The 57,671-nt window shown below is 75.4% G+C and carries 46 protein-coding genes and 1 pseudogene (1 of these 47 cut by a window edge); 28 read left to right on the forward strand and 19 right to left on the reverse strand.

Annotated elements, in window-relative coordinates:
• The first annotated feature begins 433 nt into the window (after positions 1-433).
• The 9 genes from ABZ920_RS08695 to ABZ920_RS08735 all read left to right on the forward strand — a co-directional run bounded on the left by ABZ920_RS08695 (position 434) and on the right by ABZ920_RS08735 (position 11,291).
• Complete coding sequence (locus ABZ920_RS08695) at positions 434-1,228, forward strand: TIGR03084 family metal-binding protein (protein ID WP_361500310.1); 795 nt, start codon at positions 434-436, stop codon at positions 1,226-1,228.
• Positions 1,225-2,919: an acyclic terpene utilization AtuA family protein gene (locus ABZ920_RS08700; RefSeq protein WP_361500313.1), complete on the forward strand. Its 1,695-nt coding sequence runs from the start codon at positions 1,225-1,227 to the stop codon at positions 2,917-2,919. Before ABZ920_RS08695 ends, ABZ920_RS08700 begins: the two co-directional genes overlap by 4 nt.
• Positions 2,916-4,514: a carboxyl transferase domain-containing protein gene (locus ABZ920_RS08705; protein ID WP_361500316.1), complete on the forward strand. Its 1,599-nt coding sequence runs from the start codon at positions 2,916-2,918 to the stop codon at positions 4,512-4,514. Before ABZ920_RS08700 ends, ABZ920_RS08705 begins: the two co-directional genes overlap by 4 nt.
• Positions 4,515-4,524: 10 nt before the next feature.
• Complete coding sequence (locus ABZ920_RS08710) at positions 4,525-6,381, forward strand: biotin carboxylase N-terminal domain-containing protein (RefSeq protein WP_361500319.1); 1,857 nt, start codon at positions 4,525-4,527, stop codon at positions 6,379-6,381.
• A 179-nt stretch (positions 6,382-6,560) separates the two neighbouring features.
• Positions 6,561-7,721 (forward strand): acyl-CoA dehydrogenase family protein, encoded by a 1,161-nt coding sequence (locus ABZ920_RS08715; RefSeq protein WP_361500322.1) that lies wholly within the window; start codon positions 6,561-6,563, stop codon positions 7,719-7,721.
• A 157-nt stretch (positions 7,722-7,878) separates the two neighbouring features.
• The gene (locus ABZ920_RS08720; RefSeq protein WP_361500463.1) at positions 7,879-8,121 is read left to right on the forward strand and encodes a hypothetical protein; all 243 of its coding nucleotides are present in this window, start codon (positions 7,879-7,881) and stop codon (positions 8,119-8,121) included.
• Positions 8,118-8,870, forward strand: coding sequence for an enoyl-CoA hydratase family protein (locus ABZ920_RS08725; protein ID WP_361500325.1), 753 nt, complete (start codon positions 8,118-8,120; stop codon positions 8,868-8,870). Before ABZ920_RS08720 ends, ABZ920_RS08725 begins: the two co-directional genes overlap by 4 nt.
• Positions 8,858-9,463, forward strand: coding sequence for a TetR/AcrR family transcriptional regulator (locus ABZ920_RS08730; RefSeq protein ID WP_361500328.1), 606 nt, complete (start codon positions 8,858-8,860; stop codon positions 9,461-9,463). Before ABZ920_RS08725 ends, ABZ920_RS08730 begins: the two co-directional genes overlap by 13 nt.
• Before the next feature lie 787 nt (positions 9,464-10,250).
• A complete protein-coding gene (locus ABZ920_RS08735; protein WP_361500331.1) occupies positions 10,251-11,291 on the forward strand; it encodes a 2-oxoglutarate and iron-dependent oxygenase domain-containing protein in 1,041 nt (346 codons plus the stop codon).
• A 25-nt stretch (positions 11,292-11,316) separates the two neighbouring features.
• Here the strand turns inward: ABZ920_RS08735 and ABZ920_RS08740 are convergent, their stop codons facing one another.
• Positions 11,317-12,417: a citrate synthase 2 gene (locus ABZ920_RS08740; RefSeq protein ID WP_361500334.1), complete on the reverse strand. Its 1,101-nt coding sequence runs from the start codon at positions 12,415-12,417 to the stop codon at positions 11,317-11,319.
• 395 nt (positions 12,418-12,812) lie between these two features.
• Here ABZ920_RS08740 and pdxH point away from each other — a divergent pair, with 395 nt between their 5' ends.
• The gene (pdxH, locus tag ABZ920_RS08745; protein ID WP_361500337.1) at positions 12,813-13,490 is read left to right on the forward strand and encodes a pyridoxamine 5'-phosphate oxidase; all 678 of its coding nucleotides are present in this window, start codon (positions 12,813-12,815) and stop codon (positions 13,488-13,490) included.
• A gap of 803 nt (positions 13,491-14,293) precedes the next feature.
• On the opposite strand, the gene ABZ920_RS08750 is transcribed toward pdxH, so the two are convergent.
• The gene (locus ABZ920_RS08750) at positions 14,294-15,763 is read right to left on the reverse strand and encodes a PAS domain-containing protein (RefSeq protein WP_361500340.1); all 1,470 of its coding nucleotides are present in this window, start codon (positions 15,761-15,763) and stop codon (positions 14,294-14,296) included.
• 172 nt (positions 15,764-15,935) lie between these two features.
• Positions 15,936-16,691 (reverse strand): SIS domain-containing protein, encoded by a 756-nt coding sequence (locus ABZ920_RS08755; protein ID WP_361500343.1) that lies wholly within the window; start codon positions 16,689-16,691, stop codon positions 15,936-15,938.
• 205 nt (positions 16,692-16,896) lie between these two features.
• On the opposite strand from ABZ920_RS08755, the gene ABZ920_RS08760 reads away from it, so the two are divergent.
• On the forward strand, positions 16,897-17,589 hold the full coding sequence (locus ABZ920_RS08760; protein ID WP_361500346.1) for a metal-dependent transcriptional regulator: 693 nt from the start codon (positions 16,897-16,899) through the stop codon (positions 17,587-17,589).
• 854 nt (positions 17,590-18,443) lie between these two features.
• Entirely contained in the window at positions 18,444-19,403 is a 960-nt protein-coding gene (locus ABZ920_RS08765) for an alpha/beta hydrolase (RefSeq protein ID WP_361500448.1), read from the forward strand.
• A 15-nt stretch (positions 19,404-19,418) separates the two neighbouring features.
• Here the strand turns inward: ABZ920_RS08765 and ABZ920_RS08770 are convergent, their stop codons facing one another.
• The 3 genes from ABZ920_RS08770 to ABZ920_RS08780 form a co-directional block, all read right to left on the reverse strand.
• On the reverse strand, positions 19,419-21,056 hold the full coding sequence (locus ABZ920_RS08770; protein WP_361500349.1) for a transporter: 1,638 nt from the start codon (positions 21,054-21,056) through the stop codon (positions 19,419-19,421).
• Complete coding sequence (locus tag ABZ920_RS08775) at positions 21,053-21,826, reverse strand: ABC transporter ATP-binding protein (protein WP_361500352.1); 774 nt, start codon at positions 21,824-21,826, stop codon at positions 21,053-21,055. The genes ABZ920_RS08770 and ABZ920_RS08775 overlap by 4 nt, the downstream gene beginning before the upstream one ends.
• Positions 21,827-21,943: 117 nt before the next feature.
• Positions 21,944-22,609, reverse strand: a complete 666-nt coding sequence (locus ABZ920_RS08780; protein WP_361500355.1) for a bifunctional DNA primase/polymerase — start codon at positions 22,607-22,609, stop codon at positions 21,944-21,946.
• Positions 22,610-23,043: 434 nt separating this feature from the next.
• Here ABZ920_RS08780 and ABZ920_RS08785 point away from each other — a divergent pair, with 434 nt between their 5' ends.
• Entirely contained in the window at positions 23,044-24,429 is a 1,386-nt protein-coding gene (locus tag ABZ920_RS08785; protein WP_361500358.1) for a transcriptional regulator, read from the forward strand.
• Between the two features lie 280 nt (positions 24,430-24,709).
• Positions 24,710-26,413, forward strand: a complete 1,704-nt coding sequence (locus ABZ920_RS08790; protein WP_361500361.1) for a hypothetical protein — start codon at positions 24,710-24,712, stop codon at positions 26,411-26,413.
• Between the two features lie 865 nt (positions 26,414-27,278).
• Here ABZ920_RS08790 and ABZ920_RS08795 read toward each other — a convergent pair.
• A complete protein-coding gene (locus ABZ920_RS08795; protein ID WP_361500364.1) occupies positions 27,279-28,589 on the reverse strand; it encodes an ABC transporter substrate-binding protein in 1,311 nt (436 codons plus the stop codon).
• Between the two features lie 117 nt (positions 28,590-28,706).
• On the opposite strand from ABZ920_RS08795, the gene ABZ920_RS08800 reads away from it, so the two are divergent.
• Both ABZ920_RS08800 and purU read left to right on the forward strand, forming a co-directional pair.
• The gene (locus tag ABZ920_RS08800) at positions 28,707-29,207 is read left to right on the forward strand and encodes a hypothetical protein (protein WP_361500367.1); all 501 of its coding nucleotides are present in this window, start codon (positions 28,707-28,709) and stop codon (positions 29,205-29,207) included.
• Positions 29,208-29,253: 46 nt separating this feature from the next.
• On the forward strand, positions 29,254-30,135 hold the full coding sequence (gene purU / locus ABZ920_RS08805) for a formyltetrahydrofolate deformylase (protein WP_361500370.1): 882 nt from the start codon (positions 29,254-29,256) through the stop codon (positions 30,133-30,135).
• Positions 30,136-30,618: 483 nt separating this feature from the next.
• On the opposite strand, the gene ABZ920_RS08810 is transcribed toward purU, so the two are convergent.
• Entirely contained in the window at positions 30,619-31,818 is a 1,200-nt protein-coding gene (locus ABZ920_RS08810; protein ID WP_361500451.1) for a zf-HC2 domain-containing protein, read from the reverse strand.
• A complete protein-coding gene (locus ABZ920_RS08815) occupies positions 31,800-32,381 on the reverse strand; it encodes a sigma factor (protein ID WP_361500373.1) in 582 nt (193 codons plus the stop codon). The genes ABZ920_RS08810 and ABZ920_RS08815 overlap by 19 nt, the downstream gene beginning before the upstream one ends.
• A 425-nt stretch (positions 32,382-32,806) precedes the next feature.
• On the opposite strand from ABZ920_RS08815, the gene ABZ920_RS08820 reads away from it, so the two are divergent.
• From ABZ920_RS08820 to ABZ920_RS08830, 3 genes are all read left to right on the forward strand, one after another.
• Positions 32,807-33,175 carry an STAS domain-containing protein gene (locus ABZ920_RS08820; RefSeq protein WP_361500376.1) on the forward strand — a complete coding sequence of 123 codons (369 nt, stop codon included), beginning with the start codon at positions 32,807-32,809 and terminating at the stop codon, positions 33,173-33,175.
• Positions 33,176-33,383: 208 nt separating this feature from the next.
• Complete coding sequence (locus ABZ920_RS08825; RefSeq protein WP_361500379.1) at positions 33,384-33,896, forward strand: EF-hand domain-containing protein; 513 nt, start codon at positions 33,384-33,386, stop codon at positions 33,894-33,896.
• Between the two features lie 809 nt (positions 33,897-34,705).
• Positions 34,706-35,194, forward strand: coding sequence for an ATP-binding protein (locus tag ABZ920_RS08830; protein WP_361500454.1), 489 nt, complete (start codon positions 34,706-34,708; stop codon positions 35,192-35,194).
• A gap of 527 nt (positions 35,195-35,721) precedes the next feature.
• Here ABZ920_RS08830 and ABZ920_RS08835 read toward each other — a convergent pair.
• Positions 35,722-36,759, reverse strand: coding sequence for a helix-turn-helix domain-containing protein (locus ABZ920_RS08835; RefSeq protein ID WP_361500381.1), 1,038 nt, complete (start codon positions 36,757-36,759; stop codon positions 35,722-35,724).
• Positions 36,760-36,842: 83 nt separating this feature from the next.
• Here ABZ920_RS08835 and ABZ920_RS08840 point away from each other — a divergent pair, with 83 nt between their 5' ends.
• Entirely contained in the window at positions 36,843-38,174 is a 1,332-nt protein-coding gene (locus tag ABZ920_RS08840) for an MFS transporter (protein ID WP_361500384.1), read from the forward strand.
• A 225-nt stretch (positions 38,175-38,399) separates the two neighbouring features.
• Here the strand turns inward: ABZ920_RS08840 and ABZ920_RS08845 are convergent, their stop codons facing one another.
• Positions 38,400-39,557 carry an NAD(P)/FAD-dependent oxidoreductase gene (locus ABZ920_RS08845; protein ID WP_361500457.1) on the reverse strand — a complete coding sequence of 386 codons (1,158 nt, stop codon included), beginning with the start codon at positions 39,555-39,557 and terminating at the stop codon, positions 38,400-38,402.
• Positions 39,558-40,167: 610 nt separating this feature from the next.
• On the opposite strand from ABZ920_RS08845, the gene ABZ920_RS08850 reads away from it, so the two are divergent.
• Positions 40,168-40,779: a GNAT family protein gene (locus ABZ920_RS08850; RefSeq protein WP_361500387.1), complete on the forward strand. Its 612-nt coding sequence runs from the start codon at positions 40,168-40,170 to the stop codon at positions 40,777-40,779.
• Between the two features lie 85 nt (positions 40,780-40,864).
• Positions 40,865-40,978 (forward strand): annotated as a pseudogene (locus tag ABZ920_RS08855) (GNAT family N-acetyltransferase); the annotation flags it as partial.
• A gap of 40 nt (positions 40,979-41,018) precedes the next feature.
• On the opposite strand, the gene ABZ920_RS08860 reads toward ABZ920_RS08855, so the two are convergent.
• The gene (locus ABZ920_RS08860) at positions 41,019-41,684 is read right to left on the reverse strand and encodes a pyridoxal 5'-phosphate synthase (RefSeq protein WP_361500390.1); all 666 of its coding nucleotides are present in this window, start codon (positions 41,682-41,684) and stop codon (positions 41,019-41,021) included.
• A 126-nt stretch (positions 41,685-41,810) separates the two neighbouring features.
• On the reverse strand, positions 41,811-42,437 hold the full coding sequence (locus tag ABZ920_RS08865; protein ID WP_361500460.1) for a TetR family transcriptional regulator: 627 nt from the start codon (positions 42,435-42,437) through the stop codon (positions 41,811-41,813).
• Positions 42,438-42,571: 134 nt separating this feature from the next.
• On the opposite strand from ABZ920_RS08865, the gene ABZ920_RS08870 reads away from it, so the two are divergent.
• From ABZ920_RS08870 to ABZ920_RS08880, 3 genes are all read left to right on the forward strand, one after another.
• Positions 42,572-43,297, forward strand: coding sequence for a VOC family protein (locus ABZ920_RS08870; protein ID WP_361500393.1), 726 nt, complete (start codon positions 42,572-42,574; stop codon positions 43,295-43,297).
• Positions 43,298-43,486: 189 nt separating this feature from the next.
• Entirely contained in the window at positions 43,487-45,829 is a 2,343-nt protein-coding gene (locus tag ABZ920_RS08875; protein WP_361500396.1) for a PQQ-binding-like beta-propeller repeat protein, read from the forward strand.
• Between the two features lie 177 nt (positions 45,830-46,006).
• Positions 46,007-46,639, forward strand: coding sequence for a hypothetical protein (locus ABZ920_RS08880; protein ID WP_361500399.1), 633 nt, complete (start codon positions 46,007-46,009; stop codon positions 46,637-46,639).
• A gap of 77 nt (positions 46,640-46,716) precedes the next feature.
• On the opposite strand, the gene ABZ920_RS08885 is transcribed toward ABZ920_RS08880, so the two are convergent.
• Positions 46,717-46,896, reverse strand: coding sequence for a hypothetical protein (locus ABZ920_RS08885; protein ID WP_361500402.1), 180 nt, complete (start codon positions 46,894-46,896; stop codon positions 46,717-46,719).
• Between the two features lie 221 nt (positions 46,897-47,117).
• Positions 47,118-50,147 carry a BTAD domain-containing putative transcriptional regulator gene (locus ABZ920_RS08890; RefSeq protein ID WP_361500405.1) on the reverse strand — a complete coding sequence of 1,010 codons (3,030 nt, stop codon included), beginning with the start codon at positions 50,145-50,147 and terminating at the stop codon, positions 47,118-47,120.
• Positions 50,148-50,637: 490 nt separating this feature from the next.
• On the opposite strand from ABZ920_RS08890, the gene ABZ920_RS08895 reads away from it, so the two are divergent.
• Both ABZ920_RS08895 and ABZ920_RS08900 read left to right on the forward strand, forming a co-directional pair.
• Positions 50,638-53,223: a bifunctional FO biosynthesis protein CofGH gene (locus ABZ920_RS08895; RefSeq protein ID WP_361500407.1), complete on the forward strand. Its 2,586-nt coding sequence runs from the start codon at positions 50,638-50,640 to the stop codon at positions 53,221-53,223.
• Positions 53,224-53,368: 145 nt separating this feature from the next.
• Entirely contained in the window at positions 53,369-53,926 is a 558-nt protein-coding gene (locus tag ABZ920_RS08900; RefSeq protein WP_361500410.1) for a L,D-transpeptidase, read from the forward strand.
• 49 nt (positions 53,927-53,975) lie between these two features.
• Here the strand turns inward: ABZ920_RS08900 and ABZ920_RS08905 are convergent, their stop codons facing one another.
• Positions 53,976-54,179, reverse strand: coding sequence for a DUF397 domain-containing protein (locus ABZ920_RS08905; protein ID WP_361500413.1), 204 nt, complete (start codon positions 54,177-54,179; stop codon positions 53,976-53,978).
• A complete protein-coding gene (locus ABZ920_RS08910; protein ID WP_361500415.1) occupies positions 54,176-54,988 on the reverse strand; it encodes a helix-turn-helix transcriptional regulator in 813 nt (270 codons plus the stop codon). The genes ABZ920_RS08905 and ABZ920_RS08910 overlap by 4 nt, the downstream gene beginning before the upstream one ends.
• A 266-nt stretch (positions 54,989-55,254) precedes the next feature.
• Between ABZ920_RS08910 and ABZ920_RS08915 the strand changes: the two genes are divergently transcribed.
• On the forward strand, positions 55,255-56,373 hold the full coding sequence (locus ABZ920_RS08915) for an ADP-ribosylglycohydrolase family protein (protein ID WP_361500418.1): 1,119 nt from the start codon (positions 55,255-55,257) through the stop codon (positions 56,371-56,373).
• 389 nt (positions 56,374-56,762) lie between these two features.
• On the opposite strand, the gene ABZ920_RS08920 is transcribed toward ABZ920_RS08915, so the two are convergent.
• Complete coding sequence (locus ABZ920_RS08920; protein ID WP_361500421.1) at positions 56,763-56,954, reverse strand: DUF397 domain-containing protein; 192 nt, start codon at positions 56,952-56,954, stop codon at positions 56,763-56,765.
• A 266-nt stretch (positions 56,955-57,220) separates the two neighbouring features.
• Positions 57,221-57,671, reverse strand: partial view of a helix-turn-helix transcriptional regulator gene (locus ABZ920_RS08925; RefSeq protein WP_361500423.1) — the 3' portion only. The gene runs 410 nt beyond the window's last position; only the last 451 of its 861 coding nucleotides appear in the window; its start codon lies beyond the right edge, outside the window — the gene reads right to left on this strand; its stop codon occupies positions 57,221-57,223.

Genomic DNA, 57,671 nt, shown 5'->3' on the forward strand with positions numbered 1-57,671 from the left:
CTGCGTCCCGCGGGTTCTGCGTCCCGCGGGTTCTGCGTCCCGCGCGTTCTGCGTCCCGCGCGTTCTGCGTTCCCCGCGTTCTGCGTTCCCCGCGCGCAGCGGCGCCTGGCGGCCGCGCGCCGCGCCCGCGCCCCGCGTCCGCGCCTGCGTCCAGCGTCCAGCGTCCGCGTTCTCATGTCGCGCCCCGGTCGCCGGCTCCCGTCGTCGTCCGGTCTCCCGCAGACGCGAGGCCGCGGCCCGGGCCGGTGGCGTCCCGGCGTCCGGGCCCGCTCGGCGCTCACCTGTCGGCCCGCTCGCCCGGTGCCGCTGTCCACGCCGTCCCCTTCGTGCCGCGGACCAATTCATGCAAGCACGCTTGATTGTTTCCCCGGGCGCTGCCATGCTCCGCACCGCACCGCGCCGCACACCGCCGTGCCCCGAGGGGAGCGTCTTCGTGTCCGACCCGACGACCGTGATCGACGATCTGCGCGAGGAGAGCGAGGAGCTCGACCGGGTCGTGGCCGGGCTCAGTCCGGGGCAGTGGGCGCTCGCCACCCCCGCGGCCGGCTGGACCGTCGCCCACCAGATCGCCCACCTCGCCTGGACCGACCACTCCGCCCTGCTGGCCGTCACGGACGAGGACGCCTTCCGCGTGCTGGCCGGGAAGGCGCTCGCCGCTCCCGGCTCGTTCGTCGACGAGGGGGCCGAGGAGGGCGCCCGGAGGCCGCCCGGGGAACTGCTCGCCCGCTGGCGGGAGGGGCGCGCCGCCCTCGACAGGGCGCTGCGCGAGGCCCGGCCCGGCGCCCGTTTCCCCTGGTACGGCCCGCCGATGTCCGCCGCCTCCATGGCCACCGCCCGTCTGATGGAGACCTGGGCCCACGGCCAGGACGTGGCGGACGCGCTCGGGGTGACGCGGACCCCCACCGACCGCCTGCGGCACGTGGCGTGGCTCGGGGTGCGCACCCGTGACTTCGCCCACGGCGTGCACGGACTGCCCGTCCCCGCCGACCCGTTCCGCGTCGAGCTCACCGCGCCCTCCGGCGAGGTGTGGGCGTACGGCCCCGAGGACGCGCCCCAGCGCGTCACCGGCCCCGCCCTCGACTTCTGCCTCCTGGTCACCCAGCGCGCCCACCGGCGCGACCTCACCCTGCGCGCCGACGGCCCCGAGGCCGACCGCTGGCTCGGCATCGCCCAGGCCTTCGCCGGCCCGCCGGGCCCGGGCCGCCCGCCGGCGGGGGACGAGCGGTGACGGCGGCGCCCCTGCGTGTCGGCAACGCCTCCGGCTTCTACGGCGACCGCTTCGACGCCCTGCGCGAGATGCTCACCGACGGCCCGCTGGACGTCCTCACCGGCGACTACCTCGCCGAACTGACCATGCTCATCCTCGGCCGGGACCGGCTGGGGGACCCCGCCGCCGGGTACGCCCGCACCTTCCTGCGGCAACTGGAGGAGTGCCTCGGCCTCGCCCACGAGCGGTCGGTGAAGATCGTCACGAACGCCGGCGGCCTCAACCCGGCGGGACTGGCCGAGCGGGTGCGGGAGCTGGCCGGCCGGCTCGGCGTCCCGGTGCGGGTCGCCCACGTCGAGGGCGACGACCTCAAGGAGCGGTACCCGGACAGCCTCGCCGCCCACGCCTACCTCGGCGGCTTCGGCATCGCCGCCTGCCTGCGCGCGGGCGCGGACGTCGTCGTCACCGGGCGGGTGACGGACGCGGCCCTCGTCACCGGGCCGGCCGCCGCCCGCTTCGGCTGGGAGCCGGGGGAGTACGACCGCCTCGCGGGCGCCGTCGTCGCCGGGCACGTCCTGGAGTGCGGCACCCAGGCCACCGGCGGCAACTACGCCCTGTTCACCGACCACGCCCCCGACCGGCTGCGCCGCCCCGGCTTCCCGCTCGCCGAGATCCACGAGGACGGCACCTGCGTCATCACCAAGCATCCCGGCACCGGCGGCGTCGTCGACGTCGGCACGGTCACCGCCCAGCTGCTGTACGAGACGGGCGGCGCCCGCTACGCCGGGCCCGACGTGACCGCCCGGCTGGACACCGTGCGGCTCGCCCAGGACGGCCCGGACCGGGTCCGTGTCGAGGGCGTGCGCGGGGAGGCCCCGCCCCCCGCCCTCAAGGTCGGCCTCAACCGCCTCGGCGGCTTCCGCAACGAGGTCACGTTCGTCCTCACCGGGCTCGACGTCGACCGCAAGGCCGACCTGGTGCGCCGGCAGATGGAGGACGCCCTGGCCGCCGGGAACCGGCCCGAGGAGGTGCGGTGGGACCTGATCCGCACCGACCGGCCCGACGCCGCCACCGAGGAGACCGCGAGCGCCCTGCTCCGCCTCGTCGTGCGGGACCGCGACCAGGACGCCGTGGGACGCTCCCTCGGCCGGGCCGCCGTCGAGCTGGCGCTGGCCAGCTACCCCGGCTTCCACGTGCTCGCCCCGCCCGGGCCGGGCTCGCCCTACGGCGTGTTCGAGGCCGTCCACGTCCCGCGGGACACCGTCAACCACGTGGCGGTCCTCCCCGACGGGCGCCGTCTCCCCGTGCCCCCGGTCCCCGGCACCCGCGCCCTCGGCGACGTGCCCGGGCCGCCGCTGCCCGAGCCCCTGCCGTCCGGGCCCGCCCGGCGCGCCCCCCTCGGGCTCGTCGCCGGCGCCCGCAGCGGCGACAAGGGCGGCGACGCCAACGTCGGGGTGTGGGCGCGCACCGACGACGCCTGGCGGTGGCTGGCCCACGAGCTGACCTGCGACCGGTTCCGGGAGCTGCTGCCCGAGACCGCCCCGCTGACCGTCACCCGGCACGTCCTGCCCGCCCTGCGCGCCCTGAACTTCGTCGTCGAGGGCATCCTCGGCGCCGGCGTCGCCGCCCGGCACCGCTTCGACCCGCAGGCCAAGGCCCTCGGCGAATGGCTGCGCTCCCGTCACCTGGACATCCCGGAGGTCCTCCTGTGACCGTCCTCGCGTCCGCCCTGGACGTCCACGGCGCCGACCACCGCGCCCGCCGCGAGGCGATGCTCGCCAAACTGGCCGACCTCGACGCCGAGCACGCCAGGGCGCTGGCCGGCGGCGGCGAGAAGTACGTCGAACGGCACCGCCGGCGCGGCAAGCTCCTCGCCCGTGAGCGCGTCGAACTGCTCCTCGACCCGGACACCCCGTTCCTGGAGCTGTCGCCGCTGGCCGCCTGGGGCAGCGAGTACGCCGTCGGCGCCTCCCTCGTCACCGGCATCGGCGTCGTCGAGGGCGTGGAGTGCCTGATCACCGCCAACGACCCCACCGTGCGCGGGGGCGCCAGCAACCCGTGGAGCCTGCGCAAGGCGCTGCGCGCCAACGACATCGCGCTCGCCAACCGGCTGCCGTGCGTCAGCCTCGTCGAGTCCGGCGGCGCCGACCTGCCCTCCCAGAAGGAGATCTTCATCCCCGGCGGCGCCGTTTTCCGGGACCTGACCCGGCTGTCGGCGGCCGGCGTCCCGACCGTCGCCGTCGTCTTCGGCAACTCCACGGCCGGCGGCGCCTACGTCCCCGGCATGTCCGACCACGTGATCATGGTCAAGGAGCGGGCGAAGGTCTTCCTCGGCGGGCCGCCGCTGGTGAGGATGGCCACCGGCGAGGAGAGCGACGACGAGTCCCTGGGCGGGGCGGACATGCACGCGCGCGTGTCGGGCCTCGCCGACCACTTCGCCGTGGACGAGCTCGACGCCCTGCGCCAGGCCCGCCGCGTGATCGCCCGCCTCAACCACCGCAAGGCGCACCCCGATCCGGGCCCGGCCGAGCCACCCAGGTACGACGAGGACGAACTCCTCGGCATCGTGCCCGGCGACCTCAGGACCCCCTTCGACCCGCGCGAGGTCATCGCCCGGATCGTCGACGCCTCCGACTTCGACGAGTTCAAGCCGCTGTACGGCACCAGCCTGACCACCGGCTGGGCCACCCTGCACGGCTACCCCGTCGGCATCCTCGCCAACGCGCGGGGCGTGCTGTTCAGCGCGGAGTCGCAGAAGGCCGCGCAGTTCATCCAGCTCGCCAACCAGCGTGACGTGCCGCTGCTGTTCCTGCACAACACCACCGGCTACATGGTCGGCCGGGAGTACGAGCAGGGCGGCATCATCAAGCACGGCGCGATGATGATCAACGCGGTCTCCAACAGCCGGGTGCCGCACCTGTCCGTGCTCATGGGCGCCTCCTACGGCGCCGGTCACTACGGCATGTGCGGCCGCGCCTACGACCCGCGCTTCCTGTTCGCCTGGCCCAGCGCCAAGTCCGCCGTCATGGGCCCGCAGCAGCTGGCGGGCGTGCTGTCCATCGTGGCCCGCCAGTCGGCGGCCGCGAAGGGCCGGCCGTACGACGAGGAGGCCGACGCGGCGCTGCGGGCCATGGTGGAGCAGCAGATCGAGGCGGAGTCCCTGCCGATGTTCCTGTCCGGGCGGCTGTACGACGACGGCGTCATCGACCCGCGCGACACCCGCACCGTCCTGGGCCTGTGCCTGTCGGCCATCCACACCGCGCCCTTCGAGGGCGTGCGCGGTGGCTTCGGCGTCTTCCGGATGTGAGGGGTCACCAGTGATCACTTCTGTGCTCGTCGCCAACCGGGGCGAGATCGCCTGCCGTGTCTTCCGCACCTGCCGCGACCTCGGCATCCGCACCGTCGCCGTGCACTCCGACGCCGACCGCGACGCCCTGCACACGCGGGAGGCCGAGGCCGCCGTACGGCTGCCCGGCGCCGCGCCCGCCGAGACGTACCTGCGCGGCGACCTGATCGTGAAGGCGGCCCTCGCCGCCGGTGCGGACGCCGTCCACCCCGGGTACGGCTTCCTGTCGGAGAACGCCGGCTTCGCCCGGGCCGTCACCGACGCGGGCCTGACCTGGATCGGGCCCCCGCCGGAGGCGATCGAGGCCATGGCGTCCAAGACCCGCGCCAAGGCGCTGATGGGGTTGCGGCCGCTGGAGCGGGTGACGGAGGCCGACCTGCCGGTGCTGGTGAAGGCGGCGGCGGGCGGCGGCGGGCGCGGCATGCGAATCGTGCGGCGCCTTCAGGACCTGGACGCCGAACTCGCGGCCGCCCGCGCCGAGGCGGCGAGCGCGTTCGGCGACGGGGAGGTGTTCGTCGAGCCGTACCTCGGGGGCGAGGCGGGCGGCCGGCACGTCGAGGTGCAGGTCCTCGCCGACACCCACGGCACCGTGTGGACCCTCGGCACCCGCGACTGCTCCCTCCAGCGGCGCCACCAGAAGGTCGTCGAGGAGGCGCCGGCTCCCGGCCTGAGCGGCGGCCTCGCCCGCGAGCTGGACGAGCTGGCCGTCCGCGCCGCCCGCGCCGCCGGCTACGTGGGGGCCGGCACCGTGGAGTTCCTCGTCGCCGACGGCCGTGCGCACTTCCTGGAGATGAACACCCGCCTGCAGGTCGAACACCCCGTCACCGAGGCCGTCCTCGGCGTCGACCTGGTCGCCCTGCAGATCCGCGTCGCCGAGGGGCACGCCCTCGAAGGGGAGCCGCCCCGGGCGCACGGCCACGCCGTCGAGGCCCGCCTCTACGCCGAGGACCCGGCCGCCGGCTGGGCCGCGCAGACCGGCACCCTGCACCGCCTCGCCGTGCCCGCCGGCGTCCGCCTCGACACCGGCTACGCCGACGGCGACACCATCGGCGTCCACTACGACCCCCTGATCGCCAAGGTCGTCGCCCACGCGCCCACCCGCGCCGAGGCGGTCCGCAAGCTCGCCGGCGCCCTCGAACGGGCGGTGATCCACGGCCCCGTCACCAACCGGGACCTGCTCGTGCGCTCGCTGCGGCACGAGGAGTTCACCGCCGCCCGCATGAACACCGGCTTCTACGACCGCCACCTCGCGGCCCTCACCGCCCCCGCCCCCGACCCGTACGCCCCGCTCGCCGCCGCGCTCGCCGACGCCCACGGCCGCTCCCGGTTCGGCGGCTGGCGCAACGTCCCCTCGCAGCCGCAGGTCAAGCGGTACGCCCTGGCCGGCGAGGAGATCGAGGTCCGCTACCGGCACACCCGCGCCGGCCTCGCCGCCGACGGGGTGCGGGTCGTGCACGCCGACGCCTCGCTCGTCGTCCTCGAAGTGGACGGCGTACGGCGCAGGTTCGAGGTGGCCCGCCACGGCGACCGGGTGTACGTGGGCGCCACCGCCCTGACCGCCCTGCCGCGCTTTCCCGACCCGGCCGCCCAGCGCGCGCCCGGCTCCCTGCTCGCCCCGATGCCCGGCACCGTCGTCCGGGTCGCCGACGGCCTGACCGCCGGCGCCGCCGTACGCGCCGGGCAGCCCCTGCTGTGGCTGGAGGCGATGAAGATGGAGCACACGGTCTCCGCCCCGGTCACCGGCACGCTGACGGCCCTGCACGCGGCCGTCGGCCGGCAGGTGGACGTCGGCGCCCTGCTGGCGGTCGTCAGCGACGGCACCCCTTGAAACACCCGGACCGCACCGCCACCCCCCGAGACGCCCGGACCGCACCGGGCACGCCCCGAGACGCCCGGACCGCACCAGCACCGGCACCCGGCCCCGCCGCGGACGCGGCGAGCCGCACCCGGCCCGCACCCCACCCGCACCCCCTGCCCACCCGCCGCCCCTCCTGACTGGGAGCCCGCATGCCCGCCGTCATCGAGACCGACGAACTGAAGGACCTCCGCTCCGCCGTCGCCGCCCTCGGCAGGCGCTACGGCCGCGACTACCTCACCCGGGTCGTCGCCGAGGGCCGCCACCCAGAGGAGCTGTGGGCGGACGCGGCCAGGCTCGGCTACCTCGGCGTCAACCTGCCCGAGCAGTACGGCGGCGGGGGCCGCGGCATCTCCGAGCTGTCCGTCGTCCTCGAAGAACTCGGCGCCGCCGGCTGCCCGCTGCTGCTGATGGTCGTCTCGCCCGCCATCTGCGGCACGGTCATCGCCCGCTTCGGCACCGAGGAGCAGAAGCGCGCCTGGCTGCCCGGTCTCGCCGACGGCACCCGCACCATGTCCTTCGGCATCACCGAGCCCGACGCCGGGTCCAACTCCCACCGCATCACCACCACCGCCCGCCGCGACGGCGCCGACTGGCTGCTGACCGGCCGCAAGGTCTTCGTCTCCGCCGTCGACGCCACGGACGCCACCCTCGTCGTCGGCCGCACCGAGGACGCGCGCACCGGACGCCTCAAGCCCTGCCTGTTCATCGTCCCGCGGGACGCCGAGGGCTTCACCTGGCGCCACATCGACATGGAACTCACCGCCGCCGAGAAGCAGTTCGAGCTCGTCCTGGACGACGTCCGGCTGCCCGCCGACGCGCTGGTGGGCGAGGAGGACGCCGGGCTGCTGCACCTGTTCGCCGGACTCAACCCCGAACGCGTCATGACCGCCGCCTTCGCGATCGGCATGGGCCGCTACGCCCTGTCCCGGGCCGTCGAGTACGCCCGCGACCGCACCGTCTGGAAGGCCCCCATCGGCGCCCACCAGGCCATCGCCCACCCCCTCGCCCAGGCCCACATCGACCTCGAACTCGCCCGCCTGATGACGCAGAAGGCGGCCCACCTGTACGACGCGGGCGACGACGCCGGCGCGGGCGAGGCCGCCAACATGGCCAAGTACGCCGCGGCGGAGGCCTGTGTGCAGGCCGTCGACCAGGCCGTGCACACCCTCGGCGGCAACGGCCTCACGCGCGAGTTCGGAATCGCGTCACTGGTCACCGCCGCCCGCGTGGCGCGGATCGCCCCGGTGAGCCGGGAGATGATCCTCAACTACGTCTCCCACCGGACGCTGGGCCTGCCCAAGTCGTACTGACGCCGCGCCGGCGCGGCGCGCCCCGGGCCCGGAGGGAAGGCTCAGAGCCCGAGGTCCCGTGACGGGGCCGGGCCGGTCCGGACGGGGACCCGCCGGCCCTTGCCGCCGGACCGGTCGCAGGACGTCCCTGAAGCACACCGGTGGGCGAGGAGGATCCGTGTCACGCAGCGAGTACGCAGATGTCCCGGCCGTCGAACTGCCCGTCCACGGCGCCGTACTGGGCGGCGCGGCCGCCTTCGGCGAGACGCCCGCGCTGATCGACGGCACGGACGGCACGCAGCGGGTCCGCCGCGTCACCTTCGTCGACGCCGTGCCCCGGGCCGCCTCCGGGAAGATCCTGCGCCGGGAACCGAGAGACGCGCGCGGCGGGCGGCGGCCGCAGCCGGAGGAGGGACCATGACATCGGTCGGACGCTCGCGCACGCGGGCCGTGGAGACACTCAGCCTCGACGCGACGGGCACCCGCAACGCCCTGTCGGCCGCGCTCGTCGGCGACCTGGCCGACGCGCTGGCCGGCTGCGCCCGGGACGACGCCGTCCGCGCCGTCGTCCTCACCCACACCGGCACCACCTTCTGCGCCGGCGCCGACCTGCGCGACCCGCCCCGCCCGGAGGCGCTCGTCGCCCTGCTCCGGCAGATCGCCGAACTGCCCAAGCCGGTCGTCGCCCGGGTCACCGGACACGTCCGCGCGGGCGGCCTCGGCCTGCTCGCCGCGTGCGACATCGCCGTCGCCGCGCACACGGCCACCTTCGCGTTCACGGAAGTGCGCATCGGCGTCGCCCCCGCCGTGATCTCCCTGCCGGTGCTGCCCCGGACCGACCCGCGCGCGGTGGCCCGCTACTGCCTGACGGGGGAGCGCTTCGACGCCGCCGAGGCGGCCCGGATCGGCCTGGTGACCGTGGCCGCGCCCGGGGGCGACGGCGCCGACGACGTCGACGACGTCCTCGCACCCGTCCTGGAGGGGCTGCGCCGCTCCTCCCCGCAGGGCCTGGCCGAGACGAAACGGCTGCTCACGGCTAGGGTGCTGGAAGCCTTCGACCGGGAGGCGGACGCCCTGACCGCCCTCTCGGCGCGGCTGTTCTCCTCCGCGCAGGCGCGTGAGGGCATGACGGCCTTCCTCGAACGACGGGACCCCTCATGGGTGGTGTGAGCACGGCGGAACGCGACCGCGTTCCCAAGCAGGACCGCAGCCGGGTCACCCGGCAGCGGCTCCTGGAGGCGGCTGTGGCCTGCCTCGCCGAGCGCGGCTGGGCGGGCTCCACGGTCTCCGTCGTCGCCGAGCGCGCCGGCGTCTCCCGCGGCGCCGCCCAGCACCACTTCCCCACCCGCGAGGACCTGTTCACGGCCGCCGTCGAGTACGTCGCCGAGGAACGCTCGACCGCCCTGCGCGCCCTGTTCCCGGCCGCTGCCGGTGACCGTCGCGCGGTCGTCTCGGCCCTCGTCGACCTCTACACCGGCCCCGTCTTCCGCGCCGCGCTGCACCTGTGGGTGGCCGCCTCCAGCGAGGAGCAGCTGCGCTCCCGGGTGACCGAGCTGGAGGCCCGCGTCGGCCGCGAGACCCACCGGATCGCGGTCGAACTGCTCGGCGCCGACGAGGCCCGCCCGGGGGTCCGGGAGAGCGTCCAGGGCCTGCTCGACATGGCCCGCGGTCTCGGCCTCGCCAACCTCCTCACCGACGACCGCGCCCGCCGCGAGCGGGTGGTGTCCCAGTGGGCGGCACTCCTGGACGAGGCACTGGGCTGACGCGGACTCCGTACGACGGGTGGCCGACGAGGCCCGGGCCGGGATGCTCTGTCTGGTGGCGGGGCCCGGGGACGGTTGCTCCGTGCGGTGGCGGGGTCCGGGGACGGTTGCTCCGTGCGGTGGCGGGGTTCGGGGACGGTTGCTCCGTGCGGTGGCGGGGTTCGGGGACGGTTGCTCCGTGCGGTGGCGGGGTTCGGGGACGGTTGCTCCGTGCGGTGGCGGGGTTCGGGGACGGTTGCCCCGTGCGGGGCGGGTTCCGGGGACGTTGCCCCGTGCGGTGGCGGGGTTCGGGACCGGGGTGTCGAAGCGGTGGCGGGGTTCGGGGACGGATGCCTCGTGCCGGGCGGGTTCCGGGGACGTTGCCCCGTCCGGTGGCGGGGGTCCGGGCCCGCCCCCGACCCCGGGCGGCGGGCCCGGCGGCCTCGGGACCGGGGTGCCCAACCCCGGTCCCGAACCGCCGGCCCCGGCCCGTCCCCGTGCGCCCCGCCCGCGTCCGTCCGCCGGCGGCCGCCCCGCGCCCCGGCCCGTGACCTGCGTCACACCCCCGCCGGGGCTTCCGCAGTACCCTCCTCGCATGTCTGAGATGCTCGTGCGACGCCGCCACGTGGACTACGGGCGCGTCACGAGCATGGGCTGTCGGCGTTCCGCCTGATCAGCGACTGATCCAGCCCCCGCGCGGCGGCCTTCCGCCGCCCCGCCCACCTCATCCGGTACTTCCACCCGGCACCCGGGGCCGCCGCCCACCCATGGCCGCGGCCCGGGCCCCGTACACCCCGCGGACGCACTCATGACGAATCCGGTCACCCACACGGCGGCGAACCCGTCCTACGACCAGCTCCCCATCATCGACCTCGCCGCGGCCGACCGCGGCCCCGAGGCCCGCGCGCTGCTGCACGCGCAGCTGCACAGCGCCGCCCACGACGTCGGCTTCTTCCAGCTCGTCGGCCACGGCGTCACCCCAGAGGAGACCGACGCGCTGCTCGGCGCGACGCACGCCTTCTTCCGGCTCCCCGAGGCCGACCGCCTCGCCCTCGACAACGTCAACTCGCCGCACTTCCGCGGCTACACCCGCACCGGCGACGAGCGCACCGCCGGCGCCCGCGACTGGCGCGACCAGCTCGACATCGGCGCCGAGCGCCCCGCTCGCGTCCCCGGACCGGACGACCCCGCCTACTGGTGGCTGCAGGGCCCCAACCAGTGGCCCGCCGCCCTGCCCGGACTGCAGACCGCCGCGCTGCACTGGATCGACCGCCTCAGCGAGGTCGCCGGGAAGCTGCTCCACGAACTCCTGGCCGCCATCGGCGCGCCCGCCGGCTTCTACGACCCGGTCTTCGGCGAGCACGCCCACCCGCACCTGAAGCTGGTTCGCTACCCCGGCAGCGCCGGCGACGGCACCGACCAGGGCGTCGGCGCCCACAAGGACTACGGGTTCCTGACGCTCCTGCTCCAGGACCGGATCGGCGGACTGCAGGTACAGCGCGAGGACGGACGGTTCCACGACGTGCCGCCGATCCCGGGCGCCTTCGTCGTCAACCTCGGCGAGTTGCTGGAGGTCGCCACCAACGGCTACCTCCTCGCCACCAACCACCGGGTCGTCTCCCCGCCCGGCGCCACCGAGCGGTTCTCCGTGCCGTTCTTCTACAACCCCCGCCTGGACGCCCGCGTCGCCCCGCTGCCCTTCGCGCACGCCTCCACCGCGCCCGGCGTCACGAACGACCCGGACAACCCGCTGTACGCGGAGTACGGCTACAACGAGCTCAAGGGCAAGCTCCGCGCCCACCCGCTCGTGGCCCGGCGCCACCACGCGGGGCTGCTGAGCCCCGCGTGATCAGCGCTCGCCGTACGGACCCGGATCAGCCGGAGATGTCCTCGTAGCCCTCGATCTCCCGCGGGCTGCGGGGGCCGGGGCCGACGTACCGGGCGGACGGGCGGACCAGACGGCCGGTGCGCTTCTGCTCCAGGATGTGCGCCGACCAGCCCGCCGTCCGGGCACAGGTGAACATGGACGTGAACATGTGCGCCGGCACCTCGGCGAAGTCCAGCATGATCGCCGCCCAGAACTCGACGTTGGTGGCGAGCACCCGGTCCGGACGACGGCTGTGCAGCTCCTCCAGGGCCGCCTTCTCCAGGGCCTCGGCGACCTCGAAGCGCGGCGCGCCGAGCTCCCGGGCGGTACGGCGCAGGACCCGCGCCCGCGGGTCCTCCGCCCGGTACACACGGTGACCGAAGCCCATGAGCCGCTCACCCCGGTCCAGCGCCCGCTTCACATAGCCCTCCGCGTCCCCGGTCCGCTCGATCTCCTCGATCATGCCGAGGACCCGGGAGGGGGCGCCGCCGTGCAGCGGCCCGGACATCGCGCCCACGGCACCCGACAGGGCGGCCGCCACGTCCGCGCCGGTGGAGGCGATGACGCGGGCGGTGAAGGTGGAGGCGTTCATGCCGTGCTCGGCGGCGGACGTCCAGTAGGCGTCCACGGCGGCCACGTGCTTCGGGTCCGGCTCGCCCCGCCAGCGGATCATGAAGCGCTCCACCACGGACTGCGCCTTGTCGATCTCGCGCTGCGGCACCATCGGCAGGCCCTGCCCGCGCGCCGACTGGGCGACGTACGACAGCGCCATCACGGCGGCCCGGGCGAGGTCGTCGCGGGCCTCCTCGGCATCGATGTCGAGGAGCGGCTTCAGGCCCCACACCGGGGCGAGCATCGCCAGCGCGGACTGCACGTCCACCCGGATGTCACCGGAGTGCACGGGGATCGGGAACGGCTCGGCCGGCGGCAGACCGGGATTGAAGGCGCCGTCGACGAGCAGACCCCACACGTTGCCGAAGGAGACGTGACCGACCAGGTCCTCGATGTCGACACCCCGGTACCGGAGGGCGCCGCCCTCCTTGTCCGGTTCGGCGATCTCCGTCTCGAACGCGACGACTCCTTCGAGCCCGGGTACGAAGTCGGACATCAGGCGGCTCCTCGTGATGTGTGCGACAGATGGTGCGCCGGAGGCGACGACCATGCGTCGGATGTCAGAAGTGGCGTGCGTCGTGCGGATCCGCGGTCGTGTGCGGGGACTCGCGGTCCGGGGCGGTCTTCCCAGTGATGCCCCGTTCGCTCGGCGGTCACCCAACCGGGAAGCAGCACGATATCCCCGAGTGCCATGGATGGGGAGGGTGTACGGCACTGAGTGCCACGCAGTGACCAAGGCCACCCACGTCCCGGTCGGCGGGCGGCCGGGGGCTCGGGTGGCCCGGCCGGTCCCGAGCTCCCGGAGGGAGGAACGGCAGGGCGCGCACCGGGGCGGGCCGGGTGTGACGGGCGCCTCTCGGAGGCGGGCCGTCCATACGGCAAGATGACCGCGTGACCGACCGAGAAGCCGGCGAGACCGCCCCCTTCGACCTCGCCTCCATGCGCAAGCACTACCGGGCCGAGGGCCTCGCCGAGGAGGAGCTGGCCGACACCCCCGTGGCCCAGTTCGCCCGCTGGTTCCGGCAGGCCGCGACGGAGGGCGGGCTGTTCGAGCCCAACGCCATGGTCGTCTCCACGGCGGACGCCGAGGGCCGCCCCAGCTCCCGCACCGTGCTGCTGAAGGCGTTCGACGAAGAGGGCTTCGTCTTCTACACCAACTACGACTCCCGCAAGGGCCGCGACCTCGCCGCGAACCCCCACGTCTCCCTGCTCTTCCCGTGGCACCCGATGGCCCGCCAGGTCATCGTCCAGGGCGTGGCCCGCCGCACCGGCCGGGACGAGACCGCCGCGTACTTCCGCACCCGCCCGCACGGCTCCCAGCTGGGGGCCTGGGCCAGCGCCCAGTCGTCGGTGGTGGGCTCGCGCGCGGACATCGACGCCGCCTACGCCGGTCTGGCCGCCCGCTACCCGGAGGGCGAGCAGGTCCCCGTGCCGCCGCACTGGGGCGGCTTCCGGGTGGAGCCGCGGTCGGTGGAGTTCTGGCAGGGCCGCGAGAACCGGCTGCACGACCGCCTGCGGTACGTGGCCGAGCCGGGCGGCGGCTGGCGGGTGGAGCGCCTGAGCCCCTGACGCGCGCGTCCGCCGGACCCCGGTGTTCTCACGGCACCCGCGTCCGCCGGGAGCCGGTGCGTCGGGTCGGCGTGGCTGCTGTCCGTGGCCTGCGGCCTCGGGTTGCGCGCCGGGGTCGCCGCCCACGGCCCGCTCGGCCGGGACGCGCACCCGCGTCCGCCGGGAGCCGGTGTTCCCTCGGCGTGGGCGCTCTCCTGACGTCGGCGCCCTCCCGCCGTCCGCTACCGCCCGCCGTCGGCGTCCCCCGCCGGCCCTCGTTCCGTCCGTGAACGCAGACGACCCGCGGGCTTGGTTCCTCCGGGGAGGAGCCGGCCGGACGTACCGGCAGCCCGCGGGTCGGGTGACTGCTTGGGATTGGGCCGGCTGCACGCGACTGTCACGTGCTGGTCCGGCACCGCACTGAATGGGGTGACGGGCCGCTAGCCCGCAGTCACCTCACGCGTCCGGTATTCATACATCTGCCGAACCACCTCCCTTCTCGTGTACCGCACACCCTAGGAACCCGTCGGCCACCGATCAACACCTTTTTTCCGGCAGGCCCGATTCCCAGGTGCCGCCCGGGCCCGCGGGAGGCCGCCCATGCGCCTGCCAGGGGGCCGGGGAACGGCCGGAGAGCCCGGCCCGGACCGGACCGGCCCACTCACCGGTCCGCTCCGATCCGGACGGGACGCAGCGGCGTGCGGTGCTCGGCGGCCGTCCGCCGAGGCCGGGCGTCGGGGCCAGACGTCGGCGGACGGGCGCCGGCGGACGGGCGTCGGGGCCGGGCGCCGGGCCGAGGCGCCCGCACCCGTACGCGTCCGGCCTCACGCCTGCCCGTTCGCCCCGTTCACTCCGCTGCCCAGCCCGTTGTCCGCCGCGTTGCCCGGCCCGTTCCTCAGCTGTTCGGCGAGGTCCAGAACCGTGGCGATACGCGCGGCCACGTCCTCGGCGTAGGCCGCGTCGAAGCGCTCGAAGGGGCTGCGTCCGGAGCCGCGCAGGAACGTGACGACGCCCAGGGTCCGGCCCCGGCTGCGCAGCACCGCGCACAGGGCGTGCACGGACCCGGCCGGCCACTGGCGGGCCAGCGCCCATGCGCGTGCCTGTTCGGCGGAGACGGCGCCGGCGGTGGAGCGCACCGACCCGGCGCGTTCGACGCACTGCAGGGCCGGGTGGCCCTCGGTGTACCGGACGGGCAGTCCGGCCCGGCCGGTGAGCAGGCTGGGGCCCGGGCCCGCGGAGGGGGTGGCGGCCACGCGGACCAGCCGCACCGGTCCCGTCGCCTCCCCGGTGTCGGTCGGGGCGCCCTCGGTGACCCGGTCGACCAGGGCGTCGTCGGCGAAGCCGGCGAGTGCGAAGTCGAGGTGGACGGTGGCCGCCTCCGCCGGGTCCTCGCACTCGGCGGCGGCCCGGGCCGCCCGGTGCAGCTGGTTGGTGCGGAACCGCAGCAGGGAGGCCTCCTGCTCGCCCTGCTTGCCCTCGGTGACGTCGACGAAGAGCCAGGCGACGCCGAGGGGGACCGGTTCCTCGGCGAGCGGCGAGGCGAGCCGGACGAATCCGCAGCGCCAGCAGCGCCGCCGTTCGCCCTCCGGGGTGCGCACGGCCACCCAGATCTCGGCGGGCGCGGGCGGGGCGCCTTCCGCGAGGACGTGGGTGAGCGCGCTCTCGAGTTCTTCGAAGCCCTGGGTGAGCAGGTCGCCCAGGGGGCGTCCGAGCAGGGCCGTGCGGCCGGTGCCGAGGGCCCGGGCCGCGTACGCGTTCACCACGGCGGGGCGCAGGTCGGCGTCGACCAGGACGACCCCCCAGGAGGCTTCCTCGAACAGGGCCTCGCTCAGCGCGATGGACCGTTCGAGGTCGATCTGCGCGTGCACCTCGCTGAAGGCGCAGTACACGCCCGCGGGCCGGCCGTCGGGGCCGCGGACGGCCGCCGACTGGGTGCGCACGAGGACGCGCCCGCCGTCCTTGGTGAGCAGGGCGAACTCGTTCACCTGCCGTCCGGGCGCGTGCATGGCGGACATCAGCCGCCGCTCGACCTCCTCGGCGTCCGCCCGGCGGACGGCCCATCCGGCGAACCCGTGCCGGCCCACGGCCTCGGCGGCGGTCCAGCCGAGGATGCGCTCGGCCTCGCGGTTCCAGTGGGTGACGACTCCCTGGGCGTCGAAGGCGCACAGGGCCGCGTCCATGCCGTCGAGAAGGGCGGCCAGCAGGTCCGAGCCGTCGGGGCCCTCCGGGCCGTCGCGCTCGGGCTCGTCCGGCCCCAGCTCGTCGGTGGTCCCACTACGCCGGGAAGCACTCACCTGGACCCCCTGCAGGCTGCGTCCGCACGGTACGGCGCGTCCGTTCACTCACTCGCCCTCATTCAACTGGAACGTGACGCAGCACACATCGAGTTCCCGCAAGATTGAAGGAATCGTTGTAGGCACGCGTTCCCCAGGGATCACTCCCTACACGCCCGGACGCGCCCCGGGATCAGCGGCGGTAGAAGATCCGGTCGGCGTACTGCTCGAACACGCGGCTGTTCCACTCGTGGCCGCCGTCGATGTTGCCGGAGCGCAGCAGCGGGGGCTCGATGCCGCGGTCGGCCAGGACACCGGCCGTCGTGGCCATGACGGCCTGGAGCAGGGCCGTGGTGACGACGGTGGAGGCGGGCGCGAAGGGGGCCGGGACGGCGTCGAGGGTCAGCTCCGCGTCACCGGGGGCGATCTTGGAGTCGACGACGACGTCGCAGTGGTCCTTCAGGTACGTGCCCGAGGAGTGCCGCGACGCCGTCTCCCGCGTGTAGGCCACCGAGGTCACGCCGATCACCTTCACGCCGAGCGCGCGGGCGGACTGGGCCATCTCGACGGGCAGCGGGTTGCGGCCCGACAGGGAGACGATCACCAGGGCGTCGCCGGCGCGCAGGGGGGAGCAGCCCAGCACGGTGCCGGCGAGGCCGTCGACGCGTTCCAGGGCGGAGCCCAGGGTGGCCGGCACCACGTCGACACCGACGGTGCCGGGGACGGCGAGCAGGTTCATCAGGGCCAGACCGCCGGCCCGGTAGACGACGTCCTGGGCGGCGAGGGAGGAGTGGCCGGCGCCGAACGCGAACAGGCGGCCGCCGGCGGCGACGGTGTCGGCCAGCAGCGTGCCGGCCGCCGCGATCGTCTCGGCCTCCTCGTCGTGGACCCGCTGGAGCAGGCCGATGGCGGCGTCGAGGAACTGGCCGGCCGGAGTGCGGTCGCTCATGCGATGCCCCTTCGAGGTGTCCGTGTCGCGGATCACGGTGCGGTCCGGACCGGAGCCGTGTCAATACGGTGCGGCAGCGGGCGAGCCGGGCGGCGCCCTCGCGCGGCCGGTCCGGTTGTCGGCGGCATGCGTCAGAATTGAGTCCAGGGCCAGCGCACACCGCCGAGAGCCGTCGAGCCTTCGGCAGAGGTAATCGAGGGGCACAATGTCCGGACTGATCGACACCACGGAGATGTATCTCCGCACCATCCTCGAGCTGGAGGAGGAAGGCGTCGTCCCCATGCGCGCCCGGATCGCCGAGCGGCTCGACCAGAGCGGTCCGACGGTCAGCCAGACGGTCGCCCGGATGGAGCGCGACGGCCTCGTGTCGGTCGCCCCGGACCGCCATCTGGAGCTGACGGACGAGGGCCGCAGGCTGGCGACGCGCGTGATGCGCAAGCACCGGCTCGCGGAGTGCCTGCTGGTCGACGTGATCGGCCTGGAGTGGGAGCAGGTGCACGCCGAGGCGTGCCGCTGGGAGCACGTGATGAGCGAGGCCGTCGAGCGGCGGGTGCTGGAGCTGCTGCGCCATCCGACCGAGTCGCCGTACGGCAACCCGATCCCGGGCCTGGAGGAGCTGGGCGAGCCGGACGGGTCGAACCCGTTCCTCGACGAGGGCATGGTGTCGCTGGCGGACCTGGCGCCGGGCCCAGACGGCAAGACGGTCGTCGTGCGGCGGATCGGCGAGCCGATCCAGACGGACGCCCAGCTGATGTACACGCTGCGTCGTGCGGGCGTGCAGCCCGGTGCGGTGGTGAGCGTCACCCAGTCGGCGGGCGGGGTGCTGGTCGGCAGCGGCGGTGAGGCGGCCGAGCTGCAGGCGGACACCGCCTCGCACGTCTTCGTGGCCAAGCGCTGACCCCTGCCTGCGGACGCCGGCGGGCCGCTTCGGCGTCCCGGCCGGCGCGCACGAGGAGTGCCTGGCCGGCTTCACGGCCCGGCGTGCCACGGCGTGCCCGGTGCCGCCGGCCCGGGGGTGTCGTTCGACCCGGACCTGGTCGACGAGACGGCCCAGCGGACCGGGGCCCGATCGCGGACGACGTCCAGGACGGGCGCGAGGCCTTGGTGGACGCCGACCGCGCGCCGCCCCCGCCGCCGCGGTTCGCCAGCCCGTCGGCGGCGTCCCTGGCGCCCCGGCATCTCTGGCGTCCCCGCGGCGTCCTCGGCCCGGTGGCCGGTGCGGCCGGGTGACCGCCGGGCCCGTCGAGGCGTGTACGGCCCGGCGGCCGGCCCGTCGCGGACGGCCCTCACGGGACGCGGTCCCGGGGGCCGCGTGCACCGGCCGAAGGCGTTCGCCCGGAGGCGCCGCCACGCGCGGCCTCCGGTGCGTCGAATCGCAGCGCCCGGCCCCCGCGCGTGCGAGGCTGTCGCGAGAGGCGTACGGCGTGGAGGGGGTGGGGAGAATGCGTCGCGAAGATGTGGAGGGCCCCGGCGCCGCTGGGCGCCGGGGCCCGTCCTCCCCAGTGTCGACCCGGAGCCCCGAGCTCTCAGGGTCGTCCCCCTCGGACCGTTTTTCCCCGAGCGGTCCGCCTCCCGTTGAAGATCTCCCCCCGGCGGCGGCGATCATGCCTGACGAAGGGTCACTCGAACGAGGGGTGTTACCGCCAGGGGCCGCATTTTCGAATATGTATTCGATAGCCTGTGGGTCATTCGGAGCCGGCCGGCACCGGTCGGAACGACCGGCCCGAGGAAAGCAAGGGGGTGCCGGAACCAATGGCGCGGCGCATCGAGGTGACCGGGGCGGGCGGCGTACGCCTGGCGGCCTGGGAGTTCGCCGATCCTCCCAAGAGCGACCCGGCGCCGTTCGTGCCGGAACAGGCCGGCGCGGCCGGACCCGGTGAGGACGGTCCGCAGGCACCGGCGCCGGGCGGTCCGGGCGCGGAAGGCGCGGGCGCCGGGGCGCACGACCCCGGCGTGCTGTTACTGCACGGCCTGATGGGCCGGGCCTCGCACTGGGCCGGCACCGCCCGCTGGCTCGCCGGGCGGCACCGGGCCGTGGCCCTGGACCAGCGCGGCCACGGCCAGAGCGAGAAGCCCCCGCGGGCGGCTTACACCCGCGAGGCCTACGTGGCGGACGCCGAGGCCGCCGTCGACCAGCTCGGGCTCGGCCCGGCCGTCGTCATCGGCCACGCCATGGGCGCGCTGACGGCCTGGCAGCTCGCCGCCAGGCGACCGGACCTGGTGCGCGGTCTGGTCATCTGCGACATGCGGGCCTCCGCGCTCGGCGCGGCCTCCCAGCGCGAGTGGGAGGACTGGTTCACGACCTGGCCGACGCCCTTCGCCACCCTCGCCGACGTCCGCAAGTGGTTCGGCGAGGACGACCCGTGGGTGGAGCGCCCCAGCCCGGCCCGCGGCGAGTTCTACGCCGAGGTCATGCACGAGTGCCCGGACGGCTGGCGGCCCGTCTTCGACCCCGGGCAGATGCTGAAGTCCCGCGAGTCCTGGGTGTACGACGCGCACTGGGAGGAGCTCGCCCAGGTCCAGTGCCCCGCCCTCGTCGTCCGCGGCCTGGACGGGGAGCTCGGCCGCGCCGAGGCCCAGGAGATGGTCCGGGTCCTGCCCCGCGGCCAGTACGCGGAGGTCGCCGAGGCCGGCCACCTCGTCCACTACGACCAGCCGGAGGCCTGGCGCGCGGCCGTCGAGCCGTTCCTGGACGCGGTGCTGACGGGGTGAGGCCCGGCCGCCCCGTCAGCCCTTGCTCACCGCCGCCAGGATCTCCGGCAGACGCCCCGCCGTGCGCGGCGCCGCCAGGCGCAGGCCGAGCAGGGCGAGCCCGGCGCCGTACGCCGCGCCCACCGGCAGCAGCAGCCCGCTGACGACCTCGCCGCCCGCGCCGGCCCGCGCCCAGACGGTCAGGGCGATGACGGGCGCGCAGAGCACGGCCGCCGCGGCCATGCCGCCGACGAGGGAGATCCAGGCGAGGTTCGCCTGGCCGGGGGCCACGTTCTTGTGGCCCTCCTGCGGGATGGAGTACGGGAAGCGGGCCGAGGCCCAGGCGCCGGTGGCCAGCATCGCCCCGAGCAGCGCGAAGGACAGGCCGAGCACCTCGGGCAGCCGTGACCAGTCGCCGAGCAGCGCCGTCGTCAGCACGGTCACGAGCGTGGCGTACGGCAGGGTGATCGACAGCAGGGCCAGCGCCCGTCCGCGCAGCTCGGCGTACGCCTCGCGCGGCGAGGAGATCGTCAGGGCCACCATCCAGAAGGCGGACGTGTCCTGGCCGAACTGGTTGTACATCTGCATGCCGAGCATCCCGGCGGCGAAGCAGGCGAAGTACGGGCTGCCGGTGCCCTGCACGGCGTTGAACACCGGCACGATCAGGCCGACGGCGAGCGAGGTGATCCAGGCCGCCTTGGTCTTGGGGTCGCGCCACACGTACCGCAGGCTGCGCTCCATGACCGTGCCGGTGCGGCCCGAGGGCAGCAGCCGGGCCGGGCCCTTGGCGGAACGGCCGCGCGCGGCGGGCCCGGCGGCCTGGAGCGTGGAGGCGTCGCCGGTGACCATCAGCCGGGTCAGGCTGCGTTCCCACAGCCGGAGCAGCGCGAGCACGGCCGCGGCGGTGAGGGCCAGCTGCGCGGCGGCGACCGCGTACGAGCCCCTGCTCGCCGAGTCCACCGCGCCGACCGCGGAGGCGGGCGGCACCCACCGCAGCACCTCCGCGGCCGGATCGAGCTGGGCGAGGCCCCGCTCCCCGAGCCGCTGCGCGGCGAAGTTGACGAGCTGCGCCCCGACGGCGACGACCAGGCCGCTCAGCACGGCGAGGTCCCGCCCCTTGCGGCTGGTCAGCAGGCGCAGGTTGGCGGCGGCCACGGCCCGCGCCAGGGCGACGCAGCCCAGCAGCGCCAGGACGACGGCGAGGACCGCCACGGCGTACGCGGCCGCCCCGTGCGCCACGCAGAGCACGCAGCCGGCCAGGAGCAGGACCGTGAACAGCGGGCCGACGCCGACGACGGAGCCCGCGAGCAGCCCCCGGACCAGCTGCCGGGGGCGCAGCGGAAGCATCACCAGGCGGGTCGGGTCCAGGGTCTCGTCGCCGCCGGGGAAGAACAGCGGCATCACCGCCCAGCCCAGCGCCAGCACGGCCGCGGCCGGGACGGCCACGGACGCGGCGTGCGCGTGGCCCCGCAGCGCGACGAGCCCGAGCAGGTGCAGCGCGGCGAACAGCAGCACGAGGACCATCGACGCGACGTACGCGGCGCGGCGCCCGTCGGACCGCCGCAGCCCGTTGCGCAGCAGCGACAGCTTCAGCCGCACGATCACGGGGACGACCCGGGCGCCGGGCGCGGCGGGGCCGGCGGGGTGCGCCGGCGCGGGCGGAACACCGTTCATCGCGCCCCGCCGCCCAGCCAGTCGAGGTCCGAGCCCGCGTCGCGGCCCTGCGCGCCAACGAGTTCGAGAAACGCCTGCTGGAGGGTGGGGGACTGGCCGCGCACCTCGGCGAGCGGGCCGTGGGCGCGGATGCGGCCCGCCGCCATGACGGCCACCCAGTCGCACAGCGACTCGACCAGTTCCATGACGTGCGAGGAGAACACGACGGTGCCGCCCGAGGCGGTGTAGCGCTCCAGGACGCCGCGGACGGTCTGGGCGGACACCGGGTCGACGCCCTCGAACGGCTCGTCCAGGAAGAGGACCTCGGGATTGTGCAGCAGGGCCGCCGCCAGCCCGATCTTCTTGCGCATGCCGGTCGAGTAGTCGACGACCAGCTTGTGCTGGGCCCCGGCCAGGTCGAGCACGTCGAGGAGCTGTGCCGCCCGGCGGTCCACCTCGTCGCCCCGCATGCCGCGCAACCGCCCGGAGTAGGACAGCAGTTCACGCCCCGACAGCCGCTCGAAGAGCCGGAGCCCCTCGGGCAGCACTCCGATGCGCGCCTTCACGGCGACCGGGTCGCGCCACACGTCGTGCCCGACGACCTCGACGGTGCCCTGGTCCGGCCGCAGCAGCCCGGTCACCATCGACAGGGTGGTCGTCTTCCCGGCGCCGTTGGGCCCGACCAGCCCGATGAACTTCCCGGCGGGCAGCTCCAGATCGATCCCGGCGACGGCGACCTGCTGCCCGAACCGCTTCCACAGCCCCCGCACCCGCACGGCCGCTGAACCCACTCCCCGCTCCCTCCGTCAGGGCCCCACCCTACGGTGGTGCCGCACCGGAGGGTCATGGGGCACAGCGCCGGACCGCGGCCGTCGAGGGCCCGCTCCGGCCGGGCGCGGAGGGCACCGTCAGCGGTCCCTGCCGCACGCGTACGCCAGCGGCGGGACCAGCTCGTCCGCGTCCGGCAGCCACCGGTTCGCCGCGGTGGGCCGGCACGCCCACTGCACCGCGCCGCCCGTCCCGTACCGGGTCGGCGGCGCCGCCACGTAGGCGCCCTCGCCGAGCGCCACCAGGTCCAGGGAGGCGGGCGACCAGCCCAGCGCGCGCACCCGCTGCGGCACCTTCGCCGACGCGCCCGGCAGCACGAAGAACTGCATGCGCCGGTCCGGCGTCAGCGTCACCGGCCCCGGCGTCAGCCGCATCCGCTCCATCCGGGCCAGGGCCAGGAAGCCCGCGCTCTCGGGCACGTCGATCGCGTCGAACGTGCGGCCGGTGGGCAGCAGGACCGACGCCGCCGGCCGCCGCTGCCACAGCCGGCGCGCGGCGGTCGCACTGCCCGTGGCCTGCGCCGCCCAGTCCTCCCGCGCGGGGTGCGCGCCGGGCGCGGCGCACGCGGGCGCACCGCAGGAGCAGCGCCGCACGCCGTCGACGGTCTCCAGCCAGGTGCCGGGGACGACGTCCCAGTGGCGCTCCTCGGCGTAGCGGACGGCGGCGTCCAGCGGCGACTGACCACGCTGCTGCGGGATCTGTCCGGCAGTCGGTGCGGCTTCGGTGTCCGGGATCGTCTCTTCCACGATCCACTCAACTCCCGCGTCCACCGGGAGTCACGGCCGCCCGCGCGCGGGGGAGGAGCACTGGTTCCGCGCCTGGGGCGCACGGGTGCATCCGTGGGGGCGCGCGGGAGGAACGACGGCGGCGTGGGGTAGTCCCGTGGGGGGTTGGCATCCGCCTTTACCCCGGCAATCCTCGCATGCCTCGCATTGTCGGTATGTCCGCGGGGCATTGATCGTCACAGCCGGACCGGTTCGCCGGGACGCGAGGGATCCGGCCGCTCAGGACACGACAACTCGGTGCACGGGCAGGCACCGCAGCCAGACGGCGGGTGAGCCGAAGGGACGCGCCGGGGACGGGAGGGCGACCGCGCCGAGGCCGAGGGGCCGGGCGCGGGAGTCCTCCCGCCGCCGGTGGAGCGCCCCGGGGGCGACCCGCCATGAGCAGGGGGTACGCCATGGCCGCAAGGCCGCTTGTCGCGCGGCAGCCGAACGAACGGCTGCAGGCGCTCATCCAGGAAGCGGGATGCTCGAACGCCGGGCTCGCCCGCCGGGTCAACCTGTGCGGCGCGGAGCACGGTCTGGACCTGCGGTACGACAAGACGTCCGTGGCCCGCTGGCTGCGCGGCCAGCAGCCGCGGGGACGGGCGCCGGCCGTCATCGCCGAGGCGCTGGGCCGCAAGCTGGGCCGCACGGTCACGATCGACGAGATCGGCATGGCCAACGGCAAGAACCTCGCCTCCGGGGTAGGGCTCCAGTTCTCGCCGACGGTGCTGGGGGCCATCGAGCAGGTCTGCGAGCTGTGGCGCAGCGACGTCGGGCGCCGGGACTTCCTGTCCGGCTCCTCCGTCGCGGCCTCCGCGCTGGTCGAGCCCAGCCGCGACTGGCTGATCTCCGGGCCGGACGCGCAGGTGGCGCGCTCGGCCGGGCCCCGGGTGGGCCGCGCGGACGTGGCCGCGGTGCGGGCGATGACGCAGGCGCTGACCGACCTCGACCACCAGTACGGCAGCGGACACGTGCGCCCGGTGGTCGTGCACTACCTGAACAGCGTCGTCTCCGGGCTGCTGGCGGGCTCCTACCGGGAGGCGGTGGGGCGCGAACTGTTCGCCGCCGTCGCCCGGCTGACGGAGCTCGCCGGCTACATGGCCGTCGACACCGGGCAACCGGGGCTCGCCCAGCGGTACTACATCCAGGCGCTGCGGCTGGCCCAGGCGGCCGGCGACCGCGGCTACGGCGGCTACATCCTCGCCGCGTCCATGAGCCACCTCGCCGCGCAGCTCGGGAACCCGCGTGAGATCGCGCAGTTGGCGCGGGCGGCGCAGGAGGGGACGCGCGGGCGGGTCACCCCGCGCGCGGAGGCGATGTTCCACGCGGCCGAGGCGCGCGGGCACGCGCTGATGGGCGACCTGCGGGCGGCGCAGCTGTCGTCCGGGCGGGCGGTCGGCGCGCTGGAGGCCGCCGAAGCCGCCTCGGGTGACGACCCGGTGTGGATCGCGCACTTCGACGAGGCCTACCTCGCCGACGAGTTGGCGCACTGCCACCGCGACCTCGGCCAGGCGGAGGCGGCGGCGCGCTGTGCGGGGCAGGCGCTGGCCGGGCACCCCGAGTCGCGCGCCCGGCGGCGGGCCATCGGCTACCTGCTGCTCGCCACCGCGCAGGTGCAGCAGCGGGAGGTCGAGCAGGCCTGCGCCACGGGCACGGAGGCGGTGCGGCTGCTGGAGACGCTGCGGTCCAACCGGGGCGCCGAGTACCTGGAGGACTTCCAGCAGCGGCTGGAGCCGTACCGGGACGAGCCGGTGGTGCGGGAGTTCGGGGCGCGGCTGGAGGTGCCGGCGGCGGCCTGAGCCCGCGACCCGCCGAGTGCGGTGCCCAGCGGGGCAGTTCGCGCGGCCGACCGGGGCGGGCGGCCGCCGGGGGGCGGCGGCGGGCCGGCGGCGGCCGCGGCAACTGGGCGCGGACGGCGGCCGGTCGGGCCGGGACGGAGCTCATCAGCGTGCGGCGGGCCGGTTTTGTTACTGCTGTCACAGGGAAGGAGGTCAGGTCGCGTACTGCGTGGCACCCGGCTCCGGGGACCCGGTAGCGTGAGCCGACGATTCCGAAGGTCCCCCATTCACAGGAGTCCCGGTGACGCAGAGCGGACAGGGCGAGGAGCCCTCGGCGCAGCCCGCGCGCGAAGGCATCGTGCTGCCCTCCGACGGCGGCGAGCCCCTGCTGCCGGGCATGACGGGCACGCCCGGCGGCCACCCGCCCGCGCAGCCGGCCGGCCAGGCCCCGGCCGGCGGCCAGGCCTGGGGCCGGCCCTGGGGACCCGACCAGCAGCAGGCCCCGTCCCCGCAGGGCTGGCAGACGTCGGCCGAGCAGCCGTGGGGTGCGGCGGACCCGTACCAGCAGCAGACCGCCGGGCAGTGGGGCGCGCCGGGCCAGGGTGCCGCCCGGCACGGGGCCGGCGCGCTGCCGCCCGAGGGCGCCCCGGGCACGCACCACGGCGCCGCGCAGCCGCCGTATGACCAGCAGACCGGCCAGGCGGGCGCCATGCCCCAAGCCGGCGCCGACCCGTACGGCTACTCCGCCGGACAGCCCGCCCCGCACGCGCAGGCCGGACAGCCCGCCCCGCACGCGCAGGCCGGGCACGGCGCGCCGCACGGGCAGGCCGGGCACGGCGCGCCGCACGGGCAGGGCGCCTACGGCGGCGCCCCCCTTCCGCCCGCCGACGAGGGCGCGACCCAGTACCTGCCGCCGGCCGCCGCGGCCCCCGCGCACGAAGGGGCCACCCAGTACCTGCCGCCGGTCGCCGCCGCACCGGCCGACGAGGGGGCCACGCAGTACATCCCGCCCGTGCCGGGCGGCGCCCTGCCGCCGGAGGCGGGCGACCAGGCGACCCGGTACCTGGGCCGCGTACCGCAGAGCGGTTCCGGTCCGCTGCCGGGCGCGGCGACCGGCGGCAACCCGGACGCCGAGGCCACGCAGTACATCCCGCCCGTGGACGCCCAGGGCGGCGGACCGTCGTACGGCGGCACGCCGGCCGAGTTCGACAACCTCTTCCGCGACGGGTCCCGCGGCGAGGCGCCCGGCGCCTCCACCCAGCAGTTGCCCCGCTTCGAGCAGCAGGCCCCGCACGCCGCCCCCGCCCCGTCCGGTCCCGGCGGCGGACCGTCGTACGGCGGCCGGGGCGACGGAGGCGGCCGGGGCCGGCGCAGCGGCTCGCGCGTGCCGCTGATCGCCGCCGTCGGCGCCGGCATCGTCGTGCTCGGTGTCGGCGCGGGCGCCCTGCTCAGCGACGGCGGTGACGACAAGGGAGCCGACGGCAAGAACCAGACCGTCTCCGCCACCGCGCCCGCGACGCCCGGCGGTTCCGCGCCGGCGTCCGCGGACCCGGCCCGGCAGCAGGCGGCCGGCCTGGACAAGCTGCTGGCCGACAGCGGCAGCAGCCGTGCCTCCGTCATCCAGGCCGTGGCCGACGTCAAGGCCTGCAAGAACCTCGGCGACGCGGCCGCCGACCTGCGCGACGCGGCCAGGCAGCGCGGCGAGCTGGTGGCCCGCCTGGCGCAGCTGCCCACCGACAAGCTCCCGGACCACACCGCGCTGACCTCCGCGCTGACCAGCGCGTGGAAGGCGTCCCAGTCGGCGGACAACCACTACGCGGCCTGGGCGGACCAGGTGGGCGGCAAGAGGGGCTGCAAGAAGGGCCAGGCCCGGGTCACCGGGGAGGCCCAGGCCGGCAACCGCGCGAGCGGCGTGGCCAGCGCGCAGAAGACGAAGGCCGCGCAGCTGTGGAACAGCATCGCCACGACCTACGGCCTGACCCAGCGCCAGCCCACCCAGCTCTGACGGGACTCCGGCCCCGCCCCCGGTGACGCGCCCGGCGCGAACCTGCTCCGTGACGGGACCGCGCACGCATCCTGGGCCCGGGCTGGGGCACCGGACCCCGCCTCGCGGGCCGCGGGGCGGGACGCCGGGCCGGCCGTGTGGACCGGCGCCGAGCCGGCCCTGTGACCGGACCGCGCACGGTGGGGCCACGGCGGGGGCGCCGGGCCGACGCCGTGACCGGACCGCGCACGCACCCTGGGCCTGGGCTGGGGCGCCGGACCCCGCCTCGCGGGCCGCGGGGCGGGACGCCGGGCCGGCCGGGTGGACCGGCGTCGGCCGGCCTTGTGACCGGACCGCGCACCCTGGGCCACGGCGGGGCGCCGGGCCGGCACAGCGACCGGACCGCGCACGCATCCTGGGCCTGGGCTGGGGCACCGGACCCCGCATCGCGGGCCGCGGGGCGGGACGCCGGGCCGGCCGTGTGGACCGGCGCCGAGCCGGCCCTGTGACCGGACCGCGCACCCTGGGCCACGGCGGGGGCGCCGGGCCGGCACAGCGACCGGACCGCGCACCCTGGGTCACGGGCCGGGGCGCCGGGGCGGTCGGGACCCGGGCCCGGAGCCGGAGCCGGGGGTACGGGCCGGGCGCGGGTCCGCCGCCGCGATCGACCCCGCACCCCGGGCCATAAGGCGGGACGCCGGGCCGGCCGGGTGGACCGGCGCCGGCCGGCCGGGTGGACCGGCGCCATGTGGACCGGCGCCGGGCCGGCACAGCGACCGGACCGCGCACCCTGGGTCACGGGCCGGGGCGCCGGGGCGGGCGGGACCCGGGACCGGAGCCGGGGCCGGGGGTACGGGGCGGGGCCCGGAGCCGGGGTCCGGGCGGCTCAGTCCACGTCCGCGTTCTCCAGCGGCTTGGCCATGTCGACGAAGCCCTCGGTGGCCGCCACCAGCCGCCCCTGCCGTACGACCTGCAGGGTGACGTCGGCGTTGACGAGGCGGGGCAGGCCGACCGAGGCGAGGAGGTCCTCGGAACGCCAGCGCAGCGGCGGGGTCAGGCCGCCGGTCCGCACCGTGAGCCCGTCGTCGAGCGTGCGGCGCACGCTGCCGGGGGTCACCTCCCCGGCGCCGATCCGCTCCAGGACGGCCCGGAGCACCGTGTAGGCGATCCACGTGGTCTGCACGCCGGGATCCGCGGGGTCGATGCGGTTGTCGCCGAAGGCCTCTTCGTTGATCACCTTCTTCATCGCGTTCCAGCGCGGGTCGCTCGCCACCGGGTACCAGCCGGTGATGTACGCCCCCTCGTACGGTCCCGTCCGCCCGCCGCCGGCGTCGACCACGGTCTGGTCGACGCTGCCCAGCACGGCCGCGGTCCGCACCGCCGGGTAGTCCTCGCGGGCGCGCCGGAAGGAGTCCATGAAGATGCCCGTGCGGTCGCCGAGCGCGGGGATCACACAGCCCTTCGCCCCCGGGGTGGCGGTCGCCCGCCGGAGCGCCCGGTCCGCCTGGCCGGAGTACTCGGTGGCGTCCTCCGCCGCGCGCTGGTCTTGCGCGGGCCCGTGGCCGCCGGACGCCAGGCCCGCGTCGAGCAGGCCGGGCAGCTCGTCGCCGGTGATGGTGTCGGGCCGGACGAGCGCCACCGGGCCGCAGTCGGGCGCCAGCTGCCTGCCGAGGCCGGCCAGCAGCACCGGCTGGCCGCCGTTGACGGGGTAGGACAGCGCCCGGGTGAACTCGGCGGTGGTCACGCCGTAGCCGCCGACGTACGGGATGCCCGCGCCCTCCAGCGGGGGGAAGAAGGAGTCGCTGTACTGGCTGTAGGAGCCGACGACGGCGACCACGTTCTCCTTGACGGCCCGCCGGGCGCACTTCGCCGCGGACACGCTGTCGTTTCTCTCGTTGCAGGTCAGCACCCTGAGTTCGCGGCCGCCGACGCCGCCGTGGGAGTTGACCCAGCGGGCGTACGCCCGGGCCATGGCGGGCATGCCGGGCTTGTTGGTGACCCGGGTGTCCTCAGGCGCCCAGGTCATCACGGTCACGGGCTCGTCCCCGGAGCCCCCCGTGGCACCGGGGACCAGCCCGCAGCCGGCCGCCAGCGAGGCACAGACCGCCAGCGCGACCGCGCACAGCGCGGAGCGTCTCGCGGCGGGCCGGAGGGAGGCGGGGAGTAACATGCTGCGCTTGCGCTGCCTGCCGGTCATGGGCACGCACGATTCCGTCACATCACTAACCCGCGAGTGACCCTCGCTCAACGGACGGTGACGTCCAGGTGAATTACGGGGGCCGGTGAGACCGGTGCGAGGGGGAACGTACGATCGATGACCGTGCAAGGTTCGGAGAACTCTTCCCGTCGCGGCCGCCGCTCGTCCACCATGGGCGGTATGCCCGTGAACGACATGCCGTGGTGGCGCTGGCGCAGCAACGTGCGCTCGGCGCTGCACATGCTCTCCGACCCGGCCTTCCAGCGGGACGTCTGGCTCGCCGGCGTCGAGGGGTACGGCGACGTCACCGACGCCGTGTACCGCCTGGTGGAGGACACCTGGCTGGACAACTGGTCCGCCGAGAAGTACGTCGGCACCATCTTCCGCGACTCCCAGGAGGCGGCGCTCGTCGACACGGCCGTCCTGCGCGTGCTGCGCCTCATGCACCAGGTCGGTCCGGACGCCCCGGTGGCCGCGTACCTCGAGCACCACGCCTGGCCGGAGGCGGTCCGGGCGGCGCGCGACGCGCACGTGCGGATGGCGGTGAGCGACGGGGAGGACCCGGACGCCCCGCCGCGCACCCTCGAGGTGCTGCGGATCATGACCCGGTCCGCGTAGCGGACGGCGCCCCGCGGGCCGGGGCGGACGTGAGATCCTGGCTGGCATGAGCGAGCAGTCCCCGCGGCCCCCGGCCCAGGCCGACCAGTACGTCCTCACCCTCTCCTGCGCCGACCGGCAGGGCATCGTGCACGCCGTGTCGAGCTACCTGTTCATGACCGGATGCAACATCGTGGACAGCCAGCAGTTCGGTGACCAGGACACGGGACTGTTCTTCATGCGCGTCCACTTCTCGGCGGAACCCCCGGTGACGGTGGACAAGCTGCGCGCCAGCTTCGCGGCGATCGGCGACTCCTTCCAGATGGACTGGCAGATCCACCGGGCCGACGACAGGATGCGGATCGTGCTGATGGTCAGCAAGTTCGGGCACTGCCTGAACGACCTGCTCTTCCGCACCCGGATCGGAGCGCTGCCGGTGGAGATCGCGGCGGTGGTGTCCAACCACACCGACTTCGCCGAGCTGGTGGCCTCCTACGACATTCCCTTCCACCACATCCCGGTGACGAGGGACACCAAGCCCGAGGCCGAGGCGCGGCTGCTGGAGCTCGTCCGCGAGGAGAACGTCGAGCTGGTCGTCCTCGCCCGCTACATGCAGGTCCTCTCGGACGACCTGTGCAAGCAGCTCAGCGGCCGGATCATCAACATCCACCACTCCTTCCTGCCGAGCTTCAAGGGCGCCAAGCCGTACCACCAGGCCCACGCGCGGGGCGTGAAGCTGATCGGGGCGACCGCGCACTACGTCACCGCCGACCTCGACGAGGGCCCGATCATCGAGCAGGAGGTCGAGCGGGTCGGCCACGACGTCACGCCGGACCAACTGGTCGCGGTGGGCCGGGACGTGGAGTGCCAGGCCCTGGCGCGGGCGGTGAAGTGGCACGCCGAGCGCCGGATCCTGCTGAACGGCCGGCGCACGGTGGTCTTCGCCTGAGCGGCCGGTGGGCGCCGCCGGTGGGCCGGTGAGGTGCGCGGTGGTGTTCGCCTGGGCGGCCGGTGAGGCGCCGCCGGTGGGCCGGAAGGTGCCGCGGCGGAGGACCTGGTGAGGAGGCGGATCAGTCCCCTGCCGGCCCGCCGCGGGCTGCGCCCGGCCGGCGACCGGACTCCCCGCGGCCCGGGACGGCGGTGTCCGCCGGGACGCCGCACGGCGGCCCGGGCCGCGCGGCGCGGTGAAAGCCGCACGGCGCGGTGACGGCGGCGCGGCGCGGTGACGGCCGCACGGCGCGGTGGCGGCGGCGCGGCGCGGTGAAAGCCGCACGGCGCGGTGGCGGCGGCGCGGCGCGGTGACGGCCGCACGGCGCGGTGACGGCCGCACGGCGCGGTGGCGGCGGCGCGGCGCGGTGACGGCCGCACGGCGCGGTGGCGGCGGCGCGGTGGCGGGGCGACGGCCGCACGGCCGCACGGCCGCCGGACGGCCCTACAGGCGGCTCAGGGACGCCGCCGCGTACAGGACGTCCCTGATCGCCTCCCGGTCCCCGGTCTGCCCGGCGGCGGCGTCCAGCGGCGGGACGTGTCCCGCCGCCAGCCGGCAGAACTCCACGCCGTCCAGCGCCACATGCGCAACCTCCCACTCCGCGGAGCCCACCGCGCCGGGGGAGTCCAGCGGGATCAGCCACTCGCCCCCGCCCAGTCCCTCGATCTCCAGCCGGAGGCTGCGCCCGGGTGCTCCCGCCGGGACGAGGTGCCGCACGCGGCCGGGCGCGGCGAGCCCGGACCGCCGGCGGCCGGCGAGGACGGCCGGCAGCATCCGCGCCGCGAGGTCGATCATCCGGTGCAGATGCCGCGGGGCCGGCGGCGGATACGGGTAGTCCACCGCTTCGGCGACGTCCTCCGCGTGCACCCAGCACTCGAAGGCGCGGTCGAGCATCGCGTCGGGCAGGGGCAGTTCGAAGTCGCCGTAGGAGACGGCCGTCGGGCCGGAGTGGCCGGCCGGTCCCTCGGTCAGGGACGCCGCCCGTACGAGGGCGTGCGTCTGCTCCCGCCACGGCGCGCGCACCGACCGGGTCCGCGGTATCCGCGAGGCCCGCCAGCAGGCCTCGGTGCGCGCCGTCGGCGCCGGAGCGCCGGCGGTGCCGTCCCCGAGCGGGTCGTCGAGCCCCAGCGCGACCGCGACGAGTCCGTCGACGCTCATCAGATGGGCGACGACCCCGGCGACGGTCGTCCGGCGGCTCGCGGCGCCGTCGCCCTCGAACCAGCGCAGCCGCACCGGCGCCTGCCAGTCGGTCTCCCCGATGTCCTGCAGCAGCGCGTCCAGGCGGGCCGTCTCGGCGTCGTAGGGCGCAACCCAGCCGGGCACCGGGATGCGCGGGGGCCGCCGCTCCAGGCAGTTCCGCAGGATCCGTGTGCGCAGGCCCGAGTCGAGGTCGAGGCTCTCGGGCGGATGGAGCAGCCCGACCGCCTCGCGCAGCCGCAGCGCCTCGTCCGCGCAGCCGCCGCACTCGCCCAGGTGCTCCTCGACGGCGGCCGACTCCTCCGGGGAGCAGGCCGACAGCGCCCAGGCCCCGAGGAGCGACTTCAGGACAGCGTGCTCCAGCGCCGGCGGCGCCGCCCCCCGCACCGCCGGTCCGGCCCCGGAGTGCTCGTCCCCGGTGGATCCGCTCACGCCGCACCCCCGTATCCGGGCGGTGCGGCGGGAGGGGTGGCGTCGTGGGCGGTGGACAGCAGCTGCAGGCCCAGGCGGAGCCGGCGGCAGGCCTCCTCCTCGGTGACGCCCAGGGCGGCGGCGGTCCGGCGGTAGTCGCGGCGCTGGAAGTAGGCCAGTTCCAGGGCGGCCCGCAGCGGGGCCGGCATGGAGTGGACGATGTAGTCGGCACGGGCGGCGGCCGAGGCGCGGCGGACCTCGCGCTCCAGTTCCTCCCGGGAGCCGTCGCCGCCGCGGGCCAGCGCCGCGGTCCCGGTGGTGCGCAGCCGCTGCACCGCGAGCCGGTGGGTCAGCCCGGCCACCCAGGAGCGCAGGGTGCCCTGCCGGGGGTCGTAGGCGTCCGGGTGCTCCCAGACGTGGCCGAAGACCTCGCGGGTGACGGTGTCGGCGGCCCGCTCGTCGCCCAGCACCCGGTGGGCGAGGCCGTGCACGAGCGAGGCGAAGCGGTCGTACAGCTCGCCGAGGGCGGCCGCCTCGCCGCGGGCCAGCCGCTGCTGCATCGTGCGGTCCCAGCGGGGCGGTGCGTCCTTCGCCGCCATGCGGCCCCCTCCACGTCCGGTACGGCCCTGCCCTGCCCGTGTGCTCGGTTCGTCCCCGCGTCCAGCGTGCGGGCGTCGTCTCCTCGAATGTAGTCGGCACGCCCGGCAGCGCACGCCCCTTTGTGACAATGTGCGCCCCCGGCGAGCCGCAGGTGGTACTGGGGGCGCACCGGACTGCGCGCGCCGGTGGAGGCGGACGTTCCGTCCCGCCCGTCCCTGCCGTTGACGACCAACTCCGACCGAACACGATGGAACGCGATGGAACACGATCGAAGGCGACTGGAACAAGGCCTCAGTTGATGGACACTGGTTTGCTGTAAGGGGTTTGGGGGAACGGCCGCTGGGCAGCCACGCGGAAAGAAGCGTAGGAACTGCTTCCGTTTCCGGGCGGTTGCGGGGATTTTCCGGCGAACGGAGGGCGGGCCGTGACGTTCAAGGTGACCGGTGACGAACAGGGCGAGTGGACCGTGCTCCGGGTCGCCGGGGAACTGGACCTGGTCACCTCGCCGGTGCTGCGCCAGCGGGTGCACGAGGTGGTCGCCGAGGGGCGCCACCACCTCGTCCTCGACCTCGGCGAGGTCTTCTTCTGCGACTCCAGCGGCGTCGGCGTGCTGATCGCGGCCCGCCGGCTGATCCGCTCCTGCCAGGGCAGCCTGCGGCTGATCCTCCCGGCCCGCGGCGCCGTCGACGGTTCGCACGTCAACCGCGTCCTCGGCGCCCTCGGCGTCCGCCGCCTCTTCGACGTCTACCCGGACCTTGCGGCCGCGGTGGACGAGGAACCGCTCTCCGCCTGAACGGCCGCGCCCCGCGCCGGACCCGGCCCTCCCGGCGCGGGCCGCCGGCCCCCGGCGCCGGTGCCACATCCTCACCGGTCCACGCCACGCCGTTGTCCCGAAATTCGCCCGGACTTGGCACAAGCGTGGGTTTCCCGTCCCCGCGCGCCCTCCGGCGTCGTACGCTCCGTGCGAGACGACCCGACACACGTGAGGCGGCCCGAAAGACATGGTCAGCAGCGACTACGAGCGCAGGATCGCGGCCCGGTTCGCCGTCTTCGACCAGGACGGCAACGGCTACATCGACCGTGCGGACTTCGGCGTGGCGGCCAAGTCCCTGCTCGCGGAGTTCGGCACGGCCGCCCGGTCCGACAAGGGACAGGCCCTCTACGCCGGCGCCGAGGCGTTCTGGCAGGGGATGGCCGGCATCGCGGACCGCGACGGCGACCAGCGCATCACCCGCGAGGAGTTCGTGGACGGGGCGGTCAAGCGCCTGCGCGACAACCCGGACCGCTTCGCCGAGATCGCCCGTCCCTTCCTGCACGCCGCCCTGAGCGTCGCGGACACCGACGACGACGGGTCCGCCACCGTCGACGACACCGCGCGCGTGCTCCGGGTGCTCGGGGCCGGCGAGGACGCCGCCCGCGCGGTGGCCGCCGCGCTCGACACGGACGGGGACGGCGTGGTGGCCGAGGCGGACATCGTCCCGGCTTTCGCCCGGTACTTCACCGTCACCGAATAGGGCGGCGTCCCGCCCCGGGTGACGGACTGCCGCCGGCGCGCGCGTTCGCCGGGGCGGCCGGCCGCCGTCAGCGCACGGCCGGCTTCCGGGCGAACGCCTTCGGCCGGTGCACGCGGCCCCCGGGGGTGACCGCGTCCCGTGAAGGCCGTCCGCGACGGGCCGGCCGCCGAGGCGCGTCCGACCGCGCCCGGCCGGCCCGGACGTGTCCGCGTGCCCGGCGGCGGGCGGCGGTCGCCGTCTCGTGCGCGATCCGTTCGTGACGGACAGTGAGAAACGGATGGCCCACCGTGCGACAGGCCGGTGTGGTTGTATGCGCGCCTCGCTGGGGGCAACCGCAAGCCTTGGCCTACGATGTAACGGATCGTGGCGCGACTGGATTACGCAGCGTTGACACCGCGTTCTTTCCGGGGCGTGACTCGTCACGTCCCGGAGTCGCCGTCCTGCTCGGGTACCTTGTGTGGGATGCGAGTGGTTCCGGCTCCGAACCAGCCCGGTGCCGCCCTGTGGGCGGCGCCGTCCGCGGCGGTGCGTGCCGCTGCTCACGGGGCGGGGCGGCCTTCGGCGCCCTCCTGTTCGACATCCCGCGACGAGCGTCGCACAGTATGCCGCACGAGTAATCCTTCGCGCGGGAATATGCCCGAAGCGCTTGTTGTGGTGACGGAACGTCAACCATGCTGTCTCGCAGGGGAGTCACAGTCCGTGACCCCTGCTCTGGCCCTTGTCCTGGCCATGCAGAGAATGGCTACGATCGTGGCGCTCGGGGCGACCGAGGCCATGATCCGCCGGTTCGGATGGTGTGAGCGGTGCAGGTGCAGGTGCTTCAAGTCCAACTGGAGATCCGGCCCGACCCGGCGGAGGTGGCGCGGGCCAGAAGGTGGGCCCGCTCGCGGCTCGCCGGGTCGGGGATAGAGGCGGACGAGCCGCTCGCCGAGACGCTGATCCTGCTCGTGTCCGAGCTCGTCACCAACGCCGTGGTGCACACCGGCTGTCCGGCCGTGCTGCGGCTGTGTCTGCCCTGTCCGTCGGCCGGGACGGCGACGACCGTGCGCCTGGAGGTCGCCGACGCCAGCACGCGGGCCCCCGTGCCCCGCTGCGCGGACGACGACGCCACGGGCGGCCGGGGCCTGGCACTGGTCGACGGCCTCGCCGACCGCTGGGGCTGGAGCTCCGAGGGCGCGGGCAAGCGCATCTGGTGCGAGCTGGACCGCTGCGGGCGGACCGGGAAGGGGGCGGCCGTCCCGGCCGCCTGCGGAGCCGAGCCGTCGTCGTACGGGGGCCTGGCGTACGAGGCTGTCTAGGTGTGCTGTCCGGCGGATCGAGCCGGAGGAGACCGGCGACGCCCCGCGGCCCGGGTTCCGCCGTCCCCCCGGGCCACCCGCCTGCCGTGACGGCCGGTGCACGGTGGCAGAAAGTGCTCGCGCACCCGCCCGGCCGGGCCGTTGTGCGCCGGGACGTGCTTCCGTGCGCACCGGTAAAAAAGGCGCACAACGGGCAGGGTGCCGTGCGGGTGTTGACGGTCGATGGCCGCCTGATCACGCTGAGGAGCAGCGATTCGCCGCGAGGGGACGACGAGGGCTCGGTCGACGGGAGCCCTCGGCGAGTGTGGGTCGTGATCCCGGCGCCGGCCGGTTCCCCGGGGGCACGGGGGCGGAACCGGTGCGCCGGAACCGGCCGGCGGCGCGCGGTGCCGTGCTCGGGGCGGGCACGAGCGCGCCGCCGGCCGGACCTGTTCCCTTTCCCCGCCCGCGTTCCCGTCCCTCGGGGCACACTCCCGGCCGTCCTTCCTCCACAGGCTGTGGACAGTCTCCGGCGCTTCCGGGCCGACTCAGACGGGCTCCGGGCGGCTGCCGCGGTGGCGGGGACGTGCCTCGCTCCCGGCACCGGCCCGGAAGGTGCGGCGGTAGGCCGTCGGGGTGACGCCGAGCGCCGCCTGCAGGTGCTGCCGCATCGACTGGGCCGTGCCGAACCCGGCGTCGCGGGCCACCTGGTCGACGGAGAGGCCGGTGGACTCCAGCAGGTGCCGGGCCCGCTCCACCCGCTGCTGGGTGAGCCACTGGCCGGGACTGACCCCGACCTCCTCGCGGAACCGCCGGGTGAAGGTCCGCACGGACATCGACTCCTGCGCGGCCATGTCCCGCAGCTGGATCGGCTCGTGCAGCCGCCCCAGCGCCCACGCGCGCGCCGCGGTCGTGGTGGACTGCTGCGGATCGGGCACGGGCCGGTGGATGTACTGGGCCTGCCCGCCGTCGCGGTGGGGCGGTACGACGGTGCGGCGGGCCACGTCGTTGGCGACCGCGGTGCCGTGGTCGCGGCGCAGCATGTGCAGGCACAGGTCGATGCCCGCCGCCACGCCGGCGGAGGTCAGCACGTCCCCGTCGTCGATGAACAGCACGTCCGCGTCCACCCTGACCCGCGGGAACAGGCGCTGGAACCGGTCGGCCTCGGCCCAGTGGGTGGTGGCGGGCCGTCCGTCGAGGTACCCGGCGGCCGCCAGCACGTACACGCCGGTGCAGATGGAGGCGAGCCGCGTGCCGGGCCGGACCAGCGCGAGCGCGGCGGCCAGTTCCGCGGGCAGCACGCCCTCCTCGTACACCGGGCCGAGGCCGTACGAGGCGGGGACGACCACGGTGTCGGCGGTGGCCAGGGCCTGCGGGCCGTGCGGCACCTGGACCGCGAAGTCCGCGTCGGTCCGGACGGGCCCCGGCGGCCGCACCGAGCAGGTGACGACCTCGTACAGGGGCCGGCCGGCGGCGTCGCGGGGGCGGCCGAAGATGCGGTGCGGGATGCCCAGTTCGAAGGGGAGCAGGCCGTCGAGGGCGAGCACGACGACGCGGTGGGGGCGGTGGCCCGGGTCCGTGTCCATGGCCCGATCCTATGGCCCGATCCTAACGAATGCTGTCTTTCCGGCCACTCGTGCGGACGGGCTCCGGGACGGAGGCTCATGGCGTGACCCAGACAACCGACACCGCAGCCGCAGAGCGCGCCCGGCTCGGCCGGCCGGAGCCGCGCCCGCGGCGGCGCCGCACGATGGCACCGCACCGGGCCTGGTTCGTCGCCGCCGTCACCTTCGTGACGATCATCGGGGCCGCCGCCTTCCGGTCCCTGCCGGGCCTGCTCGTCGACCCGCTGCACCAGGAGTTCGGCTGGTCCCGCGGCACGATCGGCGGGGCCGTCTCGATCAACCTGGCGCTGTACGGGCTCACCGCCCCCTTCGCCGCCGCGCTGATGGACCGCTTCGGCATCCGCCGGGTGGTCGCGGGCGCGCTGACCATGATCGCGGCCGGTGCCGGGGCGACCGTGTGGATGACGGCGCCCTGGCAGCTGTGGCTGTCCTGGGGCCTGCTGGTCGGCCTCGGGGCCGGCTCGATGGCGCTGGCGTTCGCCGCGACGGTGACCAACCGCTGGTTCACCGAGCGCCGCGGCCTGGTCAGCGGCATCCTCACTGCGGCGTCCGCCTCCGGTCAGCTGATCTTCCTGCCGGTCCTGTCCTGGACGGTCCAGGCGCACGGCTGGCGGCCGGCGGCGGTCACGGTGGCGCTGGCCGCCCTCGCCGTGGTCCCGCTGGTCTGGCTGCTGCTGCGCGACCACCCGGCGGACGTGGGCGTGAAGCCGTACGGGGCGACGGAGTTCGTGCCCCGGCCCGAGCCGGTGCCGGGCGCCGCCCGCCGGGCGGTCGCCGTGCTGCTCTCGGCCGTGCGCACCGGCCCCTTCTGGCTGCTGGCGGGCACCTTCGCGATCTGCGGCGCCTCCACCAACGGCCTGATCCAGACCCACTTCGTGCCCGCCGCCCACGACCACGGCATGCCGATCACGGCGGCGGCCTCGCTGCTCGCGGTCATCGGCGTCTTCGACGTCGCCGGCACGATCGCCTCCGGCTGGTTCACCGACCGCTTCGAGCCGCGCCGGCTGCTCGCGGTGTACTACGCGCTGCGGGGCGTGTCGCTGCTGTTCCTGCCGCTGCTCCTCGGCCCGTCGGTGCACCCGCCGATGGTCTTCTTCATCGTCTTCTACGGCCTCGACTGGGTCGCGACCGTCCCGCCCACCCTCGCCCTGTGCCGGGAGCACTACGGCGACGACAGCGCGATCGTCTTCGGCTGGGTGCTCGCCTCGCACCAGGTCGGCGCCGCGCTCGTCGCCTACCTCGGCGGTGCCGCCCGCGACGCCTTCGGCAGCTACGACGTGATGTGGTACGCCTCCGGGGCGCTGTGCGCGGCGGCGGCCCTGATGGCCCTGGTGATCCGGCGCCGGCCGCGAGCGGCGAGCCCGGCCCTCGCCTGAACCCCGGCCAACGGCCGCGGCGCCGGACCGGCGCCGCGGCCCGGAGCTCCGGCCGCGGACGGCGTCCTCCGGTCCGGGCCCCCGCCCGCGCACGCGGCCTCACTTCCGTGCCCGTCCGGTCGTCCGCACGCGGGTCGGCCCTCGGGCTCGTCCGGGCGTCGGCGCACGCGGGTCGGCCCTCGGGCTCGTCCGGGCGTCCGCGTGCGGGACGGCCGGGTCGTCCGTTCAGACCGGCAGGCGGGACACCTGCCGGTCCGTGTGGCGGGCACTCGCCCGTGCGACGGCCTTGGCGATCTTCTCCGCGTCGATCGCCATCTCGCGGAACATGCCGCTGATGGGGTTGGTGAAGCCGGTGAAGTACAGACCGGGCGCGTTCCGCGGGGTGCGGGCCCCGTGGACGACCGGCCGGCCGCCGGCGTCGAGGACGTCGAGGTGGCCGACGAGGTCCTCCAGGGCGCGGACGTAGCCCGTCGCGGCGACGACGGCGTCCGGGTCGACGCGGCTGCCGTCGGCGAGGACGACCGCCTCGTCCTCGAACCGGTCGACGGCGGCCACGACCTCCACCCTGCCCCTGCGCACGGCGTCGATCAGGCCGACGTCCTGCACGGGGATCGCGCCCTGCCTGACCCTGCTGTACAGGCCGGTGTCGGGGCGGGGCAGCCCGTGCGCGGACAGGTCCGGCACGCTCAGCCTCGCCACCGGCCGGGCCAGCCGGTCCACCAGCCCCGCCGGCAGCCGGCGGACGAGCACGCCCGTGTACTGCGCGGCCCAGCCCAGGGTCGAGCGCCGCACGATGTGCGGGGCGGTGCGCACGGACAGCCGTACGCGGGCCGCCCCGCCCTCCACCAGGTCGACGGCTATCTCCGCGCCGGTGTTGCCGGCGCCGACCACGAGGACGTCCCGGCCGGTGAACGGCTGGGCGTTGCGGTACTGCGACGCGTGCAGGAACTCGCCGGTCCAGGCGTCCCGGCCGGGCCAGTCGGGCACGCGGGGCGTGTGGTTGTGGCCGGTGGCGACGACGACCGCGCCGCCCGTCAGCTCCCGTCCGCCGGAGGCGCGCAGCAGCCAGCCGGTGCCGTCGGGCGTGCGCTCGATCCGGGAGACCTCCACCCCGGTCACGATCTCCAGCTCGTGGTGCTCGGCGTACTTCTCCAGGTAGCGCACCACGTCGTCGCGGGAGACCCAGCGCCCGAACCGGCGCGGCATCGGCAGCCCCGGCAGGGCCGACAGGCGCCGGGTGGTGTGCAGGTGCAGCCGGTCGTAGTGGCGCCGCCAGGAGGCCCCGACCCGGTCGGACTTCTCCAGCACCACGGCCCGGATGCCCCGGGCGCGCAGCGCGTGGGCGGCGGCCAGTCCGCCCGGCCCGCCGCCGACGACGTACACGGGCCGGTCGGCCGGGTTCGGCGCGGCGGGGGCGCCGGACGCGCGGTCGGGCGCCGCCGCCTCGGGTGCGGCGGGGTCGGGTGCGGCGGGGTCGGGCGCGGTCGGTTCGGGCGCCGTCGGGTGGGGCGCTGTGGAGTCGGCCATGAGCGCGAGCGTAATCACGCACCCGATTGATGGGTCTCGGTCAAGACCGGAATTGGTTGCGGATTGATCACGCCTGTGGGAACCGTGCGCGGAGTCGGCGGAAGCCGCGTGCGGGCGGGACGGCCCGGTCACCCGGCGCGCTCCGTACCGGCCGCGGGCGAGGCGTCGAGGCGCCGGAGCGCTCGGCACCGGGGCGGATGCGGCGGGACGTCGCCCGGTGCGGGCAGGGTTGCCCGTCGAGCCCGTCGAGCCCGTCGAGCCCGTCACGCCCGTCACGCCCGTCGAGCCCATCAAGCCCGTCACGCCCGTCACGCCCGTCACGCCCGTCACGCCCGTCGAGCCCATCAAGCCCGCGCGGGGCCCGTCAAGCCCGCGCGGGGCCCGCCCGCCGCGCCTCGTTCCCGGGGGACGTCCGGCGGGACGGGGCCGGTGGGCGGCCCGGGCGGGCGCGGTGTTCAATGGCCCGGTGAACGCCGACCCCCGCGACTCCCGGAGCCTGTTCTCGGCACGCGTGGAAGGGGACGGGCTGCTGCTGCGCCCGTGGGATCCGCTGTCCGACGCCGAGGTCGACGCCTTCCTGCGGGGAACCAGTGACCCCGAGTTCCAGCGGTGGAACACCCCGATTACCCCGGTCACGGACCCGGACGGCGCCCGTGAGGCGCTCCTGGCGCGGGCGGCCCGCCTCGCGGACGGCACGGGGGTGTCCTTCCGGATCGCGGACGCGGCCGGCGGCACCACCCTCGGACACATCGGCGTCACCGAGATCCGCCGGGCCCTCGCGGTCGCGCGGATCGGCTACTGGGTGCTGCCCGAGGCGCGCGGGCAGCGGGTGGCCACCCGGGCCCTCGGCCTGGTCGCGCGCTGGGCGTTCCGCGAACTGGGACTGCACCGGCTGGAGTTGGACCACGCCGTCGGGCACGAGATCTCCTGCCGGGTCGCCGAGCGGTGCGGGTTCCGGTACGAGGGGACGCTGCGCGGGGCACTGTTCGAAGCGGGACGGCGGGACGCCTACCGTGACGCGCACCTGCACGCGCGGCTCGCCACGGACCCGGAGCCGGAGCGCGGCACCGCCCCGTGAGAACGCCGGGCGTCCCGGCCGGGCGGCGCAGGATGAGGGGGCAGGCCGACCGACGACTGGTACTTCACCCGCCGCGCTGGACAGGGGCGTGCGGGAGGTGCTGCTGTTCACCGACCTCGCCGGCCCGACCAGCAACGGGCTCTACCAGCGGATCGGGTACCGGCCGGTGTCCGACTTCGCCGTCCACGGCTTCCGGTGACCCCGCCGGCGACGCGGAACGGCGCGGGCGCGGCCGCCGGTCACGGCCACAGCAGCTCGCGGGTCCAGCCGTCCCCGGTGCGCCGGTAGCGCAGCCGGGTGTGCCGGCGCCGCTCGTCGCCCTGGAAGAACTCGGCCTCCTCGGGCCGCAGGCGGTACAGGGTCCACGAGGGGACCTCGGCGTCCGGCTCGCGCCGGGCCCGCTCCCACGCCGCCTCGGACGCCCGCGCCAGTTCCGCCGGCGAGCCCAGGACCTCGCTCTGGCGGCCGGTGAGTGCGGCGGCCAGGGCTCCCGTCGACCGGGCGTGGAGGTCGGCCTGCGCCTGCGGCGGCGGGGCTGCCGCGACCGGGCCCCGCAGCCGGACCTGGCGGCCCAGCACCGGCCAGTAGAAGGTGAGTGACGCGTACGGGCGGGCGGCCAGCTGGCGGCCCTTGCGGCTGCCGGAGTGGGACGCGAACGACCAGCCGTCGGCGTCGGCGTCGTGCAGGATCACGATCCGGCTGTCCGGCTGGCCGTCCTCGCCGGCCGTCGCCAGCGACATCGTGTGCGGCTCCCGCTCCCCGGCGGCCGCCGCCTCGGCGATCCACGTCGTGAACAGGGCGAGCGGGTCGGCGGGCGCGGCGCCCGGATCCAGCGGGGGCAGCTCGGTGACCTCCGGGTCCCAGACGCGCAGTGACCTCAGCAGCTCGTGAAGATCGGTTCCCATGCCGTCGAGTATCCCCGGGGCGGCCCGGCGGGGCCGTACAACGCGGCAGGCGGCGGTCCACCGCAGTGGACCGCCGCCTGCCTGACAGGACGTGGGGCGTGGGTACGGGCCCGGGACCGTGGGGGGCTACCGCGTGGGCTTCCTCCCGGTGACACCCAGGAAGACCAGCAGGGCCAGGTTGGGCTTGAGGTCGGCCTGCTTCACGCCGAAGCCCTTCTGGTGCGAGGCGACGGCCGCGAGCATCGCGACGAGCGAACCGGCGATCGCGGCCGGGTTCACGTCCTTGTCGACGCGTCCTTTGGACTGGAGTTCGGCCACGGAATCCGCCAGGGAGCTGATCACCGGGTTCAGGATCCTGGCGCGGATCTTGGCGAAGCGCTTGTCGCCCTCCGCGGCGCCGAGGTCGATCACGCGCAATATCGCGTCGTTCGCGCGCCAGAACTCCAGGAAGCCCTCCACCAGTTCCTGGGCGGTCTGCCAGCCGGCCCTGCCGACCCACGAGCGCCCCTCGAGCAGCTCGGCCAACGCGGCCCCCTCCGAGGCCATTTGGTCGGCGATCTCCAGGACGGCGCTCTCGACGTCCGGAAAGTACTGGTAGAAGGTCGCGGGCGAAGTGCCCGCCCTTCGGGCGACGTCGATGACCTTGACGTCCCGGTAGGGGGAGGAGCTGAGCATCTCGCTGAGGCAGTCGAGCAGCTTCTGCCGGGTCGCCTGCCCACGCCGGCCGGCCACGCGGCCGTCGACGGTACGCACTTGTCCTGTCATGCCGTCAGCTTACCGACGGGGGATGGGAGCGCGATTCGGCCGAGTGCAAACGGGGGTCGGGGGCCCGAAGAGCAAGCTGTGCCTGGTCTGCGGCCTGCGGGTGGCCCGGTTACTTTGACGGCATGGCCGAAAACAGGGCATCCGCGTATACAGAGGGCGTCCCCTGCTGGGTGGACGCGCAGCTCCCCGACGTCGAGGCCGGCAAGCGGTTCTACGGTGAGCTCTTCGGGTGGGACTTCGAGGAGGCGGGGCGGGGCGGCTCCGTGTGGGCGCGGCTGGACGGCGAGCCCGTCGCCGCGCTCGCGCGCAAGACGGACGGCCGGCTGCCCACCGTGTGGACGGTGTACTTCGCCGCCCCGGACGCCGAGGCGCTGGCCGCGCGGATCCGGGCCGCCGGCGGGCAGACGGTCACGCCCGCGCTGCCGGTGGACGACCTCGGCACGACCGTCCTCGTGGCCGACCCCGAGGGCGCTGTCTTCGGCCTGTGGCAGCCGGGCCGGCACGAGGGCTTCGGCCGGCGCCACGAGGTGGGCACGTTCGCCTGGGCGGAGCTGTACGCCCGCGACACGGTCGCCGTCAACGCCTTCTACGGCGGCCTCTTCCACGACGCCCTCTTCGGCCCCGGCGCCGAGCCCGACTTCGGCCGCGCGCCCGTCCTGGACGTCTTCCCGCCCGAGATGCCGCCCCACTTCCTCGTCCACTTCCGGGTCGGGGACTGCGCGGCGGCCCTCGCCGACGTGCACCGGCTCGGCGGCCGGACGCAGGTGCCACCCTTCGAGACGTCGTACGGAACGGTGGCCGTCGTCCTCGACAATCAGGGGGCGTCCTTCGCCCTGCTCCAGAGGTGAAGGCCGCCCTCCCGGGGTGAAACGGGGGGTTTGCGGCGGGACACCCCGATTCGTCGCCGGGTTCGCAACCAGTGCCCGGGACAGGAAGAATCGGGGTGCGTGCCGCCACGGCGGTGCGGTGGTGAGACGCTGCACTTCGGTCGCGTCCACAGGTGGGCGGCGCGGCGCGTACGGGGAGGTGGCAGGCAAGTGGTGGATCAGCTGACGCAGCACGATCCGCGGCGGATCGGGCCGTTCGAGGTGCTGGGACGGCTGGGTGCCGGCGGCATGGGGCTGGTCTATCTGGCGCGCTCGGCGTCGGGCCGGCGCGTGGCGATCAAGACGGTGCGCACGGAACTGGCCGAGGACCAGCTGTTCCGGGTCCGCTTCACGCGGGAGGTCGAGGCGGCACGGGCGGTCTCCGGCTTCTACACGGCCGCGGTCGTCGACGCCGACCCGCGCGCCGCCGTGCCGTGGCTGGCCACCGCCTACGTGCCCGCGCCCTCCCTCGAGGAGATAGTGAACGAGTGCGGGCCGCTCCCGGCCCAGGCGGTGCGCTGGCTCGCCGCCGGCGTCGCCGAGGCGCTGCAGTCCATCCACGGGGCCGGACTGGTGCACCGGGACCTGAAGCCCTCCAACGTCCTCGTCGTCGAGGACGGCCCCCGGGTGATCGACTTCGGCATCGCCTCCGGCGTCTCGAACACCCGTCTGACGATGACGAACGTCGCCGTCGGCACGCCCGCCTACATGTCGCCGGAGCAGGCGAAGGACTCCCGCAGCGTGACCGGCGCCAGCGACGTCTTCTCCCTCGGGTCCACCCTCGTCTTCGCGGCCACCGGCCACGCGCCCTTCCACGGCGCCAACCCGGTGGAGACGGTCTTCATGCTGCTGCGGGAGGGCCCGGACCTCGAAGGGCTGCCCGACGAACTGCGGCCGCTGATCGAGTCCTGCATGCAGATGGAGGCGTCGGCCCGGCCCACCCCGGCCGACCTCCAGGCCCAGCTCGCCCCGCACCTGTTCGGCTCCGGCTCCGACGACAGCGGCACCGCCTCGGCGTGGCTGCCCGAGCGGGCGGTGAGCCTGATCGAGGGCCGCCGCGGCGGCCGCCCCACCGGCCGGCCCGCCACCACCGGCCACCGCGGCGGCCGGGCCCCTGTGCCGCCGCCGCCGGCGCACGACCCCGTCGTCCCCGCGCCGCCCGTCCCGGCGCCGGCCGGCACGGGCCCGGTGCGGCTGGCCGGCGCCCCGGTGCCGATCGGTCCCGGTCCGCGCGTGGCCGACGCCCGCGCCGCCGCCGTCAAGGCGCCCCCTCCGGAGGCCGGCCTGGCCGCCTCATGGTCCAGGCCGCGCCCCGGCGTCAACGGCGTCGACGGTGCCGGCGCCGCCGCACCGCCGGTGCCGGCCGCGCCCCCGGAGGCCGCGTCCGGCTGGCGCCCCTGGCGCTTCCGCATGTCGAACGACGTGTGGGGGACCCCGTCCGTCGCCGACGACCTCGTCTACGTCACCTCCTTCGAGGTGCACGCCCTCGACGTGGCCACCGGCCGCCGCCGCTTCAAGACCCGCGACGTGGCCTGGTCGATGGCGGTCGCCGACGGCCGCGTCCACGCCTCCGACGGACCCACCCTGTTCGCCCTCGACGCCCGCGAGGGCGCCGACCTGTGGCGGCTCCAGACGGACGCCTGGGTCTACTCCCTCAAGGCCGACCGGGGCACGGTCGTCACCGGCACCCGCGGCGGCGGCGTCCAGGCCTGGGAGGCGGCCAACGGCCGGAAGCTGTGGGAGATCACCGGCGCCCAGGCCGACTTCGAGTCGCCGGAGGCCGGCCCCGCCGTCCACGACGGCACGGTGTACGTCTGGCAGGAGGCCCGGCTGCGCGCCCTGGACGCCCGCACCGGCGACGAGCGCTGGTCCTACCCGATCGGCGACGCGGCCTCCTGCGGCGGCGTCCCGGTCCGGCTGACCCCGGCCTCCGACGGCTACGTGTACGTCTCGGCGGGCACGCGCGTCCTCGCCCTGGACGTGGCGAGCGGCCGGGTGCGCTGGCACTTCGAGGCGCCCGCGGTCTTCCTGTGCCCGCCCGCCTTCGTGCCCGGCCCCGCCGTGACCGGCGGCGGGGTGTACCTCGCCGACTACCTCGGCACGGTCTACGCCCTGGACGCCACCGACGGCCGCGACCGCTGGCGCATCGCCACCGAGGCCCGGGCGGGGATCGACCCGGTGCTGGTCGCCGCGGGGCACGTGCACGTCGGCAGCGGCAAGGGTCTGTACACGCTGGACGCGGTCACGGGCACGCCCAAGTGGCGGTTCCAGGCGGGCGGCGAGATCGTCGGCTCCCCGGCGGTCGCCGAGGGCCGCATCCACTTCGGCTCCACCGACCACCTGCTGTACACCCTCAAGGCCGACGACGGCCGGCTGCGCTGGAAGCTCGCGACCGGCGGCGAGATCACCGGCTCCCCGGTGGTCCGGGACGGCGTCGTGTACGCGTGCAGCAAGGACCGCTGCGTCTACGCCCTGGACGCGGAGAAGGGCACGGGGACCGCGCGCACCGCGTGACGCGCCGGCGCCCCGCGGAGCGGGCGGGTGACGGCCGTCGTACGGGTTCACGGAAGGGCCCGGACGGCGGCCGTCGCTCTCGGACGGACGGCGGCCGGTCGCAAACCGGTCACCGTTCCCGCGCACGACGCTACTCCCTGTGCGCACCCCCCGCCAGGCGAGCCTTAGAGTGAGCCCATGAGGATACGGGGGCGGGGACTCAGGTTCACGGCGGTCCTGGCGGTCACGGTGCTCGCGCTGACGGGTTTCTCCCGGGGCCACGGGCACAGCGGCCGGCACGGCGGCGGCTCGGGCGGCGGGTGCAGCAGTTCCCGTCAGGACCACGACGGTTCGTCGTCGTACGGGTCCGGCGGCGGCAGCGGGGGGAGCAGCGGCAGCGGCTACGCGGGCAGCGGCGACAGCTACCCCACGAGCGACGCGGGCAGCGGCGGAAGCACGGCCGACAGCGACTCCACCAGCGGCGGGGGCACCGGCTACGGATCCACCCACCGCCGCCCCGCTCACACCCCCAGCGCTTCTTCATCCGGCCACGGCAGCGGCCTGAAGGACGCCACGGTGGAGCTGCTGAGCTGCCCGACCGGGACGCGGCCGTGGGCCGAGGCGGAGGTCACCAACCCCAACGGCCGCGAGGCGGACTTCCGGGTGGTGGTGCACTTCCTGGACGGGGCCTCCCTCCCCGTCGACGACGGCGTGACGGAGGTCGCGGTGGCCGCCGGCGGCACCAGGACCGCCATCATCCCCTTCGACGTCTCCCGCGTGTCCGGGTACGAGCACTGCGAGGCCGTACCGCGGGCCGAGCCGGTGGACTGACGGCCCGGCGGACACACGTCGACCGCGGCGGCTCCCCTCCGCGCCGCCGCGGTCGTGCCCCGTGTGAGGAAGGCCGGTCAGACGGGCTCGCCCGTCGCGTGGATGTTGTCCGTGCCGGCCTCGCCGGTGCCGTCGTCCGCCTTGAGCGGGTTCTCGGTGCTCAGCGGCTCACCGGTGGCGTGGATGTTGTCCGTGCGAAGGGTGTCCGCTTTCGCGTCGGTCGCGTGGATGTTCTCGGTGCTCAGGTCGTCGCTCATGACGGCTGCCTCCCCGTTCGGGCTCGGTTCACTGGTGCGGTGCCCGGCCGGCGACTCCCCCGTTGGGCCGCCGGCCGGGCCGCTCGGGCCGCTCACCCCAAGGCACGGCCCGAAGGTCGTCCGCCTGCCCCCCGACGCGGCGGTTCGACCACTTCAGAGTGGCGGACGGCGATAAACGAATGATGAACGCCCGCCGTGGGGGCCCGGAGCAGCGGGAATTCTCAGGCCACGGCCAGCGGGTCGAGCAGCGCGCGCACCGTCGCGGCCTCCGGGGCGTCCAGCGCCTCGAAGATGTCCAGCGACTCCCGCCAGCACACCTGTGCCCGGCCGGTCTGCCCGATGCCGTGCAGGGCGCGGCCGAGGACGACCAGCACGTTCCCCCGCCGCCAGGCGCCGCCGATGTCGCGCAGCACGCCCAGCGCCAGTTCCGCGTTCGCCGCCGCCCGCGCCGGGCGCTGCGCGGCCAGGTCCACCTCGGCCAGGCGGAACAGCGACATGCCCTCCCAGAGCTGCTGGCGGCTGTCCCGGAACACGGCCAGCGCCTCCTGGAGCCGGGCCGCGGCCTCCGCGGTCCGCCCGCTCTGCGTGAGGGCGAGCCCCAGCGCGTACCGGCCGTTGGCGCCCTTCAGGGCGTGGCCCATGGCGTCGTACATGTCGGTGCCCCGCTGGGCCAGGGACACGGCGCCGAGGGTGCGTCCGGTGGCCAGGTGGATGCGCGAGAGGTTGCACAGCGCGCTCGCCTCACCCGGGCGGTCCAGGCAGGCGCGGAAACCCTCGATGGCGCGGGTGAGGCGGGCCTCGCCGTCGGCGTAGCGGTTCTGGTAGAGGGCGATCACGCCGAGCGTGTTGTCGGCCCAGCAGGACGCCAGCGGGTCGGTGCCGGCGCTGAGCCGCGCGGCCTGCTCCGCGGCCTCGACGGCGAGGTCGAAACGCCCGGTGATGTGGTGCACGTACGCCACCATGATCAGGGCGCGGGCCTCCGCCCGGGCGTCCCCCGACCGCCGCGCGGCCTCGCGCAGCAGGGACGCGACGCCCTCGTACGCCTTGGAGTTCGTGCCGGACTCCGCCAGGTCCACGGACGCCCACAGTGTGTCGACGGCGCGCCTGAGGACCGCCGGGGCGGGGCCTGCCGCGGCGCTCGCGTCGTCCGCCCGCCGGGCGGACGACGCCGCGTCGCGGGCGTGGTCAGGGCGGGCCGGGCCGGCCGACTGGCGGACGCAGGCGAGCAGGGACACCGCCTCCGCGTACAGCCAGTCCTGCGCCCGGTGCCGGTCCGGGAAGGCCAGGCCCGGGTACCGGGTCCGCTCCAGGTGGTCCACCAGCCGGTCCCCGGGCCGCTCGATCGCGTACACGCCCGCCGCCGTGGCCAGGTAGAAGTCCAGCAGCCGGGACAGCGCCGCGCCGCGTTCGCCCGGCGGGTGCTCGTCCCGCTCCGCGCACGCCCGCGCGTACAGGCGGACCAGGTCGTGGAAGCGGTACCGGCCGGGTGCCGCCGACTCCAGCAGGGACGTGTCGACGAGGGACTCCAGCAGGTCCTCCGTCTCCTCCGCGGGCAGGTCGAGGACGGCCGCGGCCGCCGCGAGGGAGATGTCCGGGCCGTCCGCCAGGCCCAGCAGGCGGAACGCCCGGGCCTGGGCCGGCTCCAGTTGTCCGTAGCCGAGTTCGAAGGTGGCCTTCACGGCCAGGTCGCCGGCCTGGAGCTCGTCCAGGCGGCGCCGCTCGTCCGCCAGCTTCGCGACGAGGACCGAGACCGTCCAGGTCCGGCGGGCGGCCAGGCGGGAGGCCGCGATCCGGATCGCCAGCGGCAGGAAGCCGCACGCCGCCACCACGTCCAGGGCCGCCTCGCGCTCGGACGCGACCCGCTCCTCGCCGACGATCTTCGTGAACAGCGACAGCGCCTCCTCCGGCGACATCACGTCCAGGTCGACCAGGTGGGCGCCGGCCAGGTCGACCATGCGCACCCGGGACGTCACCAGGGCGGCGCAGCCGTCGGTGCCCGGCAGCAGCGGTCTGACCTGCGCCGCGTCCCGGGCGTTGTCCAGCAGGACCAGTACCCGGCGGCCGTCCAGCACCGAGCGGTACAGCGCCGCCCGTTCCTGGAGGGTCTCCGGGATCGCCGAGTCGGCCGTGCCCAGCGCCCGCAGGAAGGAGCCGAGGACCGTCTCCGGCTCGGCCGCCCGCGGGCCCGCGCCCTGCAGGTCGACGTAGAGCTGCCCGTCCGGGAAGGCCGCCCGCGCCTGGTGCGCCACGTGCACCGCCAGCGTCGTCTTGCCCACGCCCCCGATGCCGGCCAGCGCCGACACCGCCATCACACCGCCCTCCGCCGAGGCCAGCACGTCGCTCAGCTCGGACACGAAGGCGTCCCGGCCGGTGAAGTCCGGCACGGTCGCGGGCAGTTGCGCCGGGCGCACCGGCACGTGCGCCGGTTCGGCGACCGGCGCCGACGGCTCCGCGAGGGCCGGGTCCGCCCGGAGGATGCGCTGCTGCAGCTCGCGCAGCTCCGGGCGGGGGTCGACGCCCAGCTCGTCGGTGAGCAGCCGCCGGGTGTCGGCGTACACCGCGAGGGCCTCCGCCTGCCGGCCGCTGCGGTACAGCGCCAGCATCAGCAGTTCCCGCAGGCGCTCGCGCAGCGGGTGCGCCGCCGTCAGCGCCGTCAGCTCCGAGACGGCCTCCGCGTGGCGGCCCTGCTCCAGGTCCATGTCCAGCCGCGCCTCCAGCAGCTGGAGCCGCCACTCGTTCAGCCGTACGCGCTGGGCCTCCGCGTACGGGCCCGGCACCCCGGCCAGCGGCTCCCCGTCCCACAGGGCGAGCGCGCGGTCCAGCGCCTCGCGCGCCTCGGGCAGTTCCCCCGCCGCGCGCGCCCGGTCCGCCTCCGCGGCCAGTTGCCGCGCGACCGCCAGGTCCAGCGCGTCCTCGCCCGGTCCGCGCACGGCGTAGCCGCCCGACTCGCTCACCAGCACACCGGGGTCCAGCACCTTGCGCAGCCGGGAGGCGTACGTGCGCAGCGCGGCCAGCGCCTGGGACGGCGGCTCCTCGCCCCAGAGCGCGTCGATCAGCTCCGCGGCGGTCGCCGTACGGCCCTCGCGCAGCAGCAGCGCGGCCAGCAGGGCGCGCTGCTGGGGGGAGCCGGTGACCAGCGGCGCGTCGCCGCGCCAGGCGCGCACCGGGCCGAGCACGCCGAAGCGCAGCCGAGCCGGCTCCGCCGGCGACCCGGAACGCCGCTGCTCCGGTACTCGCGGTAGACCCTCCATGCCGTCCCCCTGGATATCCCGAACAACCACGTCAGTTTGCCTTGTTCAGGCGGGTTGCGTCAGCAGCCGGAGACGCCGGTCCCAAGGCGGCGCACCGCACGCACGGGGTCCCGACGGCGTGTCCGCACAGGTCCGGACGGGCTCCGGCGCCGCCGCGCACGGCACCGGGTGGATCGTGTGCGGTCCTTGTGCACGGCACGTGTGCACCGCGACGCCGTCCCGTCACCGCCCGGGCCGGCGCCGGAAGCCCACGCGAGCGGGCGTCGCCCCCGGTCGCCGCCGGCACCCTCACCTTCCGCGGGCAGTCGGCCCGTCGCCTCCCCGGGCGGAATCCCGGCCGACTGCCGTGGACAGCCGGGCCTCCCGCCGACGGCCCGCACCCCCGCCGCCCGGTCCCCGCACCCGCCACCCGGAGGACACCGGGCCGACCGGGGGAGGGCGGACCGGCCAGGCCCGTTGGCGCTGATCACCGCGATCGTATGCTCGAAGGATGACGACCTCCGCGACCTCCGGAACCGGCCCCACCGAGAACTCCCTGCGTCGCGCGCTCAAACGGGCCCGTGACGGCGTCGCGCTGGACGTGGCCGAGGCGGCCGTGCTCCTCCAGGCCCGCGGCGAGCACCTGGAGGACCTCGCCGCCTCCGCCGCCCGGGTGCGGGACGCGGGCCTTCAGGCAGCCGGCCGTCCCGGCGTCATCACCTACTCCAAGAGCGTCTTCGTCCCGCTGACCCGGCTGTGCCGGGACAAGTGCCACTACTGCACCTTCGTCACCGTGCCCGGCCGGCTGCGCCGCGCCGGCCACGGGATGTTCATGTCCCCCGACGAGGTCCTCGGCATCGCCCGCCGCGGTGCCGAACTCGGCTGCAAGGAAGCCCTGATCACCCTCGGCGACAAGCCCGAGGACCGCTGGCCCGAGGCGCGCGAGTGGCTCGACGCGCACGGCTACGACGACACCATCGCCTACGTCCGGGCCGTCTCGATCCGCATCCTGGAGGAGACCGGGCTGCTGCCCCACCTCAACCCCGGTGTCCTGACGTGGACCGACTTCCAGCGCCTGAAGCCGGTCGCCCCGTCGATGGGCATGATGCTGGAGACCACGGCCACCCGGCTGTGGTCCGAGCCGGGCGGCCCGCACTTCGGCTCCCCGGACAAGGAACCCGCCGTGCGGCTGCGGGTGCTGGAGGACGCCGGCCGCTCCTCCGTGCCCTTCACCTCCGGCATCCTCGTCGGCATCGGCGAGACGTACGAGGAGCGCGCCGAGTCGCTGTTCGCGCTGCGCCGGGTCTCCCGGGCCCACCACGGCATCCAGGAGCTGATCATCCAGAACTTCCGCGCCAAGCCGGACACGGCCATGCGCGGCATGCCCGACGCCGAACTGGACGACCTCGTCGCCACGGTCGCCGTCGCCCGGCACATCATGGGCCCGTCCGCCTGCCTGCAGGCCCCGCCCAACCTGGTGGACGCCGAGTACGAACGGCTCATCGGCGCCGGCATCGACGACTGGGGCGGCGTCTCCCCCCTCACCATCGACCACGTCAACCCCGAGCGCCCCTGGCCGCAGATCGAGCAGCTCGCCGAGCGGTCCCGGGCCGCCGGCTTCGAGCTGCGCGAACGGCTCTGCGTCTACCCGGAGTTCGTCACCCGCGGCGAGCCCTGGCTGGACCCGCGGCTGCTGCCGCACGTGCGCGCCCTCGCCGACCCGGAGACCGGCCTCGCCCGCGCGGACGCGGTCGTCGAGGGCCGCCCGTGGCAGGAGCCCGAGGAGGTCTTCCAGGCGTCGGGCCGCACCGACCTGCACCGCACCATCGACACCGAGGGACGCACCACCGACCGCCGCGACGACTTCGACGAGGTCTACGGCGACTGGGGCGCCCTGCGGGAGGCGGCCGCGCCCGGCATGGCGCCCGAGCGCATCGACACCGACGTACGGGCGGCCCTGCGCGCCGCCGCCGACGACCCGACCCGGCTGACCGACGAGGAGGCCCTCGCCCTCCTGCACGCCGACGGCCCGGCGCTCGACGCGCTGTGCCGGATCGCGGACGACGTGCGCCGGTCGGCGGTCGGCGACGACGTGACGTACATCGTCACGCGGAACATCAACTTCACCAACGTCTGCTACACCGGCTGCCGCTTCTGCGCCTTCGCCCAGCGCCGCACGGACGCCGACGCCTACACGCTCTCCCTGGAGCAGGTCGCCGACCGCGCCCAGCAGGCCTGGGACGTGGGCGCGGTGGAGGTCTGCATGCAGGGCGGCATCCACCCCGACCTGCCGGGCACGGCGTACTTCGACATCGCCAGGGCGGTCAAGGAGCGCGTGCCCGGCATGCACGTGCACGCCTTCTCGCCGATGGAGGTCGTCAACGGCGCGACGCGGACGGGGATGTCCGTGCGCGAGTGGCTCACGGCGGCCCGGGAGGCCGGCCTGGACACCATCCCGGGCACGGCCGCCGAGATCCTCGACGACGAGGTCCGCTGGGTGCTGACCAAGGGCAAGCTGCCCACGGCCACCTGGATCGAGGTCGTCACGACGGCGCACGAGCTGGGCATCCGCTCCAGCTCGACGATGATGTACGGCCACGTCGACCAGCCCCGCCACTGGCTCGGCCACCTGCGCACCCTGGCCCGCGTCCAGGAGCGGACCGGCGGCTTCACCGAGTTCGTGACCCTGCCCTTCGTCCACACCAACGCGCCCGTCTACCTGGCGGGCATCGCCCGGCCGGGCCCGACCATGCGCGACAACCGGGCGGTGACGGCGATGGCCCGTCTGCTCCTGCACCCGCACATCCCCAACATCCAGACCAGCTGGGTGAAGCTGGGCACCGAGGGCGCGGCCGAGATGCTCCGCTCCGGCGCGAACGACCTCGGCGGCACGCTGATGGAGGAGACCATCTCCCGGATGGCCGGCTCGTCGTACGGCTCGTACAAGTCGGTCAAGGACCTGGTCGCGGTGGCCGAGGCGGCGGGCCGCCCGGCGAAGCCGCGGACCACGCTCTACGGCGAGGTGCCCGAGGAACGGCAGCGGGCCGCGGCGGCGTCGGACGGCCACCTGCCGGAGCTGCTGCCGGTGCTGGACTGACTCCGGGGGCCGGACCGGCGAGCGGCGTGCGGGCGGTCCGCGGGCGGTCGGCGCACGGGGGCTGCGCAGCCGACGGACGGGACGCTCACAGTACGATGATCCGACCCCCGGCGGAGGGGCCGAACAGCTGAGGAGATGCGTGCCCGTGCCTGCCCGAATACCTTCGTGGGCCTGGGTCAGCGGTCTGACCTTCGGGGCGGTCGCCGCGGTCGCCGTTCTGGCGGTGCAGGCCGACGCCGGACCGCATCCCACGGCGGCGGGCGAGCCGAAGCCGTCGGCGTCCGCGAGCGCGCGCCCCCACCCGAAGCCGTCCGCGCCTCCCGCGGTGCCCGCCGGCTCCGGCGCCGGGCGGCGGGTCGTCTACTCCCTGGGCCAGCACCGGGTGTGGCTGGTGGACGCGAGCGACGCCGCCCTGCGCACCTTCGTCGTCTGGCCGGGCACGGTGAGCCCCGACCCCGGCACCTACCCGGTCTCCAACCGGCGCGACGCGACGACCGGCTCCGACGGTGTGGAGATCGAGCACATCGTGTACTTCGCCGCCAAGTCCGGCCTGTCGATCGCGTTCTCCAACGCCGTCGACGGCGCCTCGCCGCCGGCCCCCGCCGCGGGCACGCAGACCAGCGGCATCCGCATGCCCAAGGCCGACGGGACGGCCCTGTGGACGTTCGCGACCGAGGGCACGCCGGTCACCGTGGTGAAGTGACGGCGCCGCCTCGGGCGGGCCCGGGCGGGCCGAGGCGGATCCGTCGGCCTCAGGCGGAGTGGCCGGTGAAGCGGACGAACGCCGTCCAGGAGGCGTCGGTGAACGCCAGACGGGCGCCGTCGCGGTCCTTGGAGTCGCGGACGTGGACGGTGGCGGGTGAGGGGGATATGGCGACCTCGACGCACTCGGGGCCGTCATTGCTGCTGTAGCTGCTCCTGAACCACTTCAGCGCGGAACCGTTCGCGGAGGTCATGTCTCTTCTCCCATGACTTTCTCGATGAAGGCCAGCGACTCCCGGGGCGGGAGAGCCTGCGCCCGGATCATTCCATAGCGCATTTCCATGATCTGCACCTCCCGAGGGTCGCTGATCACGCGGTTGTGGAGCTGGGCCTCCGAGTGCCCCAGTGTCTTCCCGCCCCGGAGTTTCAGCACCTGGAGCGAGCCACCCATGCCCGCGTGGTCCTCACGGTCCGTGGGCATCACCTGGATCGCGACGTGCCGCAACCGGCCGACTTCCAGGAGGTGTTCGAGCTGCCGCCGTAGTACCGCCCTCCCCCCGATCGGCCGCCGCAGCGTCACCTCCTCCTGAACGAAGGTGACCAGCGGCCGGGGCACCCGCTCGAAGACCGCCTTCCGTGCCGTTCGCGCGGCGACGTGCCGCTCGATCTCGTCCTCGGTGTACGCGGGCCGTCGCATGGCGTACAGCGCCTGGGCGTACTCCGCAGTCTGCAGCAGGCCGTGAATCTGGTGGCTGGCGTAGGCCCCCAACTCCACCGCCTCGTCCTCCAGCTTGGCCAGGTCCCGGACCTTCTTCGGATACCGCGCCCGCTCCACGTCCTCCTTCATCGCGGAGAGCTTGCCGCCCGCGCCGAGCACCTCGTCGGCCCTGTCGAGGAAGTCGGGCTTGGGGATCCTGCGCCCGCGCTCCACCGACGAGACCATCTCGTCGCCGTAGCCGATCGCGGCCCCGAGTTCGGCCTGCTTCAGCCCGGCCGCCTCCCGCCACATCCTGATCTGCCGGCCCACCGTCCTGAGGACGACCTCGGTCTCCTCGTCCTCCATGTCCTGCCCTCCCGACGACGCACGGGCGGGCGACTGCGCCGCGCGCCCGTGCCGTCACGTTGCGTACTGTGGTGACGGCTGTTCAGCGTAGGGACGCACGACGACTCCCGGTGACACGAGCCGGAAATTGACCCCTTGGGTGGGCGTGGTCGGACGGCCGACCGCTGCTGCCCGGACCGTTCCGATGAGGTCTCCGAACAGACCGTTCCCGTTCGATTACAGTGCTGAACTGGCGTACGTGCGGACGGTGCCGTGAGGAGGACTGGGTGGGTACGACGTCCGGTGCCGTCTGGGGCCGTACCGAACAGCAGGACTTCCGCAGCCGGGTGCGCGGCACGCTGCTGGGGGTGGCCCTCGGGGACGCCCTGGCGGCGCCGGTGGACCGGCTGGACCTCGCCGCCATCCGCGAGGCGTACGGGGCGGAGGGGCTGGCGGACCTGGCCCCCGCCTACGGGCGCCGCGGTGCCGTCACGCACCTCACGCAGCTCACCCTGTTCTCCGTCGACGGCCTGATACGGGCCCAGGTGCGCCGGGACAGCGGAGCCTGGCACCCGCCGACCGACCTGCACCGGGCCTACCTCCGCTGGGCCGCGACCCAGCGGGACTGGGGGCCCGACGAGCGTCGCAAGGAGGACGGCTGGCTGGCCCGCGAGGAGTGGCTCTACGCCCGCCGCGACCCGGCCCGGACCCTGCTGCTCGGCCTCGGGGACGAGACGATGGGCACGCTGGACGTGCCGAAGAACCCGGGCGCCCCGGGCCCGGAGGCGGCGGCCCGCTCCGCCCCGTTCGGCCTGCTCGTCGGCTGGGAGCCGCACCTGGTGGTGCAGCTCGCCGTGGAGTGCGCGGCGCAGACCCACGGCCATCCCGTCGCCTGCCTGGCCGCGGGCGCGTACGCGGTGATCGTGCACGCCCTGGCCCGCGGGGACGGCCTCGACGGCGCCGTGCAGAAGGCGCTGGCGCTGCTGGCCGTGCGGCCCGGCCACCAGCCGGTGTCGGAGGCGCTCCGGCAGGCGCTGGGCGCGGTCCGGCAGGGCATGCCGGGCCCGGCCCGGGTGGAGGAGCTGGCGGGGGAGGGGAGCGCGGCGGGCCTGCTGGCCGTCGCCGTGTACTGCGCGCTGGTCGGCGAGGACGTGCGGCACGGCCTGCGCCTGGCGGTGAACCAGAGCGGGCCGTCGGGCGCGGCGGGCGCCCTCACCGGCGGGCTGCTGGGCGCCCTGCACGGCGAAACGGCCCTCCCGCCGGCCTGGCTGGCCGAACTGGAGGGCCGTTCCACGATGCTGCTCCTCGCGGACGACTTCGCCATGGAGATGACCCAGGGCCCCGCGCTGCACAGCCCGGCGGCGTCGTCCCCGGGCTGGCTGGCCCGCTATCCGCGGGCGACCTGAGGCGGGCGGGAGGGCGTTCAGTCCTTCGCCGTCAGCCCCACCACGTCGTCTCCCGGCGCGGCCGGGGCGGGCACGCCGCCGCCGAGTCGTCGTCCGTGTTGACCCGCTCGATGACCGCCGGCCGCAAGGGGGTGTGTGGAGAGGGAGACACGCTCATGCCCGCCCGCGCCGGTCCGGGCGGGGGCGGGCATGGCCGAGCCCCCTCGGCAAGGACGGCGGACTCGTCGAGAGGGCTCTTGGTGTGATGACTGTGAAGTTGTGGATCGAGCCCCTGCCGGCCGGCCCTGAGGCCGACCGGGGGCCGTGCCGGTGGGTCGCGCCGGGCCGGGCACGACGGCCGTGCCGCGCGGGACCGTGGCCCCGGCGCGGGGGCGACGGGGCCCTCGGCCTCAGACCCTGATCGACGTCACGAACGCGTTCCACGCGTCGGCGGGGAAGGCCAGCACAGGGCCCTCGGGAACCTTGGAGTCCCGGACCGCCATGGCCGCGACCACCGGGGACTTGACCTCGACGCATGCGCCGTTGCCCGTGGAGTACGAGGACTTGGTCCACGTGTCCGTGGCGCCCTGACGAATTGCCATTTCCGCTCCGCATTGCCAGTTGTTGAGTTGCTGTCACCGCACGACGCGTTCGGCTGGAACCCACAGCGCGGTTTGCGCCAACGTTCTTGCTCGATGGCGTGATCGACGCTACTCGCCAACTCCGACCTGCGAAGAGACGATTCACTCGACCGGATGGCATATTCCAAAGCGGTCTTCCGCCCCGGGTCGGCGACGGTGTACTGTGCGGCACCCTGCCGCCGGAACCCGGCACTTCCTCCTCGAACGCCCGCCGCGGAGCCGGCCGTTCAGCGGTCCGCGTAGTCCTTCGCGATCCGGTCGATGAACTGGCGCGACTGCTCCACGTTCAGGGCCTGCGCCCGCAGGTGCTCGTACATCACGCTGTACTTCTGGACGTCGTTCGCCTTCTCCAGGTACAGGTCGCTGGTGACACCCTCGATGTAGACGACGCTGGAGTCGGCCGCGTCCGGGAACTCCAGGATGGCGTACTGGCCGTTGAGACCCGGGTGCGCGCCCATGTCGAACGGGATGACCTGCACGGTGACGTGCGGCCGCTGCGACTGCTCGACGAGGTGCTCCAGCTGCTCCCGCATCAGGGCGCGGTTGCCGACCACGCGCCGCAGCGCGGCCTCGTCCAGGACGGTCCAGAGGCGCAGCGGGTTCTCGGCGGCGGAGATTCGTTCCTGCCGCCGCATCCGGACCTGCACGCGCTTCTCGATGTCCGCGGCCGCCGTCTCC

It is taken from the genome of Streptomyces sp. NPDC046831 (genome assembly GCF_040645305.1).
Taxonomy (GTDB): Bacteria; Actinomycetota; Actinomycetes; order Streptomycetales; family Streptomycetaceae; genus Streptomyces.

Bases quoted from the DNA above. Each gene is read 5' to 3' on its own strand.
- ABZ920_RS08760 (WP_361500346.1), top strand. From the start codon at position 16,897: ATGTCCGGACTGATCGACACCACGGAGATGTATCTCCGCACCATCCTC.
- ABZ920_RS08910 (WP_361500415.1), bottom strand. From the start codon at position 54,988: ATGGAGGACGAGGAGACCGAGGTCGTCCTCAGGACGGTGGGCCGGCAG.
- ABZ920_RS08740 (WP_361500334.1), bottom strand. From the start codon at position 12,417: ATGTCCGACTTCGTACCCGGGCTCGAAGGAGTCGTCGCGTTCGAGACG.
- ABZ920_RS08725 (WP_361500325.1), top strand. From the start codon at position 8,118: ATGACATCGGTCGGACGCTCGCGCACGCGGGCCGTGGAGACACTCAGC.
- ABZ920_RS08920 (WP_361500421.1), bottom strand. From the start codon at position 56,954: ATGGCAATTCGTCAGGGCGCCACGGACACGTGGACCAAGTCCTCGTAC.
- ABZ920_RS08815 (WP_361500373.1), bottom strand. From the start codon at position 32,381: ATGGCGGCGAAGGACGCACCGCCCCGCTGGGACCGCACGATGCAGCAG.
- ABZ920_RS08800 (WP_361500367.1), top strand. From the start codon at position 28,707: ATGACCGTGCAAGGTTCGGAGAACTCTTCCCGTCGCGGCCGCCGCTCG.
- ABZ920_RS08735 (WP_361500331.1), top strand. From the start codon at position 10,251: ATGACGAATCCGGTCACCCACACGGCGGCGAACCCGTCCTACGACCAG.
- ABZ920_RS08715 (WP_361500322.1), top strand. From the start codon at position 6,561: ATGCCCGCCGTCATCGAGACCGACGAACTGAAGGACCTCCGCTCCGCC.
- ABZ920_RS08860 (WP_361500390.1), bottom strand. From the start codon at position 41,684: ATGGGAACCGATCTTCACGAGCTGCTGAGGTCACTGCGCGTCTGGGAC.
- ABZ920_RS08755 (WP_361500343.1), bottom strand. From the start codon at position 16,691: ATGAGCGACCGCACTCCGGCCGGCCAGTTCCTCGACGCCGCCATCGGC.
- purU (WP_361500370.1), top strand. From the start codon at position 29,254: ATGAGCGAGCAGTCCCCGCGGCCCCCGGCCCAGGCCGACCAGTACGTC.
- ABZ920_RS08785 (WP_361500358.1), top strand. From the start codon at position 23,044: ATGGCCGCAAGGCCGCTTGTCGCGCGGCAGCCGAACGAACGGCTGCAG.
- ABZ920_RS08890 (WP_361500405.1), bottom strand. From the start codon at position 50,147: ATGGAGGGTCTACCGCGAGTACCGGAGCAGCGGCGTTCCGGGTCGCCG.
- ABZ920_RS08870 (WP_361500393.1), top strand. From the start codon at position 42,572: ATGGCCGAAAACAGGGCATCCGCGTATACAGAGGGCGTCCCCTGCTGG.
- ABZ920_RS08730 (WP_361500328.1), top strand. From the start codon at position 8,858: ATGGGTGGTGTGAGCACGGCGGAACGCGACCGCGTTCCCAAGCAGGAC.
- ABZ920_RS08880 (WP_361500399.1), top strand. From the start codon at position 46,007: ATGAGGATACGGGGGCGGGGACTCAGGTTCACGGCGGTCCTGGCGGTC.
- ABZ920_RS08835 (WP_361500381.1), bottom strand. From the start codon at position 36,759: ATGGACACGGACCCGGGCCACCGCCCCCACCGCGTCGTCGTGCTCGCC.
- ABZ920_RS08765 (WP_361500448.1), top strand. From the start codon at position 18,444: ATGGCGCGGCGCATCGAGGTGACCGGGGCGGGCGGCGTACGCCTGGCG.
- ABZ920_RS08795 (WP_361500364.1), bottom strand. From the start codon at position 28,589: ATGACCGGCAGGCAGCGCAAGCGCAGCATGTTACTCCCCGCCTCCCTC.
- ABZ920_RS08825 (WP_361500379.1), top strand. From the start codon at position 33,384: ATGGTCAGCAGCGACTACGAGCGCAGGATCGCGGCCCGGTTCGCCGTC.
- ABZ920_RS08885 (WP_361500402.1), bottom strand. From the start codon at position 46,896: ATGAGCGACGACCTGAGCACCGAGAACATCCACGCGACCGACGCGAAA.
- ABZ920_RS08770 (WP_361500349.1), bottom strand. From the start codon at position 21,056: ATGAACGGTGTTCCGCCCGCGCCGGCGCACCCCGCCGGCCCCGCCGCG.
- ABZ920_RS08905 (WP_361500413.1), bottom strand. From the start codon at position 54,179: ATGACCTCCGCGAACGGTTCCGCGCTGAAGTGGTTCAGGAGCAGCTAC.
- ABZ920_RS08895 (WP_361500407.1), top strand. From the start codon at position 50,638: ATGACGACCTCCGCGACCTCCGGAACCGGCCCCACCGAGAACTCCCTG.